Consider the following 56,340-nt stretch of genomic DNA (forward strand, 5'->3'; position numbering starts at 1 on the left):
CGTCCAGAGAAAAACCATCGGGTTGCGAACTGACCGTTTCAGTATTGCGAACAATGCAGTGGGCCTGTCGGCCCGTGAAGGGCTCTATTTCTGCAATGCTCCGTGGGGCCGGCAATACGCTACGCTGCCGAGCTTCCGCTGCTTCCCACGAGCCTGGATAGGTGGATAAAGGTCTTGCGCAACTCCCCGAGTTTGGGGGGTTTGCTGAGAATGCAGTCAATGTGCGGTGGAGTCTCTCCATTGGACATCAGCTTGCGCCCCCAACCGGTCAGGAGAATGACCGGTGTCAACGGTGACATTTGCTTCACGGCTTCGGCGACCCTGCGTCCATCGATATGCGGCATGCCCAGGTCCGTGATGACCATGGCAAACGCTTCCCCCGCTTCTTGTGTTGCGCGAAAAGCGTCGATCCCTGCCTGTCCGCCATTGGCGGTGGTCACGTCATGACCGTCCACCTCCAGGACGTCGCGCAGCGATTTGAGCAGCATGGGATCATCGTCCACGATCAAGAGACGCAGGCGCGGGATGGATACATCGAGTGTTTCAGTCGATGCAAGAGCCGCCGCGACAAAGGGCACCGAAAACACCAGGCGCATGGTTGTCCCCAGCCCCTGTGTGCTGTCGATTTCAATTTCTGCGCTGTGACGCTCCACAACGCCATACACCATCGCCAAGCCAAGTCCAGTGCCCCGCGCGCCCTTGGTGGTGAAAAATGGTTCCAGGCAGCGGCGTCGTGTCGCCTCGTCCATCCCCGTCCCGGTGTCTTCCACCTCAAGATGTACTTGCTCCAGTGGAAGGGATGCGTCTGCTACCCTTTGCACTGCCTTCGTGCGCAATGTCAGCGTGCCGCCATCCGGCATGGCATCAATGGCGTTGAAGAAGAGGTTGATCAATGCTTCGCGGATCTCGCTTTCGATGCCCATGACCACTGGCAAATCCGGCGCAAGCTCGGTCCGCAACTGGATCACAACACCCCGCTGCTGGGGCATGTCGTGCCATCTGGCGCGCGTGAGATCGATCACCTGTTGCAGCAGCAGGTTCAGTTGTACGGGGGTGAGTGTCAGCTGAGGTTCGCGGTGTCGGTAGAACTCTCCCATACGCGTGACCGTCTGTGCTACGTCTTCAATCGAGCGCTGAATGGTTTCAAGATAATTGCGGCCGCGAGCGCTGAGTCCGGGCTCATTGGTCAGCAGCGTCTCGGTATAGAGCGTCACTGGCGAGATGGCGTTGTTGATGTCATGCGCAATGCCGCTGGCCATTTGTCCGAGCGCCCCCAGGCGTTCCTGTTGCATCACAGCCTGCTGGCTCAGGCGCAAATCGTCGTACGCTTGGTGCAGCGTTCCGTAGAGTTGCGTTTGGTGCGCTGCCAGGGCGACATGCTCACTCAGTTGCTGCAAGAATTCGCATTCACCACTGCTGAAGGCATGCGCTGCATGGCGCGCGGTAATCAACACACCGAACACACGGCTTTCCGTCAACAGGGGCGCGACGACCAAAGAACGCAGCTTCCCGCGCGCCAGGCGTTGCGGAAAAGGAAACGCGACCTGACTGATGTCGGGCTCGTACACGAGTTCCCCACGTACACAGCGCGACAAACCATTGGCATCAATGGTCACCTGTTCGTGAGCCGTCATGGCCAGCTCCGTGGCCAATACAGCACTGCGTATCCCCACGCTGGCGATTTCCAGGATGTTGTTGGATGAGTCATGCAGGGACATGCAGGCAAAATCCACGGGAAGCTGGTCCTCCAGGCTATTCACAACCACCTGGAAGATGCTGGGCAGGTCCTGCCGCTCTCCAATCGCGCGAGTGATCTGATGCAGCAAATTAAGGCGTCCCAACTGCGCCTGGAGCTTCTGTTCGCTCAACTTGCGTTCGCTGATATCTCGCACAAATCCGGTGAAGGTGGGGGGGTGTGCAGAGCCGCTACGTGTGATGGACAACTCGGCCGGAAACTCCGTTCCGTCGGCGCGCAGGGCCGTCAGCTCCACACGCTGGCCCAGTATTGGGCCAAGCCCGGTCGCGAGGTAGTGTTCCAGGCCTTGGCGGTGCTGCGCGCGCCACTGTGGCGGGATCAGCAACTCAGCCATGTCCCGGCCAAGCACGTCGCCCTTGGTATGGCCAAAAATGCCTTGGGCTGCAGCATTGAAATCGACAATACGTCCTTCATGGTCGATGGAAACGATGCCGTCCAGGGCCGTGTTGACCACCGCGAGGTTGCGCTCCTGGCTCTCGCGCAAGGCAACCTCGGTGCGTTTGCGTTCGGTGATTTCCGATTGCAGCTGCGCGTTCGACATCACCAATTGATCGCGCGAAACGGTCGTTCCCTTCAGCGTTGACGTCATGGCATCGAATGCGCGTGCCAGGTCGCCAATCTCGTCACGGGAAGTCACATCGAGCCGATAGTCAAGATTGCCTGCACCCACGACCTCAGTGCTGGCGCGCAGCCTTTCAAGAGGTCGTGTCACGCTTCTGAGCACGAGAAGGAGCGTCATCATGATGACCAGTAAAACTGCTCCACCGAATGCCGCCACGGCCACACTGGCGCGCTGCTGGGCTTTGAGAACGCCCTCCCGGCTTCGCACGGACAGACGCAAGGCATCTGAGATCATGGCTTGCGTCTGGTTGATGATCTGCCCGGTGAGCCGGGAGTCCAACTCCTCCAGCACCTCGCTGGCTTGTGGGGCGGCCTTGCGCTCCTGCTGGTTGGCAACAAGCTGGTCGAACAAGGTGTCGACAACCGCGTGGGTGCGCCTGAATTCTTCCAAGATGGCAAGTTCTTCGGCGTCGCTGAATTCCGGTATGGGGGTCAGCAGCTTCAGCAGCGACGCTTGGCTCAAGCGCCGCTGCACCCTTGCGCGCTCTTCATGGCGCAGCACGTACTCCAGCGTCAGGTGTCTGACTGCGGTGACAGCGTTGAGAATTTCGCCGGCCGCCTCGTTTTTGGCGAGCTCCTTTTTGACCTGCTGCGTCGTGGTCCACAACACGGCGCTGATGACGATTACCACGGCGGCGGAGAACAGTCCCGCAAGTTTGAGTCGGGTTGCGATTTTCACGCTGGCATTCCTAGTGGATGACCGTCACTGCGCGTGGCATCACCGCGAGCAGCCCGTCTAGGTGGATGTTGTTCAGGTAATTCGGCATCTCTTTTTTGTCACCGACCAATCCATTCTTAATCGCCCACCGCGCCTCGTCCTCCAATGTCAGTAGCAGGCTCTGGTCCAGCACAACCCGAAAGCGATACAGCGCCCAGGGCTCTTTCAGTTCCTCCGCGCTGAATTTCATGAACCGCCCCGTCATTTCTCGGGCCTGCTCGGGTGCATCCTGGCAAAACCGCCCACCCTGGATCAGCGCGCGCAGGACTTTCTTGACAGCTTCCTGGTTGTTCTCCACGTAGTCGTGTGTTCCGCTCACGCTGGAGGTTGCCTCGTAGATGCCTGTGGCGGAAAAGGCTGTGCTATTGGTGCCCAGGGCCTTTTTCATCGCGCTGATGTGCGGTTCCCACGTTGCGGCAGCATCGATGTCCCCCCGGGCCAGTGCGGGCGCGATGTCTTCCGGCTTGAGGTCAACTGCCGTCACGTCGCTGGGCGATAGCTTTTGCCGGTTGAGAAACGCATCCAGTACGAAATGTCCGGACGTGCCCAGCGATACACCGATGCGTTTGCCTCGCAAGCTGGCTGGCGTAGTGATGCCCCGGTCCTTGCGCCCCACGACTTCATAGTCGGATTCCGATGCAAAGATCGTGGCAATCACGGCAATCGGCTGCTGGCGCATGCCAGCGAACATGATGGGGATGTCGGCCGATACACCGAGGCTGGCTTTGTCCTCCAAAACCGCGTCCAGCGCGGCCTTGCCGCTGGTGTGCGGCTGGATTGTGACGTTCAGGCCTTCGGCACCGAAGTAGCCATTCTCGTGCGCAGCCAGTATCGGGCACGAGCCCGCATAGAAGGTGTTGGCGGCAATGGTCACCTGCTCAAGGGGCCTGGGATCTTGCGATGAGGTACGGGTGCCCCATACCACGGTCCCCGCCACTGCCATGGCCAGAACAAGCAGGCCTGCTGCGATGCGAACAGACCCGTTTCCCTCTTTTGATGCCGTCGCTCGTTTCATCTTGAACCTCTCTGGCACTGCGCCCAGGCTTCTGCTGCAGGCCCCGGTACACGGCATTTGTCCCGCAGGTCAGTGCATGCCCAATGATTGTGCGTATTCCGGAGGCCAAGGCAAGGCGCAATTGACAGCGGATCAACCACCCAACACGTTGTGCGCGGAGCCGAATGGACAGGCCCAGCGTTTGAAACTACCATTGAACACAGAAATAATTGACAGAGACCTCTTGTGGATTGGGTGTCGTTACCACACAGGACAGGGACTTTGCGTTCTTCTGAGGGAACAAGGCATGCAACTGCGTCAGTTTCTCCGCGTCGGCTGTTGGGCCCCTTGGTCGGGATGTCCCCATTTTTTTGTGACCTGAGTTCGCATCAAGCACATGCCTATGCAAGCCCCGCGCCTTTTGATCGTGGACGACGAAGTGATGCAGATGACAGCGCTGTGTGACACGCTGACACCCCAGGGCTATGAAACCGTCGGCTTCACGTCTGCCAAAGCGGCACTCCTGGCGCTACGGGAACAACGGTACGAATTGTTATTGACCGACTTGACCATGCCGGAGATGGACGGCATTGAGTTGTTGCGCGCTGCGTTGGATATAGATCCACAGATGGTGGGGGTCGTCATGACGGGCGATGGCACTATTTCTTCGGCGATTCAGGCCATGAAAGTTGGTGCCTTCGACTACATACTCAAACCTTTCCGGCTGAGCGCCATTCTTCCGGTGATTGCGCGTGCCTTGGAGGTCCACAGTTTGCGCCAGGAAAATGCGGTGCTGGAGCTGCAGTTGCAGGAGCATATGGCGGCGTTAGAGGCACGCAACAAGGAGCTGGCCTCAGCCAATAGCGAGCTTGAGGCATTTGCCAGCTCCGTCTCACACGATTTGCGCGCACCTTTGCGCATCATTTCCCAGTTTGCCCAGATCCTTGAAACCGACTTTGGGTCCGAAATGCCTGCAGAGGCCCGCGAGATGTTGGGCCGCATTGGACTGGGGACGCAGCGCATGCACCAGCTTGTTGCCGATTTGCTGCGCTTGTCCAAACTGGGGCGCCAGACATTGATCAAGCGTCGCGTCGATCTGGACAGTCTTGTGCATGCGCTGATTGATGAGTTGCGCCCGGACTACGCGCGTGATGGCATCGGCATCCATGTTGGCCCGCTGAACCACTGCACCGCGGATCCTGCGCTGCTTCAGCAGGTGATGACCAATCTTCTGTCGAATGCGTTCAAGTTTACGCGGGGTCGCGATCAAGCCCGGGTGGAAATCGGGCGCCTTCCGCAGCAAGAAGAGGCAGCCTATTTTGTACGCGACAACGGTGTAGGTTTTGACATGGCCCATGCTGGCAAGCTGTTCGCTCCCTTCCAGCGGCTGCACCGTGCGGAGGACTATGAGGGTACGGGCGTCGGCCTGTCGATTGCGCAGCGGATAGTGGAGCGCCACGGCGGTCGTATCTGGGCCGAGGCAGAGGAGGGTAAGGGCGCCACGTTTTTCTTTACCCTTTCCTCCGAGGATGACCCTATGAGGTCGAAGGCTGCAGCTGCGGGCGAGTCGGGTCGAGTCGCCGACTGATGCCAGGGCATACGCTACTCCGTGACCTGCCCGGGCGCGTATGAGGGTGTCCAAGGACTCTTGCTATCCTGCGATCTCGCTTTGACTGAGGCAGTACCTACTTCGAGAGCAAGGCTGGAATTGGGACAACCGAGCAAGCGGGCGTGCGGCGCCAGCAATCCATAGGGACGAAAAAAAAGCCCTGCCTTTCAAGACAGAGCTTTGTTTTGTGTGGGACTTTGTGTTGAACGGATTTTGAAGTCGTTCCTAAGTCATGGGTGGCTTTGTGTGCCAAATGGCGGAGAGGGCGGGATTCGAACCCGCGGTGGGGATTAGCCCACACACGCTTTCCAGGCGTGCGACTTAAACCGCTCATCCACCTCTCCGAAGCCCGCTATTCTAGCAGTGCTTTTGGGCGTTTTCTGCGCCCGACTGATGTATCGGTTGTTTTTAGTGGGCGGGTCGGGCCGCGAGTGGTGCTGATTCTGTGGCGGAGTCGATCTTTTGCGCGTCGTCGCTCCACTCGATGCGGTTGCGTCCGGTGTGCTTGCCCCGGTACAGCGCTGCATCGGCTTGTTGCATGGCGCGGTCTAGTTCCTGCGGGCCAGCGAAACCCGCCGAGATTCCGATGGTCACGGTGCAGCGGATGGGGCCGCCTGGGGCGGCGGCGGTCACCACTTCGCTGTTCTCGATGGCCGTTCGCGCGCGGCTCGCAAGGCGCAGTGCGCCCTCGGCGTCGGTGTCCGGGCAAATAACAACGAACTCTTCGCCACCCAGGCGGCACGCGAGGTCGCCCTGGCGGGCGGTGTCCCTCAGCACGTCGGCCACATGGCACAGAACGGTGTCGCCGATTTGGTGACCGTATGTGTCATTGATGCGTTTGAAATGATCGATGTCCACGATCAGCAGGTGCGCAGGGCCTGCAGTGCGTGAGCGGAAATATGCATCCAACCCGTCGAGCATGCCGCGACGGTTCACCAGCCGCGTCAGCGGGTCGTGGGCCGCCATGGCGCGCAGTTCGTCGGTGAGCCTGCGCAGCACCAGCCAGATGATGGACGGACGGTGCCAGCACGGTCGCCAGAAAGGACATATAGAGATAGAACACGGTCTGGAAACGGCTGTTCATGTCCAGTGCCTCCAGTCCGTCCTTGAGAACCATCACGAACTTCATGGCGTTGAGGGCAAAGATGCCGCCGATCAGGACTGCGAACAGCACCATTTCCGCCCGCAGATCCCTGGCAAAAGTGTGCGCGCCCTGGATCACGGTGGCGGTCATGGCGAGAAAGAGCAGGGCAGAGGCGCCCGCCAGCATGGCGTAGCGGACCTCTGTTCCCAGCGTCCATTGCACCACTATCTGCGCAGCGGCGTAGGCAAGGGCCAGTGTGAGGAGAGGGCGCCACAGCGGGGCCGCTCGACCGAAGAACCGCATGGCACCTACCGCGTAGACTGCCGGCGCACACAGGGTGAGCGTATGGTTGACCACGCTCATCGCGTTCCACCCCGGGGGGCCGCCCACCAGCTGCAACACGTAGGCTGAGCCCAGCAAGAAGTTGCCGATGGCGAAAACTTCCATGCCCATCTTCTTACCATGCAGGCGCGTGCTGATCAGCAGGAACATGGCGCTAAAGCACAGCAAATGCACGCACAGCATGCTGACGATGAGGGTGGCACCCCATGGGTACTTGCACGTGAAGGTGTCTCGGTGGGAAAGCGAAATGGCACTTCATCCTAGCCGACACCATGCCGGCCTTACACCGTGGCACGCCTTCGCTGTTTGCTCAGCAAAGGGGTTGTGGAACGACCGGCAGCGTGGACGAACACCCATTCCTGGAATCAAAAAACCGGCACCGGGCGCTGGCGGCTTGTGCCTTGCAGCGTGCTCGGTTCGCCGGTTCGCCGGTTCACTGGGACCAGGGCCGATGGCGTCGGTCTGCCGTGTGATTTCAGTTGCGTGGAGTGCCGGTGGTTTGCACCATTTTCATCGCCGAGCCGATCAGTGCCGACACCTCGGTCATGTTGCTCGGCACGATGAGCGTGGTGGTCGAGTCCGCTGCCACCTGGCTGTACGCCTCCACGGCCTTTTCCGCGACCTTGAGCTGTACGGCCTGTTCGCCGCCGGGCTGGCGGATGGCGGCGGCCACGCGCTCGATGGCCTGGGCATTGGCTTCAGCCACGGCCTTGATGGATTCGGCCTCGCCCTGGGCCTTGTTGATGACGGCCTGCTTTTCACCTTCGGAGCGGGCAATGAAGGCTTCGCGTTCGCCGGTGGCGATGTTGATCTGTTCCTGGCGGCGGCCTTCGGAGGCGGCAATCAGCGCGCGTTTTTCGCGTTCTGCCGTGATCTGGGCCTGCATGGCATGCAGGATTTCCTTGGGTGGTGTCAGGTCCTTGATTTCATAGCGCAGCACCTTCACGCCCCAGTTCAGGGCTGCTTCGTCAATGGCTTGAACGACCTGGGCGTTGATGATGTCCCGCTCTTCAAAGGTCTTGTCCAGTTCCAGCTTGCCGATGACCGAGCGCAACGAGGTCTGCGCCAACTGCGTCACGGCCACGATGTAGTTGCTGGAGCCATAGCTTGCGCGCATCGGGTCGGTCACCTGGAAATACAGGATGCCGTCCACTTGCAATTGTGTGTTGTCGCGGGTGATGCAGACCTGGCTGGGCACGTCGAGCGGGATTTCTTTCAGGCTGTGTTTGTAGGCAACCTTGTCCACAAAGGGCACCAGAAAGTTCAGCCCCGGCGTGAGTGTGCCTGCGTACTTGCCCAGGCGTTCTTTGACCCAGGCGTTCTGCTGGGGCACAACCTTGACGGAGCGTGCGATGAAGATCACGGCAATGATGAGAATGACGACGGCAATTTCCATGAGAAACCTCTCTTTTCGTTGTTGATCTGTGAAGGTGAAGCGGCCGCGGCCTTTTTAGAGCGGATCTACCAGCAGGCGATTGCCCACCAGTTCCGCAACCCGGTGCATGCCTGTGGAGGGGGTGACGCCGGGGCGGTGGATGGCTGTCCAGGTGGCACCCCGATATTTCACTGTAGTGGTGCCGTCCGCGTTCCAGCCCTCAATGAGGATGGTTTCGCCCACGTCCATGTTGACGCTGCGGTCAGCGCGGGCGGAGGGATCGCCGGGACGCTTTTTCTTGAGGTAGTACCAGCCCACCACCGCTCCTCCTCCCACGACGGCCGCTGCCACAACCTGAACAGTAGTGGGCAGGCCCAGATGGGCGGCCAGGGCTGCAGCCACCAGGCCGATGGCTACCATCAGCAAATAGAACGTACCGGTGAGCAGCTCTACAACGACCACAGCCCCTGCTGCCAGCCACCAGATGGTGGGTTCCTCCATAGCCAACTCCTTGTTGTGGTTGTGTTTAGTGCACCACATTCTGGGTCAAAAGGGTTGCAGTTCAAAGGCGCGTCAACGTTATTCCTTACACTTCGCGCCTATTTCGTTTTTTGGCCGGGCAGGGCACGGTTGCACGGAGGCTGCGCATGAAGTTTCGCTTTCCCATCATCATCATCGATGAAGACTATCGTTCCGAGAACACTTCGGGGCTCGGTATTCGCGCGCTGGCGCAGGCCATCGAGGCCGAAGGGTTCGAGGTGGTCGGGGTCACCAGCTATGGTGATCTGTCGCAGTTCGCGCAGCAGCAAAGCCGCGCCAGTGCGTTCATTTTGTCCATCGACGATGAGGAATTCTCGGAGGGCGAAGGCCTCGATCCGATCGTTCTGAGCCTGCGCAACTTCATCGGCGAGGTGCGCCGCAAGAACACGGAGGTGCCGATCTACGTGCACGGCGAGACCAAGACCAGCCGCCACCTGCCCAACGATATCCTGCGCGAACTGCACGGCTTCATCCACATGTTCGAGGACACCCCCGAATTCGTGGCGCGCCACATCATCCGCGAGGCCAAGAGCTATCTGGAGGGCGTACAGCCGCCGTTCTTCAAGGCGCTGCTCGACTACGCCGAAGACGGCTCGTACAGCTGGCACTGCCCCGGCCACTCGGGCGGCGTCGCCTTCCTCAAGAGCCCCGTGGGCCAGATGTACCACCAGTTCTACGGCGAGAACATGCTGCGCGCCGATGTGTGCAACGCGGTGGAAGAATTGGGCCAGCTGCTGGACCACAACGGCGCCATTGGCGAGAGCGAGCGCAATGCCGCGCGCATCTTCAATGCCGACCACTGCTTCTTCGTGACCAACGGCACGTCCACGTCCAACAAGATGGTGTGGCACCACACCGTGGCCCCCGGCGATGTGGTGGTGGTGGACCGCAACTGCCACAAGTCCATCCTGCACAGCATCATCATGACCGGGGCCATCCCCGTGTTCATGAAGCCCACGCGCAACCACTTCGGCATCATCGGGCCCATCCCGCAAAGCGAGTTCGAGCCAGCCGCCATCCAGGCCAAGATCAAGGCCAACCCGCTGCTCAAGGGCGTGGACGCCAAGAAGGTCAAGCCGCGCGTGCTCACCCTCACGCAGTCCACCTACGACGGCGTGCTGTACAACACCGAGACCATCAAGGGCATGCTCGATGGCTACGTGGAGAACCTGCACTTCGACGAGGCCTGGTTGCCGCACGCGGCCTTCCATCCGTTCTACGGCACCTACCATGCCATGGGCAAGAAGCGCACGCGCCCCAAGCATTCGGTGACGTATGCCACGCAGTCCATCCACAAGCTGTTGGCCGGCATCAGCCAGGCCAGCCATGTGCTGGTGCAGGACTCGCAGACCACCAAGCTCGATCGCCACCTCTTCAACGAGGCCTACCTGATGCACACCAGCACCAGCCCGCAGTACAGCATCATCGCCAGCTGCGACGTGGCGGCCGCGATGATGGAGCCGCCCGGGGGGACCGCGCTGGTGGAAGAGAGCATCCTGGAGGCACTCGACTTCCGTCGCGCCATGCGCCAGATTGAAGACGACTTCGGCAAGAAGGACTGGTGGTTCAAGGTCTGGGGCCCCGAGAAGCTGGTGGACGAAGGTATCGGCCGCGCGGAGGACTGGATCATCCGCAGCGACAGCAAGAGCAAGAAAGCCGGCGCCAAGTGGCACGGCTTCGGCCAACTGGCCGATGGCTTCAACATGCTGGACCCGATCAAGTCGACCATCGTCACGCCGGGCCTGAACCTGGACGGCAAGTTCGACAAGACCGGCATCCCCGCGTCCATCGTCACCAAGTACCTCGCCGAGCACGGCGTGGTGGTGGAGAAGACGGGCCTGTACAGTTTCTTTGTGATGTTCACCATCGGCATCACCAAGGGCCGCTGGAACACGCTGCTCACCGCGCTGCAGCAGTTCAAGGACGACTACGAGAAGAATCAGCCCATGTGGCGCATCCTTCCGGAGTTCTGTCAGCAGCACAAGCGCTATGAGCGCATGGGCCTGCAGGACCTTTGCCAGCACGTGCACGAGATGTACGCCAAGTACGACATTGCGCGCCTGACCACCGAGATGTACCTATCGGACCTCACGCCCGCCATGAAGCCTTCGGATGCGTACGCGCACATCGCGCACCGCCAGACCGAGCGCGTGGAGATCGACCAGCTCGAAGGCCGCATCACCGTGGGCCTGGTCACGCCGTACCCCCCGGGCATTCCGCTCCTGATTCCGGGCGAAGTGTTCAACAAGAAGATCGTGGACTACCTCAAGTTCGCCCGCGAATTCGCCAAACTGTGCCCGGGCTTTGAGACCGATATCCACGGCCTGGTGGAGGTGGAGGATGAAAACGGCCAGGTGCGCTACTACGCGGACTGCGTGGCCGACACAACCGCCAAGACAGGCAAGAACACCAAGCCGCTGGCCACCGCCAAGAACCTGGTACAGGTGGGCGACGAAGGACCTTACGGCCGCAACGTGTGAGTGCGGTTTGACGCCGTGGTGATCGGCTGGTGGGGTCGTTCACCCGGCCCAAGATCGTGAACGTGTCCTAAAAATCGCTCCCCGGCACCGCCGGGGAGCGATTTTTTAGTTTGGAGGGTTTGAATCCGCTGAACAAGTACCCCCGTATTGCCTGTTAGCCGCGTGATTTTCAGGCGGTGTCAGTCCCTACATCACTTTCAGGAGATTCTCATGACCCACCGATTCAACACCCGTATGGCCACCATTGCATTGGCCGCTGCCATGGCTGCAGCCGCTGTGCCTGCCATGGCGCAGGTCATGGTGGGTGGCGCGCCCATGCTCGCCAGCAAAGACATCATCGACAATGCAGTGAACTCCAAGGACCACACCACGCTGGTGGCTGCCGTGAAGGCCGCAGGCCTGGTCGAAACGCTGAAGGGCACCGGTCCCTTCACCGTGTTTGCGCCCACCAATGCCGCCTTTGCCGCTTTGCCCGCTGGTACCGTGGACACCCTGCTCAAGCCCGAGAACAAGCCGACGCTGACCAAGGTGCTTACCTACCACGTGGTTGCAGGTAAGTACGATGCCGCAGCGCTTTCCAAGATGATCGCCGACGGCAAGGGCATGGCCAGCTTCAAGACAGTGGCGGGCGGCACACTCACCGCCAAGGCCAGTGGCTCCAGCATCATGGTCAGCGATGAAAAGGGTGGCATGGCCAGCGTGACCATTGCCGATGTGTACCAGTCCAACGGCGTGATTCACGTTGTGGACAAGGTACTGCTGCCCAACTGACCACATTGACGAAAGCGCTGAAAAGCGCCTGCCCGTTGTGGAAGGGCGGGTTGCCTGGCTTGGCGCTCGATCAGCGTGCAGCAGGCATGTCTTCCCGCACACGCACAAAACTCGCGAAACGCGGCAGGCCGCCGTCGTGTGTTCCGCGAAACCGGTAGGTAACCCAGCTGCCCACCGGCGGAGGGGCAGCCCGTTGCGCATCGCTGAAGCCCGCGCCCAACCGAAAGCGCTGACCCGAGGGCATTTCCACCAGCAGGGCTCCCATGCGCCCTGCGTGGCGACCCTTGCCCGGCAGGTGGGCAACGACGCGGGCTTCCGTGTCATCGTGGGTCTTGACCTTCACCAGATCATCGCTGCGGCCAGACTGGTAGCGCGAGCTGCCCCGGTGCAGCATCAGGCCTTCGCCGCCCGCCCGCACCGTACGTTGCAACAGGGCCTGCAGGGCCGCATCGTTTTCGATGCGCTTTTGGGGCACCGCCTGGACCCAAGGCTGGTTGATCTGCATCACCAAGGCGTTGAGCGACCGCAGTCGCTCGTCAAACGTGTCGCCGTGCCGGGGCAGGTCAAACACCATGAAGCGCATCTGCCGCCAGGCCAGGTCGTTGGGCTGCTGCTGGCGCGTGGTGGACTGCGCGTGCGCAAAACGCCCGCGCCCAGCCCACAGTTCGCCATCCATGGGGGTGCTGGGCCAGCTGGCGGTGAACCACGCGGGGGCCACTACCGTTTCACCACCCCGGGTGCGCAGCGTGTGGCCGTCCCAGTAGCCACGCACGCCGTCGTACTTTTCGCTGACCCAATAGTCCGCCAACGCCATTCCCGGCCGGTACACATTGGCCAGCAGCAGAGCCGGAGCATCTGCTGCATGGCCAGGACGTGTGGAAAGTGCGGGGAGGGCTGCGAACGCCAGCCAGGCCAGGTAGCTTCTGCGTTGCATTTGCTATTTAATTGATAGCTTATTGCGCTTTTGTATCAAGCGCTGGAGCCTGTTTTGACTCAAATTTCGAGGCGAAATCAGACTTGGTCTGCGCTCAGGCCTGCCGTCTGGCTGAAGCCGCCGTCCACGTAGGTGATCTCGGCGGTCATGCCCGAGGCCAGGTCCGACAGCAGGAAGGCCGCCACATTGCCCACGTCCTCGATTGTCACGTTGCGGCGCAGGGGCGAGGCATCGGCCACGCGGCTGAGCAGCTTGCCAAAGTCCTTGATGCCGCTGGCAGCCAGCGTCTTGATGGGGCCCGCGCTGATGCCGTTGGCGCGGATGCTGCGGCCGTCTTCGGTGCGGCCGACGGCTTCGGCCAGATAGCGCACCGATGCTTCCAGACTGGCCTTGGCCAGGCCCATGGTGTTGTAGTTGGGAATGGTGCGCAGCGCGCCCAGGTACGACAGCGTGAGCAGCGACGACTTGTCGTTCAGGTAGGGCAGGGCGGCCTTGGCCATGGCCGGGAAGCTGTAGGCGCTGATGTCGTGCGCAATGCGGAAACCTTCGCGCGACAGGCCTTCGAGGAAATTGCCGGCAATCGCCTCACGGGGCGCAAATCCAATGCTGTGCACAAAACCATCAAATTTGGGCCACACCTGGGCCAGGTCGGCAAACATGCGATCGATCTGCTCGTCGCTGCCCACATCGCAATCAAAGATCAGCTTGGAGTCGAACTCGGCGGCAAAGTCGGTGATGCGGTCCTTGAAGCGCTCGCCCACGTAGCTGAAAGCCAGCTCGGCACCCTGCGCATGGCAGGCCTTGGCGATGCCGTAGGCGATGGAGCGGTTGGACAACACACCCGTGATGAGCAGCTTCTTGCCGGTCAGAAAACCCATGTTCAATCTCCTTTTGGAATGGCGAAATGTCGGCGGGCGGCCTGGTGCATGTGGATATGCGCGATCTGCAGCGAGGCCCGGCGAACGTAGTGCAGAATTGTCGCATGCGGTTTTGGCTGACTTTTTTGCTGATGGGGTGTGCGGTTCCGGCGTGGGCTGCGCATGGGTATGCCCTGTGGGGCGAGCCGCGTTATCCCTCCGGGTTTGCGCACTTTGCCTATGTGAACCCTGATGCGCCCAAAGGCGGCGAGCTGCGTCTGGTCAGCAACCTGCGGGTGTCCACCTTTGACAAATACAACCCGTTCACCATCAAAGGCAACGCACCAGCGTACTTGTCGTCGCTGATGTTCGATTCACTGCTTGCCGGTTCGATGGACGAAACCGCCACCGGCTATGGCCTGCTGGCCGAAGATGTAGAAGTTGCCCCCGATGGTTTGTCCGCCACCTTCCGCCTGCGGCCCGAGGCGCGTTTTCACAACGGCAAGCCGGTGCTGGCGCAGGATGTGAAGCACAGCTACGACACGCTGGTCGGCCCCTTCACATCCCCCGCCTACAAGACGCTGCTGATCGAGGTGGCAGGCGTGGACGTGATCAACGACCGCACCGTGCGTTACCGCTTCAAGCTGCCCAATCGCGAGTTGCCCCTTACCGTAGGTGGCCTGCCGGTGTTCAGCCGCGACTGGGGCGTCGAGAACGGCAAGGCCAAGCCGTTTGACCAGGTGGTGATGGATATTCCCATCGGCAGTGGCCCCTACAAAATCGGCCCGGTGCGTTTTGGCAAGGACATCACCTATGTGCGCGACCCGCAATACTGGGCGCGCGACCTGAACGTGCGCAAGGGCACGGCCAATTTCGACAACATCCTTGTCAAGATCTACAAGGACAACACCGCGCGGCTGGAGGCCCTCAAGGCGGGCGAGTTTGACCTCATGCGGTTTTTCAGCGCGGGCGACTGGGCCCGACGTGTTACGGGCAAGAAGTTCGATACGGGTGAACTCGTCAAGGGCGAGTTTGTGCACAAGCTCCCCTCGGGTTTTCAGAGCTATGTGCTCAACACCCGCCGGCCTTTGCTGCAGGATGCGCGCGTGCGCGAGGCCCTGGGCCTGGCCATGGACTACGAGTGGATGAACCGCCAGATGTTCTATGGCGCTTACCAGCGGGTGAACGGCCTGTTTGGCAACACGGCGTGCGAAACCAAGCGCAGTCCCTCGCCCGAGGAGCTTGCGCTGATGGAGCCCTACCGCAAGGACATTCCGGCTGCAGCGTTTGGCCCGATGACGGTGCCCCCGCGCACGGATGGCGATTCCTCACTGCGGGCCAACCTGCGGCGGGCGCAGGCTTTGCTCAAGGAAGCGGGCTGGGAGGTGCGCGACGGTGCCCTGCGCAACGCCAAGGGCGAGGCCATGGTGCTCGAATACATGGACAGCAATGAAGGCGGCGTGCGCACTATCACCCCCTGGATGCGCAATCTCGAAAAGATTGGTGTCACCTTGCGATTTCGGTCAGTGGACTTTGCGCTGTACCAGCAGCGCCTGCAGAAGTTCGACTTCGACATTACCTCGATTGCCTACCAGGGCACCAACAACCCGGGCCAGGAGTTTGCCGACATGTTTGGCAGCCAGGCGGCCGACGTGGAGGATTCCGGCAACTTTGCGGGCGTCAAGAATCCGGCGGTGGACGCGATGATCAAGGCCATGACCTCCGCCAAGACCGAGGCGCAACTGCTTCCCGCCTGCCACGCCCTGGAGCGCATCATTGCGCACAGCCACTACCTCATTCCGCAGTGGACGGCGGGCACACACCGCATGGCCTATAACGCATGGCGTTTGGCCAAACCCGATGTGGTGCCGCCGTATTCGAGCGGTGAAGGTTGGGTTATCGACACGTGGTGGGTAAAAACGAACAACACGAAATAGGTATTTTTTAATTCTTTAGAGCGGTTGCTGTAAGGCAATGGAAAAACAGAGAATTTAGAATAATTTAACCCCGTTAACTATAAAAATAACGTATTTTCTATTTGGAGAGAAAAATGGAGTTGATTGCGGAGACAAGATCTATAAATGAAATATTTTCTCAAAATAGGAAGTATGTCGTTCCGCGTTTTCAGCGCGAATATTCGTGGACGCTAGAGCAGGTAACAGAGTTGTGGGACGATATTACTGATCAGATCTCCCTGGATTCTGAGGGGTCCGTGACTCATGATGAATATTTTATTGGGTGTGTCGTTTTTGTTGGGGAGGATTCACGGCCTGAGCACCTGATCGTCGATGGACAACAACGTTTGATAACGCTGACGCTTCTTGTAAAGGCGATTGTAGACAGATTAAAAGAATTGGGCGATATGTCCGCAGCTAAGGCAACTTACCATAACATGATCGAGGGTGTTGACAACGACGGGGGTAAGTATTTTAAGTTGATAAACGAGAGTCCAAGGCCATATTTTCAAAATGAAATTCAAGCATTTGATCTTTCTGGAATCAATCGACCTGAGACGGAAGAGGAAAAGAGGCTTAAGGGAACTTTGGATTTTTTTAAAGGTCGTTTAGACAATTATCGTATAGGCACACACCGTGAGGCGGATGCTGCAAAAATAGTTAGAAATCAAGTATTGAATTTTTTAAAGGTTATACAAGTCACGGCGAAGAGTGAAGACGAGGCGTACACTATATTTGAAACCTTGAATGCACGAGGACTTAGCCTTACTTCTGTAGATTTGATAAAAAATTGGATATTTAAAAATTATGATCAGACTCATCCCATTGATAATGCCAAAGAAATTTGGGGTGTTTTGAGAAAGCGAGTGTCAAGTTTTTCGACGCCAGAAATTTTCTTTCGCCACTATTGGAATTCTAAGTATGCTTTTGCTTCGGATGGAAGAATATATAAAAGCTTCAAAAAACTACACAAGCGGGGTTTCATCGCTCCAGCAAAAGATTTTTTACTGGAAATTGATGCTGCTTCGAAGATGTACGAAAAAATCGGTGCTCCCAAGGATGGCGATTGGCCAATTCAAAAAGAGAGATTGGTAAAATATTGTTTTGAGTCGTTGAATTATTACCGCGTCACTCAGCCGCGCCCTTTTCTTTTGGCTCTGTTGGAGTATAGAACTAATGGAGTAATTGGGCAAACTGATTTTATTCGTATGGTGGAGAATATAGAAAGATTTCATTTTATTTTTTCTAACTTGTGCAAAGAGCGCGCATCGGGATTGGAGAGTAAATACTCGCGTGCCGCCAAAAGTTTATATGCTTCAGGCTCCAACAAAAGTGCTGCGAAATCTATACTTAATGATCTGACTATATATCTGGCTAATAAGCGTCCAGACGAGGAAAGTATTAGAAATTCTCTCAGTCTAGTTTCTTTTTCGTCATCGGCAGGACTCGATAGAAAAGTCATTCAGACCGTTTTTGTGAAGTCGGAGAGATATCTTCAAAAAACAAGTGAACTTAATGTCGCATCAATGTCAATTGAGCACATCAGGGAAAAGTCAAGTCGAGCGACTTGGGTTGATTTGATAGGCAACCTTATTCCTTTGGATGAAAGCATAAATAATGGTATTCCTGGCAATCTATCGTTTTCGGAAAAGAAGCAGTTTTATGGTAGGTCTCAATTTAGGCTCGTTGATGATTTCTTGAGTCTTAATCCGCAAAGCAGTTGGGAGAAAGAGGATATGGAGCGCTGGATGGCGCGGTTGGTTGAGTTGACAGATAAGTCGAACGCAATTCGCTGACTCTTAACATGTTCGCCTACATCCTCAAACGCGTGTTGCTGATGCTGCCCACCCTGCTGGGCGTGCTGCTGCTGACCTTTGTGGTGATCCAGTTCGTGCCAGGCGGCCCGGTGGAGCAGTACATGGCCGAGGCCAAGGCCGGTGTGGGCGGTGGCGGCGCCGAGGGGGGTGGCCTGAGCTACCGGGGCGCGCAGGGCGTTGACCCTAAACGGCTGGAGCAGATCAAGGCGCTGTACGGCTTTGACAAACCTGCCCATGAGCGCTTCCTGCAGATGCTGGGACAGTTCGCGAGGTTTGATCTGGGCAAGAGCTTTTTCCAGAACAAGGACGTGTGGCAACTGGTGAAGGAGAAACTGCCGGTTTCCATCAGCCTGGGCATATGGACTTTTTTCATCAGCTACCTCGTCGCCGTGCCATTGGGCGTGGCCAAGGCGGTGCGTGCCGGTTCACGGTTTGACCTGGTGACCACGCTGCTCATCCTGGTGGGCTACGCCATCCCGGGCTTTGTGCTGGGCGTGGCGCTGCTGGTCATTTTTGGTGGGCAATTGCAATGGTTTCCATTGCGCGGTCTCACGTCGGCCAGCTGGGATGAGATGTCGTGGGGCGCGCGCATCGTGGACTATCTGTGGCACATCACGCTGCCTGTGACGGCCATGGTGCTGGGCAGTTTTGCCGTGACGGCAATGTTGACCAAGAACGCCTTTCTGGAAGAGATCCGCAAACAATATGTACTCACGGCCCGCGCCAAGGGGCTCAGCGAGCGGCAGGTGCTGTGGAAGCATGTGTTCCGCAATGCACTCATTCCCATCGTCACCGGGTTTCCGGCGGCCTTCATCGGCGCATTCTTTGCGGGCTCTCTGCTCATCGAGACCCTGTTCTCGCTCGACGGCCTGGGCCTGCTCAGTTATGAGAGCGTGATCCGCCGCGACTACCCGGTGGTGCTGGGCACGCTGTATCTTTTCACGCTGATCGGGCTGGTTACCAAGCTGGTCAGCGACCTTTGTTATGTGTGGGTCGACCCGCGCGTGAAGTTTGACTAGCCCGAACGAACCCATGGCCCTGATGAGTTCTGCTTCCGCATCGCCTTCGCTTTCTCCCTCGCGCCGTGCCTGGCTGCGCTTCAAGCGCAACCGCCTGGGTTACTGGAGCCTGCTGATCTTCTGCGCCCTGGTGCTGGTCAGCCTGTGTGCCGAGCTGGTCAGCAACGACAAGCCCCTCGTCGTGCGCTACGAAGGGAAGACCTACTTCCCCATGCTGAAGGACTACCCCGAAAAGACGTTTGGCGGGGACTTCGAGACCCCCACCGACTACCTCGATCCCTTCATCAAGGATCGCCTGAGTGCGGGCAGCAATTGGGCGCTGTATACCTTGAACCCCTACGGCCCCAACACGCTCAACTACTTTGCCAAGGCGCCTAACCCGTCTGCGCCCACGGCCGACAACTGGCTGGGAACGGACGACAGGGGGCGTGACCTGCTGGCGCAGTTGCTCTACGGCTTTCGCGTGAGCGTGCTGTTTGGCCTGGCGCTCACCGTCACCGGCGTGCTGCTGGGAATGCTCACCGGCGCCATCCAGGGTTTTTTTGGGGGCAAGACGGACCTGGCCTTCCAGCGCTTCATCGAGATCTGGGGCTCCATGCCCGAGCTGTACCTGCTCATCATCTTCAGCGCCGTGTTTGCACCCAGCATCGCGCTGCTGCTCATCCTGCTCTCGCTGTTTGGCTGGATGGGGCTGTCGGACTATGTGCGTGCCGAGTTTCTGCGCAATCGCCAGCTCGATTACGTGAAGGCCGCGCGGGCCCTGGGCGTAGGCAATGCTCAGATCATCTGGCGCCACATCCTGCCCAACAGCCTGACGCCCGTGGTCACCTTTTTGCCGTTTCGCATGAGTGGCGCCATCCTGGCACTGACCTCGCTCGACTTCCTGGGCCTGGGTGTGCCACCGGGCACTCCGTCGCTGGGTGAGCTGCTGAACCAGGGCAAGAACAGCATTGATGCGTGGTGGATTTCGCTGTCCACCTTTGCGGTGCTGGTCACCACCTTGTTGCTGCTGACCTTCATGGGCGACGCGCTGCGCGATGCCCTGGACCCCCGAAAGGCCGACCAGTGACCCCTTCGGCCATGACCCCTTTGTTGCAGGTTCAAGACCTCCACGTTCGCTTTGGCGCCAAAGAGGTGGTGCGGGGTGTCAATTTCAGCATTGCAGCGGGCGAAAAACTGGCGCTGGTGGGTGAGTCCGGCTCGGGCAAAACCATCACGGCGCTGAGCCTGCTGCGGCTGGCGGGCGATGCTGTCATCACCGGCCAGGCGCTGCTGCAGGGGCGCGGAGACCTGCTGGCGCTGACCGAACGCGAGATGCGCGGCGTGCGTGGTGGCGACATCGCCATGGTGTTCCAGGAGCCCATGACCGCGCTCAACCCGCTGATGACCATTGGCCTGCAGATCGCCGAAATCCTGCAGCTCAAAAAAGGCCTGACCGGCGCCCAGTGCGCGCAGGCCGCCGTCGAGCTGCTGGCCCAGACCGGCATCCCCGAGCCTGCGCGCCGTGCCAACAGCTTCCCGCACCAACTCTCAGGCGGCCAGCGCCAGCGCGCGATGATCGCCATGGCCCTGGCCAGCGCCCCGAAGCTGCTGCTGGCCGACGAACCCACCACCGCGCTGGATGTGACCTTGCGTGGCCAGATCCTCGACCTGCTCAGCGACCTGCAGCGTCAGAACGGCATGGCAGTGCTGCTGATCACGCATGACCTGAACCTGGTACGCCGCTTTGCCGACCGCGTGGCCGTGATGGAACAGGGCGTGCTGGTGGAGCAGGGCCCCGTGGCCGAGGTATTCGGCGCCCCCCAGCATGCCTACACCCGGCGCCTCATCGCCAGCCAGCCCCGCCGCGATGTGGTCGAGGTCGACCCGCCCGCAGGCACCGCCCCGGTCGTGAAGACGCAGGACCTGCGCGTGGTGTACCCCACGCCGCTGCCCGGTGTGCGAGGGTGGTTCAAGAAGGGCGAGTTTGTGGCCGTGCAGGGCGCCGCGCTGCAGTTGCTGCCAGGCCAGACGCTAGGTGTGGTGGGGGAGTCCGGCTCGGGAAAATCCACGCTGGCCCAAGCCATCCTGGGCCTATTGCCTTACGCAGGCGAATTGCAGGTGGGTGGGCAGGCATGGCAGCAGCCCGCCATGCGCAATACACCGGCCAACCAGCAGCTGCGCCGCCGGGTGCAGGTGGTGTTTCAAGACCCGTTCTCATCGCTGTCTCCGCGCCTCACGGTGGAGGAGATCGTGGGCGAGGGCCTCAAGGTGCACGAACCCACACTGACCGTGGCCCAGCGCCGCGCCCGCGTCGAGGCGGCCCTGGAAGAGGTGGGGCTTGCCGAAGCACAGTACCCGCGCCTGCTCGAGCGCTACCCGCATGAATTTTCTGGCGGCCAGCGCCAGCGCCTGGCCATCGCCCGGGCGCTCATCGTGCAACCCCAGGTGCTGGTGCTGGACGAGCCCACCAGCGCCCTGGACGTGACCATCCAGCAGCAGGTGCTGGGCCTGCTGCAGCGCCTGCAAAAAGAGAAGGGTCTGAGCTACCTGCTCATCACCCACGACGTGGATGTGATCCGTGCCATGGCGCACGACGTGGTGGTGATGAAGGACGGTGCCCTGCTCGAAAGCGGCAGCGTGACAGACGTGCTGGATGCGCCGCAGCATCCGTACACCCAGCGGCTGGTGGCGGCGGCCACGGTGCCGGTTTTGGACTGATGAATATTGATGAAAATAGCCGCTAGCGCTTGTTGATAAAGCACAGTGTGCTATTGAAAATATAGCATTCTCGAAATGGCCGGGTCGTACCTTCTCAGGTCATCACGGCCCGCCTGGCATGTTGTTCGCTGGCAGGGGGTGTCCACAGAATCCTGCGCACGTCCATACCCAGCGTCTGCGCCCGCTCCATGAGGTGCTCGCGCACGTGTCCGGGCAGGGTGGGGGCGCGTGACAACACCCACAGGTAGTCCTTGCTCGAGCCCACCACCATGGCCCACTGGTAGTTTTCATCGAGCGCCACCACGTTGTAGCCGCCGTAAAAAGGCCCGAAGAACGACACCTTGAGTGCAGCGCGCGTGGGATCGTCCACAAAGCGGGCCGTGCCCTCGGCTTCCTTCCACACCTTGCGCACCGGGTCATAGCCACGGTTGACCACCTTGATCGTGCCGTCGGCATTGCGGCTGTAGGTGGCGCTGGTCTGGGTCAGGCGGCGCTCAAAGGAGTTTTCGATGCGTGCCACTTCGTGCCAGTGCCCTGCGTAGCGGTCCACGTCAAACTCCGTCACGGGCTGGATGCCCTCGGGCGTGCGCGGTGTGGAGCAGGCAGTCAGTGCCAGCGCGGCCATCAAGGCGGCTGCGCCGACCACCAGGGGCCATGGTGAGGGGCGGCGTGGCTGGGCATGAATGCGCATGGGGTGCTCCTGCGGTGTTGTGGGCGTGTGGCTGGCGAGGGCCGCACCGGTTGGGGTGGCGCAGAGGCTCGTTTATCGATGGGTCTGACTTTAGGCAGGGTGCCGTACAGGGCCTGTAGGAGCGCGCTGTCAGCGCTTGTCAGAGCCCGGCAGCAAGGGGCGGCGCCCCCATTTGCGGATGTGCAGGTGTGTGGATGGGCGAGCGCGTAGAGTGCAGCAACGGTTTTGCCGATTGTGCGAACGCCCGACCCGCTTTGGAGAAAACCCATGACTGCCCCTGCCCATCACCCCGCGCACCCCGCGCACCCCGTCGCACTTTCTGCAGAGGGGCCCTTGCCGACCGACCACCTGCGCTTTCATCGGCGCCATGCGCATCTGGCGCCCACGTTCGGGACGGACCGGTTCGCGCTGCGGGCGGAGGCCTTTGCGCGCTTCTTTGGCACGCCCCTGTTTCTGGGGGCGCAGACGCTGATCGTGGCCACCTGGATATTCATCAACGTACTGGGCATCGCCAAGTTCGACCTCTATCCGTTCATCCTGCTCAACTTGGCGTTCAGCCTGCAGGCGGCCTATGCCGCCCCGCTTATCCTGCTGGCCCAGACGCGGCAGGCTGCGCGGGACAAAAGCCATGCGGAAGCCGATGCGCAGCACCGCGAAGCGCTGGCCATTGCCAATGAGCAGCGCCAGTCCATCGCCGCCCAGAGCGCGGCACAGGTGCTGGAGTTGCTTCAGCAGAACACCCTGCTCACCGAGCAGACCCGCGAACTCACGGCACGCATCGAGGCGTTGACGGTAGAGATTCACCAGCGTTTTGTTGCCCCACCGGTAAAGCCGTAAAAAAATGCACGAGCCCACACGGGCCTGCGCTGACCGCCATCGCTCGCCCGCACCGCCGCTGTTTGAAGAATCGGAGCCACCATGACCTCACCCCGGCCCGCGCCCTTTGCGTCCCACAGTCCGTCATCATCGCTGTTGCCCCAAGTCGCCGAGCCCCGTTTTGATATCTCTGCCCTGTACCGGCAGGCGCACGGGCTGGCTGCACCCGGTCAATGTGTCACCGCCTTGCACATGGGCGCCGAACACACCCTGTTGGCAACGGGAATCGACCCAACAACGCCGTCCGTGGTGCTGACACTCGCCCTGGGCAGCCAGAAGACCGCGCGTGATTTTTTCCGCAGCACGCTACCCACCCCGCTGGAACTGGAGACTGCCATCGCCTGGGTGGAAGACGAGGTCTATGCGGCACACACGCGCCACCGCCAATGGGTACCCGAAGGGGTGGTGGTGATTCCATGTTCCACAGACCCCGCCCTGCACGAGATCGCCACCCTGGCGGGCGTTGCCGAAGCACCCACCCGGGTTTTGCCCCTGGAGGCCATGGAGCGTTTGTTCAACCGCCTTGCTGCCGTGGCCCAAGGCCGGCCTCCTGCACACGAGGGGTTGCCCGCGAGCCCCACCTTGGCCGCCACGCTGCTGGTCCTGCGCGAGTTGATGCACCACATGCCTTTTGCCGCCATCACGCTGACACCCACTGCGAGCGGGGCGGGATTCTCTACGGCTTGAAGTGCCTGCAGCGCTTTTTTGTAAAGCGCTGATTGCTATCCATAAGATAGCATTCTTCCGAGACGTGCACCCACCGACCCGATTCCCACGGGTCGCCGTGCTCACGCAAAAGTGTCGACGGTGTCACCCAGGCCAGGTGTGCGACGGCCTGCAGATGCGGGTGCCGCTTTCGTGCTCGGGTCCCTGGTCGCCTGGGCCTGCTGTTGTCTGGCGGCCTGCTCCTGCTGGCTTTGCCGTGCAATGGCAGCAATCTGTTGCTGCACCATCTGGATCTGCGCCTGCAGCAGCTTGATCTTTTCCTGCTTGGCCTTGGCCTCGATGTCCTGTCCGGCTACGCCCCGCAGTTCGTCGGTCAGCTCACGCAGCTGCTTCTGAAGCTTCGCGATGTTGCTGCTGGCCGCCCCGCGGGAGGCAGCATTGGTGGAGTTGGCGCCGGAGATTTGCATCCCCTTGTTATCGGCACGGAATGGGCCATCTCAAGCACTGTTTGTTGTGCGCTGCGTTGCCGTGGGGCGCTGTGCAAACCACTCCCGCAAGAAATCCGCCAGGGCCCGCGTTTTGGCTGACAGATCACTTTTGGTTGGATAGACCAGGGTCACGTCCGCAGCGGGCAGCGTCCACGCGGCCAGCACGCGCTGCAGTCGGCCTGCGGCCAGGTGTTGCGCCACATCCCATTCCGACCGCATGAGCACGCCATGGCCCTCCAGTGCCCAGACCGTGGCGGCTGCGCCATCGTTGGTGCTGAGCATGCCGCGCACCTTCAGGGTTTCTTGCCGTTCGCCCTGGCGCAGGTGCCAGGTGCCATAGATTTCGTCACTCTCGCGGATCACGATGCACTGATGGGCCAGCAGGTCAGCGGGCTGTGTGGGCTCGCCCGCCAAGGCCAGGTAAGCGGGTGAAGCGCACAACACGCGCTGGTTGGCCAGCAGCCGGCGCGCGGTCAGGCGCGAGTCGGGCAAATCACCAAAGCGCACAACGGCGTCAAAACCTTGCTCCACCAGGTTGACGGGTCGGTCGGTCAGGTGCAGTTGCACCTCGACCTCAGGGAAGGCGCGTGCAAACGCCGACAAGGCAGGTGCAATGTGTGCGCGGCCAAAGCCCAGCGTGGCGGCCAGCTTGATGAGCCCGCGCGGAGAGCTGCGCGCGCCCGCCACAGCGCGCTCCAGCGCCTCCAGATCGCCGAGGATGCGCGCACCGTCGAGCAGGTAGGTCTCGCCCTCGGGCGTAAGGCTGATGCGGCGCGTCGTGCGGTGCAATAGCCGCACGCCCAGCCGGTGCTCCAGCTGCGCCAGGCGCCGGCTCACAGCCGGGGGGGTGATCCCCATCTGCTGCGCTGCGGCGGCCAGGCTGCCTTCCTTCATGAGCAAAGCAAAAAAGCGCAGGTCCGAAAAGCCGTCCATAGGGTTTATTCGTGCTTTTGGTTTATGAATGAAGTGATTTTGAATGACTTTATGCCGTTTTCAATCACTCATAAGATGCCCGTCAGACAGAACACCACCAATCTGCCGGAGACAAACCCCATGACCACCACCCCACTTTGCCCCGGCTTCACTCCCCACCGCGTAGCCACGCCCGACGGGCAGCACATCCACGCCCTGTTGGGCGGCAGTGGGCCGCCGCTGCTGCTGCTGCACGGCCATCCACAAACCAGTGCGATCTGGCACAAGGTGGCGCCCGCGCTGGCACAGCATTTCACGCTGGTACTGGCCGACCTGCGGGGGTATGGGGACTCGGCCAAGCCCTTGGGGAGCCCGGCCCCAGGCAACGGTGATGCAGAGCATGCGCTCTACAGCAAGCGCACCATGGCCGCCGACATGCTGGCCGTGATGCAGCACCTGGGCCACACCCGGTTTGCCGTGCTGGCGCACGACCGGGGCGCCCGCGTGGCCCACCGGCTGGCGGCCGACCACCCCGATGCCGTGGTGCGCTTGGTGCTGCTTGACATTGCCCCCACCCTGGCGATGTATGAGCAGACCAGCGACGCCTTTGCCCGCGCCTACTGGCACTGGTTCTTTCTGATCCAGCCCGCGCCGCTGCCCGAACGGCTGATCGAGGCCGACCCTGCTGCCTACATCCGCGACGTGATGGGCCGACGCAGCGCGGGCCTGGCGCCGTTTGATGCCCGGGCACTGGCCGAATACGCGCGCTGCCTGGCCCTTCCGGGCACAGCCCATGGCATTTGCGAGGACTACCGCGCCGCCGCCGGCATTGACCTTGTGCACGACCGGGCCGACCGCGATGCAGGGCGCCACCTGGCCATGCCGGTGCTGGCGCTGTGGGGCGAGCAGGGCGTGGTGCACCAATGCTTCAAGCCCCTGGCCGAATGGCAGCGCGTGGCGCGTGATGTGCGCGGCCACGCCTTGCCCTGCGGCCACTACATCGCCGAAGAGGCGCCCGATGCCCTGCTGACCGCCGCCTTGCCCTTCTTGCTGGAAGCCACACCATGACCCATCCCCAGACCCTGTACCAGAAGCTGATCGCATCGCACACCGTCACGGTGCTGGACGCGCAGAACGTGCTGCTGTTTTGCGACCTGCACCTGATGAACGAATACACCAGTCCCCAGGCCTTTGCGGGCCTGCATGAGGCCGGGCGCGGCGTGCCCATGCCGGGGCAGAACGTGGCGGTGGTGAGCCACATCATCCCCACGCACCCGGTGCGCCACCGCGTCATCCAGGACCCACCTTCGGCCCTGCAGGCGCGCAACCTGCAGGCCAACTGCGAGCGGCACCAGATCCCGCTGTTCGACACCAACGACCCGCTGCAGGGCATCGAACACGTGGTGGCGCCTGAGCATGGCATGGTCCGCCCCGGCATGGTCATCATCTGCGGCGACAGCCACACCACCACCTACGGTGCGCTGGGTGCCCTGGGGTTTGGCATCGGGACGTCCGAGGTCGAGCACGTGCTGGCCACCCAGACCCTGGTGTACCGGCTCGCGCAGAACATGCGCATCCGCGTGGATGGCGTGTTGCCCACCGGCACCACGGCCAAGGACCTGATCCTCATGGTCATCCGCCACATTGGTGCCCAGGGCGCGCGCGGCTATGTGGTGGAGTTTTGCGGCAGCGCCATCAGCGCGCTGTCGGTGGAGGCGCGCTTCACGCTGTGCAACATGGCGGTGGAGGCGGGCGCACGCGGCGCCTTGATCGCGCCCGACGCCACGGCCATTGACTATGTGCTGGCCCGGGCCCCTGACATCACCGGGGCGTGGCGCGAACGGGCCCTGGCGCACTGGGCCACCCTGCACAGCGATGGGGATGCGGCGTTTGATGTGGAGCACCATTTCGACGCCAGCAATGTGGCCCCCTATGTGACCTGGGGCACCAGCCCCGACCAGGCCATGGCCATCGATGCCACCGTGCCGCTGCCCGCCCACATGGTTGATGCGGCCCAGCGCAGCAGCGCGGAGCAGGCCTTGCGCTACACCGCGCTTTGTGCCGGGCAGGCGCTGCAGGGCGTGCCCGTGCAGCATGTGTTCATCGGCTCGTGCACCAACGCGCGCATCGAAGACCTGCGTGAGGTGGACCGCATCGTCGGCCACCGCCATGTGGCCAGTGGCGTGCGCGCCATGGTCGTGCCCGGCTCGGGGGCCGTAAAAGCCCAGGCCGAGGCCGAAGGCATTGCCGCGCGCCTGGTGGCTGCGGGCTTTGAATGGCGCCAGCCCGGCTGTTCCATGTGCCTGGCCATGAACGACGACGTGCTGGCCCCCGGCCAGCGCTGCGCTTCCACCACCAACCGCAACTTCGAAGGGCGGCAGGGCCGGGGCGCCATCACCCACCTGATGAGCCCGGCCATGGCCGCCGCAGCCGCCATCACGGGCTGCATCACCGATGTGCGCAACCTGGAAATTGCTGTATGACCACCGACAACGCTCTTGTTCGCGGCCGCGCCGCCGTGCTGGCCACGCCCAATCTCGACACCGACCAGATCATGCCCAAGCAGTTTCTGCGTGGCATCGACAAATCGGGCCTGGCACCTGGCCTGCTGTACGACCTGCGCTTTGACGGGGCAGGCCAGCCGCGTGCCGACTTCGTGCTCAACCAGCCCGCGTTTGCAGGCGTGGATGTGCTCATTGCGGGCGCCAACTACGGCTGCGGCTCCAGCCGTGAACACGCCGTGTGGGGCATGCAGCAATACGGCTTCAAGGCCGTGGTGGCGTCGAGCTTTGGCGAGATTTTTTACTCCAATGCGCTCAACAACCGCCTGCTGCTGGCCATGGTGGCTGAGGACGATGTGCAGGCCTTCGTGGCCGAAGCGGCCGCGCAGCCAGGGCCGCTGGCGCTCACGATTGACGTGCAACAGCGCATGGTGCGCAGCCCTGGGCGCAGCGCGGGTTTTGTGCTGTCTGACCGGCACCAGCGCATGTTTCTGGAGGGGCTGGACGTGATCGGCGTGTCGCTGAGCCACGCCGACCAGATCCGTGCGTTTGCAGACCAGCACTGGGCGGCGCAGCCGTGGGTGAAGGATGTGGCGCGCCGCACGCGCGAGCGGCTGTCGGCCGCCACGGGCGGCTGAGCCTGGTGCGGCGACCACGGGGGGAGTCGTCGCCGACCCAAAGGCTTGCTTACTTGGCTGCGCCCTTGGCCGCCTGCGCCTTCTGGGTCTTGTTGTAGACCTCCATCACGGTGGCGAAGTCGCGTTCGAAGTTGATGGGCAGGAAGGTGTCGTTGCCCGGCAGCAGCTGGCGCAGCTTGGGCGAGAAGCTGTAGCTGTACGAGCACTTCTTCACGCGCGCCTGCAGCTCGGGCGAGACATCCTTGCCCATCGTCCAGGTCTCCGTCATGAAGGGCGGGCTCTCCCACAGCGTGCGGATGCTGGAGCCCTTCACATCGCCCTTGACCACCATGCGCTGGTACAGATCGCTGGCCACGGCAGCGGCGGGGTAAAAGCCGTGCATCACGCCCGTCACCGAGCGCTCATGGCCATTGGAGAACACCACCTCGTAATTCTGGTCCGGCACCAGCCCGATGGCCGGGAACAGCGCGCGCGGTGCCAGGTTGCCGGAGTTGGAGGTGGGCGTGGTGTGTGCAATCTTCTTGCCCACCAGGTCTTGTGGCTTGGTGAAAGGGCTGTCCACGCGCGAGATGAGGATCAGCTTGTACGAGTTGCGCTGCCCGCTGGCCTTGTTGCCCGGCACGCCAAACGGCGTGGGCTGGCCCGCGGCCACCAGTTGTGGCACCAGGCCAGGGTTCACCTGGGCCAGCTGGGCCTTGCCGGCCACCAGGCTGTCGATGAGTTCCTTTTCTGCCAGCACGTCGATGTTGGTGCTGCGCTCCAGCGATTCGCCCTGCAGGTTCTGCAGATCAATGTTTCCGCAGCGTGCCAGGTGGTTGAAGTAGTCGCCCCACAACAACATGGTTTCGCTTTTGGCGTAGGTCTTGGGCATGGCCACCACGAGTTTTTCGCGCGGGCCGCTGGCGATGGGCGCCGGGGCGGCGGCTGCACGGGCCGCTGCCGCACGGGCCTGTGGGGTGTTCGTGGGGGTGTCGGTTTGTGCGGCCACGGGGCTCAGCATCAACGTAGCGCCTGACAAAAGCGCGCAAAAACGTGCATCACATCGCATGGTGATTTCCCTCTGAAATTTTTGTTGGGTTTCGCAAGGCCGGCTGCAGCTGTGTGGCACAGGTGCGCGCCCGTGGGCCATGGTCTTCCCAGTATGCATGAAGGCGAGGGGCTTGCAGTAACCCGTGCGACTCGTGGACAGCTGCCGGCGTCGCCGCCCACCGCCGCAAGGGGCCGCGCCTGGGCGTTGTTGCGCGGTGCCATGCCAGTGGGAAGGGCGGGACCAGTTTCTCGTCAGGTGCGCGGATGAGGAAGGCGCGGTGGACACGGCGTCAAGTGCACTGTGGCGTGGATGGACAACGTGGTGAAGGACAGGGGTCTGGAGCTCTGTAACAATTCGTTCCATTCCACAAACCCTCCAGCCCGTCCTTCACAACGCAGAGCCATGTCGCAAAACGCCCATACCCTTCACCTCTTTTTTGAAGACCCGATCAAGCTCAAATTCGGCCAGCTGGTCTATCAATACCTGGTAACCGGCAACACCGAGCAGGCGCAACGCTGGGCCGACAAGCTCGGCGGGGCGGACCTGGCGGCGTTGTGGGATGAAGAGTGGTTCAACCAGGAGGTGTCGGCCACGCCGTCCCACCTGCTGCTGCGTTTTGACACGGGTACCAGTGGCGATCTGCCCTTGCGGGCGCTCGAGACACTGTTTTCCCATGGGTTGAAGGCGGCCGTCCTCCAGGTGTTTTACGACCAGGTGGGTGAGACCGAACGCATGCACTTCGACGACGGCCACTGGGTGTCGCGCCAGGCATTCTTTGACAAGCACCCTGAGCGCCGCAGCATCGTGGAGCCCGCAGACCCGGACCACCCAGCCGGTTCTGCCGATGAAGGGCCTGACGACGAGTACGACTGTTCCAAAGACCCTGGCAAGCCCGTGTCCGTGGCGAAGCTGCGCAAACAGGAAGCCGAGCGCAAACAGAAGGGCCAGGAAGCGGCTGAGGCTTTCATCGAAATGGCCAAGGCCATGGGCAAAAACGGCGTATCGCCTGTGAAGGGCCTGATTGCCGTGCTGTTGCTGCGCGCAGGGCTCAAGGGTCTGCTGCAGGCCTTCGTGTTCACGGTGGTCACGGTGCTGCTGTTCAAGGGCTTCTGGCTCTGGCTGGGCCTGGGCCTGGTGTTGGCCATCGTGCTGCCGCTGTACTACATCGTCTCCACGCACAAGGACCTCAAGGGCGACGACGATGATGAGGACAGCGACCCCGATGAAGGTGGCGGCGACGAAAGCAGTGAAGACAAGGACAGCGACCACAACAAGGGCAGCGCAGCCACCACGGGCAGCAGCCACTGAACCGCAGGGAGAACACAACATGTTGACGCAAATCGAATGGTGGGGTGGGGTGATTTTTGTGCTGGGCGCACTGACGTACCGCATGGTCATGGGCGCGCTGGAAAAGAAGGAAGGGGGCATCCCCTGGTACCGCCTGATGATGCACATCTTCTTTGTGGCGCCCGCCATCGTGCTGGCCGGGTACTTCTACCCGCTGGAGCGCATCGAACTGCAATATGCCTACCTGGCGGCGCTGGGCGTTTCGCTGGTGGTGGTGGCGGTGATGCTGGTGCAGGAGATGACGGGCGATGCCTCCGAAGAGGAAGCCGAGGCGAAAAGACAGGACGCACAAGACAAGGCAGCCAAGATCGCAAAGCCCGAAGGAGGGGGGCAAGAAGAGGGCGCGCAGGCAGAGGCGGAGGAGGAGGAACCCGGCTGGCTGATGACCGTCGTCGGCGCGATCGTGTTGTACAGCCCGGTGCTGGTGGCATGTGGGCTGGGCTGCACCAAGGCCTGGCCGATGGTGCAACGGTGGATGTGACCCCACGGAGCTGAGCCTGCACGCACCGGCACGGGCTCGGCGCTTCTCCGCCTGATCTGCAGCCCCTGGGCGGGCGGTGCGTGGGCACAGATGACAATCCGTGCAAGCCACCGCCATTTTTTCTTCTTCTGGCCGTGGGCAGTTTTGCCCCACCATCCCTCCTTAGCACCCTTGCGCAGCCCATGGCGACCGACTCTTTTGCCGACCTTCTCTCGCTCTACATGCGCCGCATCCGCGCCAGCGCTTCGGGCGTGGCCACCGAAATCGGCCTGAGCCGCGAGGCGGTGAACAACTGGCGCAACGGCGTTTCTGCCCCCAACGTTCGTTCGCGCGACCGTGTGGTCGCCTGCACGCGCTACCTGCGCCTGACGGAGAGCGAGGCCAACCGCCTGCTCAGTGCTGCCGGCTTCGAACCCGAGTTTCCGCTGCAGGCCGAGTCCGTGGGCGCCCAGCCTTTTGCTGCGTTCCAGGGCCGTGTGTTCGCCCAGCTGGCGCAGGCCGTGCCGTACCCCATCTCGCTGCTGCTGTCGCCCGCGCACTGGGGACAGCCGCCGTTTCGGCAAGAGTTGCTGCAGCGCGCGCGTGCGCAGTATGGCGAAGGCTCGGTGCTGCACATCCAGCCACCGTACAGCGTGAGCACCGCGCAGGCCGATTACTTCGCGGCCATCGGCCGCCAGTGCGGCCTGGGCGAGGTTGCATCCGACTACGAATTCGAATCCGCGCTGGAGCGCCGCCTGCTGGCGGGCGAGCGCATTTTCTGCCTGGTCAGCCGCTTTGAGCAAGGCACGCCCGCGTTGCGCGAAACCCTGGCGGGCATTTTGCGCAGCCTGAGCGAGATGCACAGCGGTCGCCTGCACCTGCTGCTGTGTGGCGGCGAGGCGCTGGCCGATCTCAAATACCGCAGCGGCGACCTGTCGCTGCTCAACATCGCGCAGGTCAACCACTGGCCCGACCCGTCGCTGGACGATCTGATGCAACTGGCCTGCCACCGCTGGCCCGAGCACACCTGGACCGGGCCGGTGGTGGCCGAGTTGCAGGCGCTCAGCGGCGGCCACCCCGCGTTGTTTGAAGAGGGGCTGCAGTGGCTGGTGGACCAGGGTGTGGGCGATGGACATGCGTCGTCCAGTGCACTGCGCACGCACCTGGCCAGCAGCCCGCGCCTGTGGCAGACCTTTTTGCCGCTGGCCCAGGCGCCTGCCACCCGCGCGCGGTTGCAGCAGCTGCTGCAGGCCGACGACCTGGGCCGTGCGCGCCCCTATCTACAAGACGACGAACTGCGCAGCCTGTTCTGGGGCAACCTCATCCATGTGCGCGGCACGGGCGATGCGGCGCGGCTGCACTGGCGCTGCGCCACCATTCGCGATGCGGGTTTGATGGTGCTGGATTCATGCTCGACCGACTGAAGCCGCTGCTGTCCAAGGCCGTGGTGCGCGCGTTGGCCATTGCGGCGGTCACGCTGTTCGTGGGCAGCGCGCTGTTCACGCCCCAGCTCAACCCGGTCACGCGGGGCGCGTTCCTGGCCTCGGTCAATGTCGGTCCGGTGTGGGGCGAGCTGGTGCAGTGGCGCGTTGCCCTGATCCAGGCGCGCAATGAGCTCGATGCCTGGCCCAAGGACATCCAGGAATACGCGCCGCGCATCGCCAACCCGCAGCTGCGCGTAACCTCCCCGCGCCCCAACGTGCTGCAGGCCGACATCGCCCACAACCCTGAGCTCGGCAAGCTGGCAGGCACCCAGGTGGTGGTGGAGCTGACGCCCGGCACCCACACCTGGACGTGCCGCCCCGGCAACCCGCCCATTCCACCAGGTTACCTGCCCATCAACTGCCAGGAAGGCAGCACCGACGACTTCGAGCCCGCCACCAAGCCCGCGCCCGATGCCGACCCGTTCGCCTGGCTGCGTTCGCTCATCCTGTGGTGCGCAGTGATCTTTGCCGTGGGCGCCGTCGTGTGGGTGGTGCGCCACCCCCTGATCGGCGCGGGCCAGCTGCGCCCTGCGCGTCTGCGGCGCACACCCCTGGCGCGCCTGCCGCAGATCGACCGGCTGCTGCGCTGGCTGCGGCGGCTGGAGGCCACCTTGCTGGCCGCCGACATCCGCATGGTGGACTGGCGCCGCGCCGTGCTGTGCGCGCAGGCCACGGGGGGCGACCACGCCCCGGCTCTGGCACGCGCATTGGCCGAATGCGTGTCGGCCCGCTGCCAGCCCAGCAGCGACTGGGCGTTGCCCGGCCAGGTGTTCGAGTGGCAGTTTCCGCCCGACCTGCCCGTGTCGCTGGACCGCTGCCTCGTCTTTGTGCCCACCCCGGGCATCGACGAAGCCACCGTGCTGCGCCAGCTGCGCGCCGCGCAGACCGGCAGCGACGTGCTGTTGATCCTGAGCGAGCACAGCGTGGAAACCCCTTGCCCGCTGCTGCGCGCCCACGCCGATGACCGCGCCAATCTGCACGTGATGGTGGACAGCGCCAGCCAGACCGAGTGGCTGATCGGCGGCGATGCCCTGCAGGTGCTGCTGCGCCAATTGGCCGCGCAGCTGCGCATCACCCGCATCTCGCCGTACCAGACGCGTGGCGGCGTGACCCGCGAAGGCGCCTTCTTTGGCCGCGCACAGCTGCTCGCCCGTGTCATCAACCGCGAGCCCGCCAACTACCTGGTGGTGGGCGGTCGCCAGCTGGGCAAGAGCAGCCTGCTCAAGGCCGTGCAGCGCCGCCTGCAAGGCCACCCGCACACCGTGTGCCACTACGTCTCGCTGCGCGACCACCGCCTGGCGCCCCGCATGGCGCTGCAGTTTGGCCTGGCCGCCGACACACCGCTCGAAGCCATCGTGGACCACCTGCAGGCCCAGTACGAGGGCAAGCGCCTGGTGCTGCTGATCGACGAGGCCGACCTGTTCTTCCGCGACGAATCGAACCACGGCTACGCCCAGTTGTCCACGCTGCGCGCGCTCAGCGAAGAAGGGCGCTGCTGGTTCATGCTCGCGGGCTTCTGGGACCTGTACGCCACGGCCGTGCTCGACTACCAGAGCCCCTTGCGCAACTTTGGCGAAGTGCTGGCCATCGGCGGGCTGGAGCGTGCAGCCTGCCGCGAGCTGGCCACCGAGCCCTTGCGCAGACTGCGCCTGGGCTTTGCCAGCGACACGCTGGTGGAAAAACTGGTGGATGCCAGCGGCCAGCGCGCCAACCTCGTCGCCATCCTGTGCCAGGAGTGCCTGGAAGCCCTGCAGCCCGGCGAGCGCGCCATCGAAGCCCGCCACCTCACGCAGGCCCTGGCCTCGCAGGCGGTGCAGGACGCACTGGCCGGCTGGGGCCGCCTGAGCCACGACGAGGCCGCCTGTCGCCTCGACCGCATCGCCGTCTACCACACGGCCCAAGCCGGGCAGACCGGCCTGGTGGCCCTGGCCCAGCTGCTGCAAAGCCACGGCATCACCGCCGACGCGCAGGCGCTGCGCCAGTCGCTGGCCCGCCTGCAGCTGGCCTATGTGCTGCGCAAGCAGGATGCCGACTACCGCTTTGCCATCCCGCTGCTGCAGGGCCAGTTCGAGCCGACCGAGGTGGAACTGCTGCTGCGCCAGGAGCTGGCGATGCTGGCGCGCAGCACGGTAAAAATATGAGCCAAATTGGCCGCCAGCGCTTGATGGATAAGCGCTAATAGCTACTATTTTTGTAGTAATCCGCAGCAACCCCGTGCCGCAGGCGATTCCACCCCGGCCTTGTGCACGTCCCGCATGCGCAGCATGTCGCCCCAGCGGGTGGCGAGCTGCGGCGCAAAGCCCACTTCGCCGTCAAACCGCGCGGGGTTGGCATAGGTGCCAAACAGCATGTCCCACACCGGCAGGTCGCCATAGTTGCGGGCATGCACATCGCGTTCGTGGTGCAGCGCGTGCATCTCGGGCCGGGGCAGCAGCCAGCCCAGCCAGCGTGGGGTGTGGATGTTCCAGTGCTGAAAAATGCTGAGCACCGCCAGCAGAGCCGTGGTCAGTGCCGCGGCTGCGGGCGCCAGCCCCAGCACCACCGTGCCCAGGGCCACGCCCATGCCGGTTTTGACCAGCACCTCGAAGGGGTGCACCACATAGGCGCCTGGCACATCCACGCGTGGCGCAGCGTGGTGCAGCTGGTGGCCCATGCGCCAAAGCCCATCGAACCGGTGCTCGGCCCGGTGCCATGCGTAGTGCACCAGCGACAGCACCAGCAGCCCAACGGGCACACCCCACAGGCCCAGCGCGCTCAGGTCGAGCACGCGCAGCGCGGCGAACCCCGTGGCCTGCAGCAACGAGGGCACGAGCGAGCCCACCATGGCCGTCAGCACAAAAAACGCCACGCCCAGCCGCTGCCAGCCGGGCACGGGCGCATAGCTGCGCGCGGGTGAGCGCGCCTCCACCGCCCACATCAGGGCATAGGCCGTGGGGACCAGCAGCGGGGCCAGCAAGGGGAGGTGGGGGGAGTCGATCATGGAAGGCCTTTTGGTGAGCATATGTGCGTCGATGTGCACATGTTGAGTGGAAAAAATGGGCACATTGCTGTGCCCGCTTGGCGGAGTTGGCTTGGCTGGGGAGGATTCTTTTGGCGGCGGTCAACGGGGGCAGCACAGCGGCTGCAAGGTCTGTAGCAGGGTGGTCAGGGCCTTCATCTGCTCCAGCACACCGTCGCCATCGATGGCGTAGAAGGTGTGCCGCCCCTCGGTCTCCGACCGCAGGATGCGCGCACGCTCCAGCACCTGCAGGTGGCGCGCCACCACGGAGCGGTCTTGGGGCACCTGCTCGGCAATCGAGCCCACATCGGCGCGGCCCTGCAGCACCAGCACCCGCAAGATGGCCACGCGCGCGGGTTCGGACAGTGCTTTGAAGAAGGCGCTGTCCAGTGCATCAATGCAGGCGGCGGCAGCGGTTTCGCGGGGGGAGGTCATGGGTAGAGCATATGTGCACATTAATGCACATGTCAACCTCGCGGCAATCCCCTTTGCCGGACCCCTCCGTCAGCCTGAGGGGGTGTGGCCCACTTCGGTCATGGCTCGGGCCAGGCCACCACCACCGCCCCGCGCTTGCGCCCCGTCTCCACATACGCGTGCGCAGCGGGCAAATCGGTGAAGGGGTAGGTGCGGTCCACCACGGGCTGCAGCGCACCGGCCCGGGCCAGATCCACCAGCATCTGCAGGTCCTGCACACGCTCGGGCGCAGGGCCGCCGATGCTGCGGCGTGTGCCGCGCGGGCGGGCCAACAATTCCACCAGGCTGCCCGCCACCGACAGGTAGCGGCCGTGCTCGTTCAGGCTTGCCAGGCAGGTGGCGAAGCTGCTGGCGCCCACGGTGTCGGCAATCACGTCCCAGCGCTGCGCGGTTTGGGTGAAGTCCTGCGCGGTGTAGTCGACCACGTCGTGTGCGCCGAGCGCCAGCACCAGCGCCACATTGCCCGCGCTGCACACCCCCGTGACCAGCGCACCCCGGTGCCGCGCCAGCTGCACCATGGCGCTGCCCACCGCGCCCGACGCGCCAATCACCAGCACCCTCTCGCCCGCCCGCACCTGGGCTTTGTTCAGAAAATGCAGCGCCGCCAAACCACCAAACGGCAGGCTGGCCGCTTCGACAAACGACAGCCGCGCGGGCTTGTGCACCAGGGGCTTGGTGGCGGGCAGCACGCAGTATTCGGCATGGCAGCCCATGGCAACGCCGGCCACGCCCAATACGGCGTCGCCCGGTTGAAAGCCCTGCACTTCACGGCCCACGGCCTCCACCACGCCGGCCACGTCGGTCCCCAGCACCGGCTGGCGTGGCCGCGCCAGACCAAACGCCAGCCGTCCCAGCAGCCCAAATCCACGCGGCAGGTTCTGCGTGCGGATGCGCACGTCGGCCGACGACACGCTGGCCGCAAGCACCCGCACCAGCACATCGCGCGGGCCGGGTGTGGGGCAGGGGCGCGTCTGCAGCTCCAGCACCTCGGCGCCCCCGTAGTCGTGACACACCCAGGCCCGCAGGGTGGTGGGAGCGTGGGCCGCAGAGGGGCTGGCAAACGGGGCCGCGGATGTATGGGTGGTGGCGGGCATGGGGGTTGGCAAGGTCACGGGAAGGGAGGGCAGATACGCGCAGCCGCAGAGCGTAGGCAGATACATCTCCCGCACGCAACCCGACCTTGGGTGGGGTACCTGGCGATCCGCCCGCCCAGTCCATCGTGCAGTACGCTTAAGAACCTGTTCAAGATCTTTTTGAGTGGATGCTTCGGATGCACGGCATGGGCTCGTGCCCATGCCAGCAGCCGGGGCTTCCAATCGCCCGATTTCACTCCAACCCTTCGGGCAAGGTACTTGTGCGGCCCTGAAAAGATCTTGAACAGGTTCTAAGACACACTGCGGAGGCACCCCTTGAACCCCACCCTCTACACCGTGGCTTACCCCAAATGCGATGCACAAGACCTGCTTGCCGTGGACACTTGGCGCGCCGACAACGACCCCACCGGCCATGCGCTGATCCGCCCACATTTCACGCTGGTGTTTGCTGGTGACGGGGTGGATGCCACCACCTACCTGGCCCATGTGGCGGCGGTGGCGGCGCGCACTGCGCCCATCGCCTTTCACTGCCGCTACGCGATGCTGGGGGCCGATGCATACAGCCAGCGCGCCCATGCGTACCTGGTGCCGGACGAAGGCTACGCCGCGCTGTCGTTGCTGCACGATGCCCTGTACAGCGGCCCGCTGGCCGCCCACCTTCGGCTGGATCTGCCCTACACGCCCCATATCACGGTGGGGGCGTTTGCCTCCGCCGCGCGGGCGCGGCAGTGGTGCATTGACCGCAACCTTGCGGGTGTCTCGTTGCCCGGCCGCGTGGAGGCGCTGTGGGTGGGGCAGGTGGTCGAGGGGCGGTTTGAGCACCTGGGGCAGTTTGCGCTGGCGGGCTGAACCCCTGCGGAAGCCCCTACACTGCGGCCATCTGGTTCCTCCAAGGCCGCGAGGCCTTGGACTTCTACGGGAGGTTTGGACAATGCCCATCCAGCTCGATCACCTCATGGTGCCCGCCCGCGACAAACTGGCCGCCGCCCGGCTGCTGGCCGAACTGCTCGGCGTGCCCTGGTCCGAAACCGGCGTCGGGCCGTTTGCGCCCGTGTTCGTGAACGATGGTTTCACCATCGATTTCGACGAATGGCCCGAGCCCATTCCGCGCATCCACTACTGCTTTCGCGTGAGCGATGCGGAGTTCAGCGCCATCCTCGCGCGCATCCAGGCCGCGGGCATCCCGTACCGCAGCGCCGTGCACGGCCCCGTGGACGGGCAGGTGGACACGGCCCACGGTGGCCGCATCGTCTACTGGAACGAACCCGATGGGCACCAGTGGGAGATGCTGACCGTGAGCTACGCGCGCGCTACAGCGGGTTGAGGGCTGAATTCCAAGTGAAATTGGCCGCCAGCGCTTAATCTATAAGCGCTACTAGCTATCAAATTTATAGTAATTGCCGCCTGTGATTCAAGGCCGCTGCGCCATCACCAGCGCATACAGCGCCTGCGCCGCCACGGACAGGCTTTCGTCCCGCCGCCGCACCAGGTAGATCTGCCGTGTGAGCCCGGGCAGCGACAACGGCCGCGTGACCAGCCCCGGCTGCTCGAAGTGGAACAGCGTGAGCGCCGGCACCACGCTGATGCCCAGGCCCGCGCGCACCATGCCCATCACGGTGGCCAGTTGCTCCACCTCCATCAGCGTGTGCATGGCCTGCGGGTGCAGGGCGGCCTCCAGGTACTGGCGCACGCTGCTGGTGCGGGCCAGGTGGATGAACGGCCAGGCGGCCAAGTCCTGCGCGGTGATGGCTTTGCGGCGGCGTGCCAGCGGGTGGTCTGCGGGGCACACCAGGTAGAAGTTATCGCTGCAAAAAGGCTCGGCCTGCAAAGCAGGGGTGTCGGCGCGGATGGCGGCCAGCGCAAAGTCGGCATGGCCGCTGGCCACGCGCTCGATGCACGGCTCGGACAGCACGTCGGCGATGTCGATCTCGATGCCGGGGTGCGCCGCGCGGTACTGCGCCAGCACGGCGGGCAGCCAGCCCGCGGCCAGCGACGGCAGCAGCGCCACGGCCACGCGCCCGCGCTGCAGCGTGGCGGCATCGCGCACGGCCGACAGTGCGTTGGTGATCTCTGCGCGGATGCGGCGGGCCGATTCCAGAAAGTTGCGCCCCTCGGGCGTGAGGTCCACATGCCGCGTGCTGCGGTCGAACAGCCGCAGGCCCAGGTCGTCCTCCAGCGCGCGGATCAGGGCGCTGAACGCGGGCTGCGACAGGTGGCAAAGGGCTGCAGCGCGCGTGAAGCTGCGCTGCTCGGCCAGTGCGATGAAGGCGTCGATCTGGCGGCTGGAGAGGTGGGCGGTGCTCATGGTCTGAGGCAAGGGCAGAAGTGGCTCGAAATGCTATTTATCTGCAATACAGATGGATTCATCGTAAATATCGATTTCACAGAATACCGCAGTGTTTCTACAGTGGGGCCCAGGAGACAAATATTCATGGCGAACAACACCCATCTGCGGGTCGGCTGCGCCGCCGGCTTTTCGGGCGACCGCACGGACGCGGCCTTGCCCGTGGTGCAGGCGCTCATTGCCAGCGGCCAGCCGTCGGTGCTCATCTTCGAGACCCTGGCCGAGCGCACGCTGGCCCTGGCGCAACTGGCCCGCCGCACCGACCCCGACGCGGGCTACGAGCCGCTGCTGGCCGACCTGCTGCGCCCCGTACTCGGGCTGTGCCTGGCGCACGGCGTGCGCATCGTCAGCAACTTCGGCGCGGCCAACCCGCACGGCGCCGCACGCCGCATCCACGCGCTGGCAGCCGAGCTGGGCCACTCCCGCCCACGCATTGCCGTGCTGCAGGGCGACGACCTGAGTGGCCCCGCCCACCGCGCACTGCTGCAGGACGCCCTGGGCGATGCCATGCCCACCGAGCCCATCGTCAGCGCCAACGCCTACATCGGCGCACAGGCCATTGCCGATGCGCTGCGCGCCGGGGCCGACATCGTGGTCTGCGGCCGCGTGGCCGACCCGTCGCTCGTGCTGGGCCCGGCGCTGGCGCACTACGGCTGGGCCACCGACGACTGGGACCGCCTGGCCCGCGCCACCATGGCCGGGCACCTGCTCGAATGCGGCGCGCAGGTCACGGGCGGCTACTTTGCCGACCCCGGCTACAAGGACGTGCGGGGCCTGGCGCAACTGGGCTACCCCATCGCCGAGATCGACGCCGACGGCCGCTGCACCATCACCAAGCCGCCCGGCACCGGCGGGCGCATCGACGAGCGCACGGTGAAGGAGCAGCTGCTGTACGAGCTGCACGACCCCGCGGCGTACCTCACGCCCGACGTGGTGGCCGACATCACCCAGGCCCGCGTGCAGGCCGTGGGCACCGACGCCGTGCGGCTTACCGGCGTGCAGGGCCACGCGCAGCCCCCTACGCTCAAGGTCAACGTGTGCTTTGAATCCGGCTGGTTTGCCGAGGGAGAGATTTCCTACGCCGGCCCGCGTGCCGAGGGCCGTGCGCGCCTGGCGGGCGAGGTGCTGCGCGAGCGGCTGGCCGGCCTGGGCCCGCTGCGCATCGACCTGATCGGCGTGACCAGCATCTTTGGCGACGACACCAGCCGCTGGTTCGATGCGTCCGACAGCGACAGCGGAGGCGCCCGCAACGATGCCCGCGATGTGCGCCTGCGCGTGGCCCTGCAGCACCGCGACCACGCCAGCGCCCAGCGCCTGGTGCGCGAGGTGACCGCGCTCTACACCTGCGGGCCTGCCGGCGGCGGCGGCGTGCGCACCGCCATGCGCCCGCGCCTGGGCACGGTGTCGTGCCTGGTGCCGCGCGATGCGGTGGCCGTGCGCTTTGAGATGGTTGATTGAGGGACCACCACCATGACTTCTGCAACCCAGGCCGCAACCCAGCCCGCCTCCGCGGCAACCATCACTGTTCCGCTTTATCGCCTGGCCCACAGCCGCACCGGCGACAAAGGCAACCGCTCCAACATCAGCGTCATTGCCTGGCACCCCGCGCTCTGGGATGCGCTGGTCGACCAGGTCACCGAAGCCGCCGTGGCCCGCCAGTTCGCGCTGCGCCAGCCGCGCCAGGTCACGCGCTACCTGCTACCCGAGCTGCAGGCTATGAACATCGTGCTGGACGATGTGCTGGACGGCGGCGTGAACGATTCGCTCAACCTCGACAGCCACGGCAAGGCGCTGAGCTACCTGCTGCTGGACTTGCCCGTCACCGTGCCCGCCGCGCTGGCACCGCACTTGGGCGGGCCGCCGACGTAGCGGGCGCTTGTTTGACTGGTTCCCCATTCCCTTTCCGCTTTTCCATACCTATACACAAGGAGACAACATGACCCGATCCACTGCACTGTTGAACCTGGGCCGACGCCACGCGATGGCCGCTGCCGTGCTGGCGCTTGGCGCGCTGCAGGGCGGGGCTGCCCATGCGCAGGCTTACCCGGCCAAGGCCATCACCTTCGTCGTGCCCTTTGCAGCCGGCAGTGCCACCGACCAGCTGGCGCGCGCGCTGGGCCAGTCCATCACCACGGACACCAAGCAGGCGGTGGTCATCGACAACAAGGCCGGTGCCAGCGGCATGATCGCGGCGTCTGCCGTGGCCAAGGCGGCGGCCGACGGGTACAGCGTGCTCATCACCACCAACACCACACACGCGGCCAACGAGCATTTGTACAAGAAGCTCTCGTACGACCCGGTCAAGGACTTTGCGCCGGTGACGGGCCTGGGCAAGGGCGGGCAGGTGCTGGTGGTCAATGCCAGCGCGCCGTACAAGAACGTGGGCGAGCTGCTGGCCTTTGCCAAGAAGAACCCCGGCAAGCTCAGCTTCGGCAGCGGCAGCTCGTCGAGCCGCATGGCCGGCGAAATGCTCAAGCAACTGGCCAGCGTGGACATCCTGCACGTGCCCTACAAGAGCAACCCGCTGGCCATCACCGACCTGCTTGGCGGGCAGATCGACCTGATGATCACCGACACCTCCACCGGCGTGCCCCAGGTCAAGGCGGGCAAGCTGCGGGCCCTGGGTTACTCCACCCAAAAGCGCAGCGCGCAACTGCCCGATGTGCCCACGCTGGACGAAGCCGGCGTGAAGGGCTACGACATGGGCTACTGGTTTGCGGCCTATGTGCCCGCCGGCACGCCCGCACCGGTGGTGGCGCGCCTGAACGAACTGCTGACCGCCGCCACCAAGAGCGCGGCGGCCAAGAGCTTCTACGACAACGCGGGCTCCGAGGCATGGACGACCACGCCCGATGAACTCGCCAAGTTCCAGGCCGCCGAAACCCAGAAGTGGGGCAAGGTGATCAAGGCCGCCGGGATCGAGGCCGAGTAAGCCAGTAGGCCAGCCAAGCCAGCCCACAAGCCGCAGCCCCCGCGCCGGGCCGCGGCTTTTTCCACCCCGTTTTCCGTTCTGCCAGTCCCTGCCTTCACCGGCAGGCGCGGGCGGAGCCTTGCCGCGCGCCGCGCACCAGACGCTGCCGTTTTCCTTCCAGAGCCGCTAGAGCGGCCACCACCCACCATCCATCCCAGGAGACAACATGCAACCCCTTCACGCATTCGGAAAACTCGCCCTCACGGCCGCCGCCGCAGCAGCCCTGGCCGCTTGTGGCGGCAGCAGCAATAGCGACGACGCCCCCAAAGGCCCGGCCCTCAAGCTGCAGATCACCGCCACCGAGGCCTTCCCCGGCAGCTACGGCGACGTGGGCGAGTACGAGCGCATCACCGGCACCATCAGTGGCGAGGTCGACCCCAAGGACCCCAAGAACGCCACCATCCAGGACCTGGCGTTCGCGCCCACCAATGCCAACGGCATGGTCGAGTACCAGGCCGACTTCGTCATGCTCAAGCCCAAGAACATGGCGAAGGCGAGCGGCGTGCTGCGCTACGACGCGCCCAATCGCGGCAACATCCTCACCATGCTCAACCCCACGGCCACGCCCAGCGATGCGGTGTACCTGGAGCGCGGCTACGTGATGCTGTATTCGGCCTGGCAGGGCGACGTGCCCAAGAGCACGCCGGCGCGCCTGACGGTGACGGTGCCCGTTGCCAAGAACAAGGACGGCAGCAGCATCACTGGCCCCTACCGTGCCGAGCTCGTGCCCACCGTGGCCAGCCCGTCGATGACACTGCCCGGCGGCGTGTTCAATGGCTCCATGATTCCTTACGAGCCCGCCAGCCTGGACAACACCCAGCCCGGCTATTCGCTCACTCGCCGCGCCAACGAAACGGATGCACGCACGCCGGTGCCGGCCAGCGACTGGAAGTTCGCCAGCTGTGACGCGGGCGCCAACGCCTTCCCCGGCACCGCCAGCCCCACCAGCGTGTGCCTCAAAGGCGGGTTCGACCCGGCCTACCTGTACGAGCTGGTCTACGTGGCCAAGGACCCCAAGGTCATGGGCGTGGGCCTGGCCGCGCTGCGCGACACGGTGAGCTTCTTTCGCGGCAAGTCGGCCGACTCGTCGGGCACGCCCAACCCGCTGGCGGGCCGCATCCAGTACACGCTGGGGCAGGGCACCTCGCAGTCGGGCAACGCGATGAAAACGTTCTTGCACCTGGGCTTCAACCAGGCGCTCGACGGTGGCAAGGTGTTCGACGGCATCTTCGCCCACGTGGCCGCGCGCCAGACCCACATCAACACCCGCTTTGCGGTGCCCGGCGGCGGCGGGGGCCTGCGCACCGACCACACGGCCTTCGGCCAGACGGCGCCGCGCGGGCTGGACAAGGACTACCAGGACGACATCAGCGGCCGCCAGGGCGGGGTGATGAAGCGCTGCGCCGCCACCACCACCTGCCCCAAGTTCTTTTTGGGCCTGTCGGGCACCGAGTTCTGGCAGCTGCAGGGCTCACCCGTGCTGACCGATGCCCGCGGCACCAAGGATCTGGCCCAGCCCGAGAACGCGCGCATCTACTACTACGCCAGCACCCAGCACGGCGGCGCAGGGGGCACGGCCAGCATCGCGTACGCGCCCACGCGGGCCACCTACCCCACGGGCACGGTGGTGCACTTCAACGACACCTTCCGCGCGCTGTTCCTGAACCTGGAAGACTGGGTGGTGCGCGGCACGCTGCCGCCCGCCAGCCAGGTGCCACGCATCGACAACGGCACGCTGGTGCGGCCCGAGGCGCTGGCCTTTCCGGTCATGAAGGGGCTGACCTGGGCGGTGGGCGGCGTGCAGACGGCCATCCCTGAGTTCAGCTACCGGGGCCTGTACAACAACTTCCCCCTGTTCGACTTTGGCCCGCAGTACATCCCGCAGGACGAATCGGGCGTCGCCACCATCCTGCCCCCGCGCAACCTGGGCCGCGACTACGCCATCATGGTGCCGCAGGTCGATGCGTCCACGGGCCTCACCCGCGCCGGCATCCGCAGTGTGGAGGCGCGTGCGCCCTTGGGCACCAGCATCGAGTTCAACTACGTGGCCACGCCCGGCATCACCGACCTGGCCAACCTCACCGGCAGCTTCATCCCCTTCCACAAAACGCGCGCCGCGCGCTTGGCGGCGGGCGATGCGCGCACGTCGCTGGAGGAGTTGTATGGCACACAAGACGGCTACGTGGCGGCCGTGACCGAGGCCGCCAACGCGCTGGTGGCGCAGCGCCTGCTGCTGCAGCGCGATGCGGACCTGCAGATTGCGCGGGCCAAGGCGGCAGCGGTGCTGCCCTGAGGTGATGGCGCGGCGGGGCCCGCTTCCACTCCCTCTCCCCTTGCGGGAGAGGGCCGGGGGAGAGGGGGGGTGATAAAGCACCATGCCCCTTGGCGATAGCCCCCCCTCCCCNCCCTTGGCGATAGCCCCCTCTCCCCAGCCCTCTCCCGCAGGGGGAGAGGGAGCAAGAGTCCCGCAAAGTTCCGGCGGGCTTGGGTATTCAAGAAAAAAAGCCTGTGGCGCTTGACCAGAAAGCGCTGATGGCTATCAAAAACGTAGCGTCACATCGACCCACGCCCCCCTACCACGGCACCCCTGCAAACCGCAGCACCAAAAAATCCAGCAGCGCCCGCACCGCCGGCGACAGGTGCCTGCGCGAGGTGTACAGCGCGTGGATGGTCATCACCGGCAGGCTCCACGCGGGCAGCACGGCCTGCAGTTCGCCGCTGTGCAGATAGGGGTTGACCAGGTAGGTGGGCTGCAGTGCGATGCCGCCACCAGCCAGCGCCGCGCGCATCAGCGTGGTGGCCTCGTTGGCGCTGAAGGGGCTGGTCACGCCCACGCGGGCGACCTCGTCGCCGCGGGTGAGCTGCCACACGCTTTTGCCAAAGTTGGCGTAGCTCAAACAACGGTGGCGGGTCAGGTCGGCGGGCTCCTGGGGCGTGCCGTGTGCCGCCAGGTAGGCGGGCGATGCCACCAGCGCCGAATCGCAGCGCGCCAGCGGCCGGCCGATGAGCAGCGGGTCGGGCTCGGCGCTGATGCGGATCGCCAGGTCGATGCGGCGCTCCACCAGGTTCAGCGAGCCCTCGCTGGCGTCCAGGTCGATCTTGAGCTGCGGGTGCTGCGCCAAGAAGTCAGCAATCGCCGCGCCCATCTGCGCATACGCAAACGACACGCTGCAGGTGATGCGCAGTTGCCCGCGCAGCTCGCCCTCGGTGGTGGTGGCGGTTTCTTCTTCCAGGTCCTGGGTCAGCGCCAGCATCTGCTGGCAGCGGCGCAGCGCCAGTTCACCGGCATCGGTCAGCGTCACGCTGCGGGTGGTGCGCTGCAGCAGGCGCGCCTGCAACCACTGCTCCATCTCGCCCACATAGCGCGTGACCATGGCGCGCGACATCTCAAGCCGGTCGGCCGTGGCACTGAAGCTGCCGCTGGTGGCCACTTCCACAAACACCCGCATGGCGGTCAGACGATCCATATTTGATCTATTTGCGCAACAAATATGCGCATTTTATGGGGTTTATTGGATCGATTGGTGCAAATAAACTTCATTCCGCCATCAACGCAAACCCCTTCAAACCCTGGAGAAACCGCCATGTTCCGCACCACCCTCATCGCCGCCACCCTGTCCCTTGCCTTTGCTGGCGTCCACGCTGCCCAGCCCCTGCAGATCAAGGTTTACAACGCCGACGGCAACAGCTTCAACGTCAACTCCACGCTGGTGTACGGCGAGAAGGAAGCCATGGTCATCGACGCTGGCTTCACCCGCGCCGACGCGCTGCGCATTGCCGCCAACGTGTTCGACAGCGGCAAGGAACTCAAGACCATCTACGTGAGCCAGGCCGACCCCGACTATTACTTCGGCGTGGAAACGCTCAAGGAATTTTTCCCCAAGGCTGAGGTGGTAACCACCCCCGCCGTGCTGGAGAAGATCAACGCCAAGCTCGCCGGCAAGCTCGCCTTCTGGGGCCCCAAGATGGGTGCCAATGCACCGCGCACGCCTGTGCTGCCCAAGGCCATCAGCGGCAACACCCTCACGGTGGACGGCCAGACGGTCGAGATCCGTGGCACCACCGGCCTGCTGGCGCACCGCCCTTATGCGTGGATTCCTTCGGTGAAGGCCGTGGTGGGCAATATCGGCGTGTTCGGCAACCTGCATGTGTGGACGGCCGACACCCAGACCGTGGCCGAGCGCAGCGCCTGGATCGCCCAGCTTGACGAAATGGCTGCCCTGCAGCCCACCGTGGTGGTGCCCGGCCACATGCTGCCCGGCACCACGCTGGACGTGACAGCGGTGACCTACACCAAGGGCTACCTGCAAGCGTTTGAGAAGAATGCCGCCGCCACCAAGACGGGCGCCGAACTCATCGACGCGATGAAGAAGGCCTACCCTGCAGCGCCCATGGGCCTGTCGCTGGACATCGGCGCCAAGGTGAACAAGGGCGAGATGAAGTGGTAAGCCCGTAGTCAACAGCAACCCTCACTGGAGTCAAGAATGAAACCGTTCAAAGTGTTCCTCGTCGCTGCATCGCTGGCCGCAGTTTTCTCTGCCAATGCGTTTGCCCAGACCAACAAGGAAATCGTCGTGGCCGGCATGAAGGGCCTGTTCATCACGCGCGATGCTTCGGTCATCGACAAATACTGGTCCCCCAACTACATCCAGCACAACCCTGCGGTGCCCAACGGGTCTGAGGTTCTGAAGGGGTGGGTCGGCAGCCTGCCGCCCGACTTCAAGTACGAGCCCGGCATGGTGGTGGCCGAAGGTGACTTCGTCATGATGCACGGCCGCTACGCGGGCATGGGCCCCAAGGTCATGATTGGCGTCGATATCTTCCGCCTGGCCAACGGGAAAATTGTGGAGCACTGGGACGTCTTGCAAGAAGAAACGGTCAAGACGGTCAGTGGCAACCCCATGTTCACCAACCCCCAAAAGTGATCGGACACCAGATCGTGCCAACGCACCCCCTTCAACCCGTCCTGGACCACCTGCACGCCGGGCGCTGGAACGCGGCGCACGATCTGGTGCAACACGACGGCTCCATGCTCGCCGCCTGGCTCCACGGCATCCTGCACCTGCAAGAGGGCGACCTCGAAGATGCCGAGAACTGGTACGACCGTGCGGGCCGCCACTTCCGCAGCCGGGGCACCCTCGCCGAAGAGCTGGCGCTTTTCGAGGCCGCGCTGGCTTCATCCTCACCCCCTGACGTTGAAAGACCCTGATCCATGCCCTCCACGCCCACCGCTGTGACCTATCTGTTCGACCCCTTGTGCGGTTGGTGCTATGCCGCCGCGCCGGCGCTGCAATACCTGCAAGGCGTGGACGGTGTGCACGTCTCGCTGGCGCCCACGGGCCTGTTTGCGGGCGCCGGGGCGCGGCCCATGGATGCGCAATTCGCTGCGTACGCCTGGTCCAACGACCAGCGCATCCAGCAGCTCACAGGCCAGCCCTTCACGCAGGCCTACCGCGACCAAATTCTGGGTGCTGCGTCCGGCCGCTTTGATTCAGGCCCTGCCAACCTCGCGCTGACCGCCGTGGCGCAGACTGCGCCTGAAAGTGAACTGGAAGCCTTGCACGCACTGCAGCACGCACGTTATGTGGAAGGCCGCGACACGGCAGAACCCGAGGTGCTGGCGGACCTGTTGCGGGCTTTGGGCCTGGCGGATGCCGCAGCGTTGGCGCTCGCACCCACTGCCGCGCTGCACAACCTGGTGGCCGAACGCATCGCCAGCGCCCAAGCCACGCTGCGCGCCGTGGGCGCTCGGGGCGTGCCGCAATTGGTGGTGGCGGGGCCGGGCGGTGCGCTGCGGTTGATCGGGGGCGATGCGCTGCTGGGGCCGCGCGAAAAGCTGCTGGCGCACATCCTGGCGGCCTGACGCCGTGGATGACCGGCGGCGGCGCTCAGGCCTTGGGTAGCAGTTCGCCCCGCCGCCCCAGTGTCCGCACCACCTGTTCGTACATCGCATCCACAGCCGGTGAGCGCAGCGACACCTTGCTGCGCAGCACCGCCACATTCATCGAAGCCAGCGGCGGAAGGTCAAACTCCGCGGGCAGGTTCTGCAAGATTTGCAGATGGGCTGGCGCGCTGCACCGCGTGAGCACCGCCACCGCCAAACCGCTCTCCACCGCAGCCAGCTGGCCCGCCAGGCTGGAGCTGTGGTACACGATGCGGTAGGCTCGGCGCCGCGTATCCAGTGCCGCCAGGGTGGCCTGTCGGGCCATGCTGGCCGATTCGTACACCGCAATCGGCAGCGGGTCACGCCGCCACGCTTCAAACTGCGCAGCCCCCACCCACACCAGCGGCTCTTCAAACAAAAAATGCCCCCGCTGCGGCTTGTCGCGCGAGACCAGGGCCAAGTCCAGCTCGCCGCGCACCACGCGTGGGATGAGCGAGGTCGATTGCTCGCAGGTCAACTCAATCTCCACGCCCTGGTAGCGGTGCGAAAAGCTGCGCAGCACCGGTGTGAGGTAGGTCGATGCGTAGTCGTCCGGCACCCCCAGCCGCACCCGGCCCGCCAGCTGCGGGCCGAACAGCGCCGCGTGCGCCTCGGCCTGCAGATCGAGCACGCGGCGCGCGTACGACAGCAGCTCGGCCCCGGCGGGTGTCACCTCCAGATGGCGAGGCCCGCGCAGCAGCACTGGGCGGCCCAGTGCGGCCTCCAGCTTCTTGATCTGCATGCTGACCGCCGACTGCGAACGGTGCACCAGCGGCGCCGCGCGCGAGAGCGAGCCCGCGTCCACCACGGCCACAAAGGCGCGCAGCCAGTCGATCTGGAAATCGGGGTAGTTCATCGCGTCAGCTCTCTGGTTTTGTGCCGGCAAAACCTGTCGGGATAAAAATTCGTTTATCGAATGGTATCTGTTCGAACTATGCGCTTTACACCAGTGTGCCAATCTTCGAGCATCGACGGCATGAACCAGAAAGCCAGTGCCGCCACGCCCTCATCGCTTGCCGCGCCTATCCCCTCCACAGTGCCCGCCAGTACCCGCGAGCGGGACGGCCAGTGGTTGCTCATCGCCGGCGGCGTGCTGCTGGGCACCATCGGTGTTTTTGTGGAAGAGGCGGGCCAGCACCCGCTGGTCACCGTGTGGTTCCGCTGCGCATTCGGTGCGCTGGCGCTGCTGGCCTGGTGCCTGGCCACGGGCCGGGGGCGTCAATTGCTCTTGAACGGGCGGGCGCGCTGGGTGGCCTGCGCCACGGGTGTGCTCATGGTGATGAACTGGGCGCTGTTCTTTGCAGCCATCCCGCGCACGTCCATCGCCGTAGCCACGGTGATCTTCCACATCCAGCCCATCTGGGTCATCGTGTTTGGCGCGCTCTTCCTGCGCGAGGCGGTATCACCTACGCAGTGGCTGGCCACCCTGGCCGCGCTGGGCGGCCTGGTGCTGACCACCGGCCTGCTGGACGGCACCGCAGCCGCCGCGGCCAACAGTAGCAGCGGCGGGTACATGGCCGGAGTGCTGATGTGCCTGGGCGGCTCGCTCTGCTACGCGGGCGTGACGCTGCTCGCCAACACGCAAAAGGCCATCAGCCCCTTCGCGATGGCGCTGTGGCAATGCCTGGTGGGCGCCGTGGCGCTGGTGTGGGCGCCTTTTGTTCTGGGCTGGCCGCAGCAGGGCGCCGCATGGGCCTGGCTGCTGGGCCTGGGCGTGGTGCACACAGGCCTGGCGTACGTGGTGCTGTTCGCCGGCATGGCCCGCCTGGCGCTGGGTCGCATTGCAGTGCTGCAGTTTGTGTACCCGCTCACGGCGGTGCTGGTGGACTGGGTGGTGTATGGCCGCACGCTCAGCCCCTTGCAACTGGGCGGCGTGGCGCTGATGGCCGCCGCGCTGTGGACCATCCGGCGGCCGAGTGTGGCCCCCGCCACGGCGGCGAGCTGACCACCCCGCTGTGGGGGCCGCAAAACTCGCGGCCTTGGCCTACACCTGCCGCAAATTGCGCCCGCCCATACTGCGCTGATGTTGCCCCGTCCCAATCGCTTCCCACAATGGCTGCTTTGGGCGGCGTTGGCGGGTGGCGCGGCAGCCGCAACAGCCCAGCCCACAGCGGGTTCTGGTGTGGGGCCAAGCCCGCAACTGCCCGCACCCGAGAAGAGCTTTTTCGTGCCCACCGTCAATATCGCACCTGCACAGGGTTGGCCGCAGGGCGCCCAGCCGCAGGCCCCTGCGGGGTTCAGGGTCACGGCGCTGGCGCGTGGGCTGGACCATCCGCGCTGGGTCTACACCCTTCCCAATGGTGACGTGCTGGTCGCTGAAAGCAACAAGCCGCCGCCTGCAGAGGGTGCCAAAAACGTGCACTCCGACGGTCTGCGTGGCCTGGCCATGGGCCTGGTGATGAAGCGTGCCGGTGCCGGCACGCCCAGCGCCAACCGCATTACGCTGCTGCGCGATACGGACGGTGACGGCGTGGCAGACGTGCGCACCGTCTTCATGCAAAACCTGCTATCGCCCTTTGGCATGGCGTTGGTGGGCGCCCAGCTGTTCATTGCCACGGCCGACGGCGTGGTGAAGGTGCCTTACGAAACCGGGCAGACCTCCATCACCGTGGCCCCCGTCAGGGTCACCGATCTGCCCGCCGGGGCCAATCACCACTGGACCAAGAACATCATCGCCAGCCCCGATGGCCGCAGGCTGTACGCCACCGTGGGCTCCAACAGCAATGCGGGCGACAACGGCATGGCCGCCGAAGAGGGCCGCGCCGCCATCTGGGAGGTGGATGTAGAGACCGGCAGCAAGCGGCTGTTTGCCACCGGCCTGCGCAACCCCAACGGCCTGGGCTGGGAGCCACAGAGCAAGGTGCTCTGGACGGTGGTGAACGAACGCGACGAACTGGGCAACGAGCTGGTGCCCGACTACCTCACATCGGTGAAGGACGGCGCCTTTTACGGCTGGCCCTGGAGCTACTGGGGCCAGCATGTGGACACCCGTATCAACCCGCCCAACCCCGACATGGTGGCCAAGGCCATCGCCCCCGACTTTGGCCTGGGCTCACACGTTGCGCCCCTGGGCCTGGCGTTTTCTGATGTCCGCATGCCCGGCGCCTACGCCAGCGGTGCTTTCATCGGCCAGCACGGGTCCTGGAACCGCAAGGAGCTGACGGGCTACAACGTGGTGTTCGTGCCTTTTGCCGACGGGCGCCCCTCGGGGCCTCCCCAGCCGTTCCTGACCGGCTTCTTGAGCAAGGACGGCGACGCCTATGGCCGCCCCGTGGGCGTGGCTCTGGACGGCCAGGGCGCGCTGCTGGTGGCCGACGACGTGGGCAACGTGGTCTGGCGCGTGGTGCGGTCTGAATGACGTCTGCGTAGGTGCTCGGCGCTTCGTTGCGTTGGGTTCGCATGACCGCCACGGGGCCACAGCAGACTATCCTGCGGTTTGCTGGGCTTGGCCCCTGTGCCCGCCACGCGATGCTCCGTAAAACCCCGTTCTGAAACTCCGCAACCAGGAAGCGGCACCAATGTCTTTTGCAGCCACCCATTGGCCCCGTATGCCCCGCGCCGCCCGAGTTGCCCGCTTCCTGGCCAGTTGCGCTTGCGTGGTGGCGCACGCCCATGCCCATGCGCAAGATGGCCCGGCCGATCCCGCCCAGTCGCCGCCCACCACACCCACGCCCCCTACGCTCGAAACCCTGCAGGTCACGGGCAGCGCGCAGGCGCAGCGCCTGTTCGACAGTGCAGCCAGCCACAGCAGCGTGGCCGTGGATGCCTTCTCCGCCGCGACGCCGCTGGTGAACCTGTCGGAGCTGCTGGCCGGGCAGGCTGGCGTGGTGGCCACAGACCGTGGCAACTACGCGCAGGATCTGCAGATCGCAGTGCGTGGCTTTGGCGCCCGCGCCACCTTTGGTGTGCGGGGTGTGCGCATTCTGGTGGACGGCATCCCCGCCACCATGCCCGACGGCCAGGGCCAGGCTGCCACCGCGCACCTGCCTTCGGCCCGCCAGATTGAAGTGCTGCGCGGTCCGCTCGCGCAGCTGTATGGCAACGCGGCAGGGGGCGTGGTGCAGGTCACCACCCGCGATCCCCGGCCCGGCGGTGGCGCCCAGGCGGGGGTGGCGGTGGGCTCGTTCGGCCAGCGGCTGGTGGACGCATCGATGGACTTTGGCGACCAGCGCCTGGGCGGGCTGCTGGGCGTGTCGCACTTCGAAACGGAGGGCTGGCGCGGCCACAGCGCCGCGCGGCGCACGCACCTCAACGCCAAGCTGCAGGCCCAGCCCGACAGCCGCACGCGCATCACAGCCCTGGTCAACCTGTACGACCAACCCCTGGCGCTGGACCCGCTGGGCCTCACACGCGCGCAGCTGGAGGGCGACGCGCGCCAGGCCAGCGCCCTGGCCACCAGCTTCCACACCCGCAAGTCGGTGGGCCAGAACCAGCTGGGCCTGGTGCTGGAGCGCCAGCTCAGTGACACCGACAGCGTGCGGCTGCGCGCCTATGGCGGTGGGCGCCAGCTCACGCAGTACCTGTCGTTCAGCGGTGCGGCGGCCAACAGCGCAGGCGGGGTGGTGGACCTGGACCGCAGCTACCACGGCGCGGCCGCCACCTGGACGCGGGCCGTGCGCCTGCCCTCGGGCCTGCCGCTGACGTGGACGGTGGGGGCAGAGGCGAATCGCCTGTCTGAACACCGCCAGGGGTTTGTGAACAACGCGGGCACCAGCGGCGCGCTGCGGCGCGACGAGCAAGACAGTGCCGCCAACACCGATGTGTATGCCCAGGTCGACGCTTGGCTCTCGCCCCGCTGGCGCGCCATCGCAGGGCTGCGGGCCAGCCGGGTGCGCGTGCAGGTGGATGACCGCTACATCACCCCCGCCAACCCCGACGACAGTGGCTCGCGCAGCTGGCGCCACACCAGCCCCGCGTTGGGTCTGGTGTGGGCCGCCACCGACCAGCTCAACCTGTACGCCAACGCAGGCCAGGGCTTTGAAACCCCCACGCTGGCCGAGATGGCCTACAGCACCGGCAACACCGGCCCCAATTTCGGACTGGCTGCCGCCCGCAGCCGCCAGTGGGAGGTGGGCGCCAAGTGGCAAGGCACCCACCAGCAGCTGGAGCTGGCATGGTTCGACACCCGCAGCCAGGGCGAGATCGTGCCCGTGGCCACGGTCAACGGCCGCTCGGTGTTCCAGAACGTGGACAACGTGCGGCGCCGGGGGCTTGAAGTGGGTTGGCGTGCACAGTGGGGCACCTGGGCCCCGCGCGCCAGCTACACCTACCTGGATGCCCACTTTGGCAGCGCCTACGCCGGGGCAGGGGGCGCCAACGTCGCCGCAGGCAACCAGTTGCCGGGCACAGCGCGGCACGCTGCGCAACTTGCCATCGACTACGCGCCCACCACGCGCTGGCAACTGGGTGCCACGGCGAACGTGTCGGCCCCCGTGTTTGCCAACGATGTCAACAGCGAGCGGGCAGCCGGCTTTGCCGTGCTCGGCGTGCACGCGGCCTATGGCTGGGGCGGCCGCGAAGCGGGCGCGGCGCGCTGGCAGCTCTGGGCCCGGCTCGACAACGTGTTCAACCGCTACCACACGGCCACGCTCATCGTGAACGACGCCAACGGCCGCTACTTCGAGCCCGCCGCTGGCAGACGCCTGATGGTGGGTCTGCGCGCGCAGTTCATGTAGTCGAGGCGGTCTGGCCCGCCGCACCTGCCAACAGCATGGACGGGCCTGCGCGCGGCAGAGCTGCAACTAGGGCCTAACGTTCCGCCATCGGCACAAACACCACCGACCGCTCGGCGCACTCCGCCTCCCCGGGCGGCTGCCACAGGTCGCTGGCCAGCTCAAAGATGTGCGGGGGCACCACCATCGAGAACGTCTCTCCCTGCTCGGCATTGCGCCGCAACACGCGCTCGCGGCGCACCTCGCGCGGTGCGTCGAGCACGCACACCACCATGGCGTCGGCCCACGGCCCCATGCGCGCATAGAAGGCGTCGCGCTGGTGCTGCTGGATCAGGCCCACCTCCAGCACCACATCGCCGCCGGCGGCCAGCACGGCTTCGGCGGTTTTCCAGATCTGCTCCAGGCAGCGCAGGGTGCGGGGGATGTACCAGGCCATCACGTCCCCGGTATCGGGCCGGTCGGGCGAAAACAGCGTGGACATCCAGTCGTCCAGGTTGAGCGGCACGGCGCGGTGCTGCTGCACCAGTTGGCGAACCAAGGTGGACTTGCCGGCACCCACCGGGCCGATGACCAGGTGAATGCGGGGGGCGGTGCCGGCCATGGTGGAAGGGGCGGCGTGGGTCGAAGCGGTGTGCATGAAAAAAGGCTCCAGAAATGCAAAAAGCCCTCTCTGCAAGCAGGGAGAGCTTTCCATAGGGCGGACGAAAAAAAGCCCTCAACGGTGGTGGAGGGCTTTGCGGTTCGCTCCGATCCCAAGGACCAGATGCGAGGTTGGCAGTGTAGGTGGCAGGCGCTGGCTGCGTCAACCCACGGGCCATGTGGGTGCGACGAATCCCAGCCTGCCCTCAAGGCGCTCTGGCTGACACGATGTGCCGCTGAAAGAACGCCAGCACCTGGGCATTGAAAACCTGGTGAAAAGCCACCCGGTCAAACCCCGCTGCATCGCGGCAGATTGCTGGCATCGCTTCCACCAGTGCTGGCGGGCAGGGCGCGAGAAAGGCGAAGTGCCCCGCGTTGGCTGCCACGTGCCAGTCCGGCGCGCTGGGCAGGCCCTGGCGCACCGTCTCCACACTCTGGGGCGTCACGCCATCGCCACCCAACGCCGAGGCCCACAGCTGGACCGGGATGCCGACCTGCCCCAGCCCCTTGGCATCAAACACGCTCAAGGGGTCGACGATGACGGCCGCCCGAATGCGTGCGTCCCGCGCGGGCGGGGCGGGCAGTTCTTTGCGACGGATCTCGCCGCACAGGGGCCGCGACGACTCGGGCGGGCACAGGTCCTGCCGCAGCGTCCAGTCCGGCACGGCGCCGATGGTGACAAGGCCCGTGTAGCCGCCGCGCGAAAAGCCGAACAGGCCGACCTTGCTGGCGTCCAGCTGGGCATGGCGGTGCCACGCGCCCAGCATGTAGTCCGTCAGCCGCTTCATGTCCACGGGCCGCGTGGCAAAGGCCGACAGGTGGCCCTGGCGGCTCAGGTCCTGAAAGTTGTCGCCCGGGTGGCTGATGGCGGCCACCACATAGCCCGCATCGGCCAGCGTGGCCGCCGTGTCGTGGTGCCCCAGGGCCGAGCCACCCGTGCCGTGCGACATGACGATCAACGGCAGGCCTTGGCCGGTGAGGGGGCAGTCCCGCGTGCCTTGCAGCACCAGGGGCGACAGGTCGATGCGGCCCGGCGGCGCGCTGCAGGGCGACCACACGGCGCCGCGCAGCGCGGGCCCGTCCTTGTCTGCAGGCACCTCGATAAAGGCAAAGCCCGCAGCGTGGGCCAGGGTGGTGGCGCCGCAGAGCGCTGCGGGCAAAAGGGAACGAAAGAGCCAGCGAAAACGGGTCATAGGGATGGGGTGGGGCGGATGGGAATCAGCAGATCGGTGCGCAGGTCCGCCTGCGCGGCGTTGCGGGGGGAGTTGAGGTAGTGCTCCAGCGTGGCGCGGTCGTCCGGTTCGTAGCCGCTGGCCGGGAGCCAGCGTGTGTGGATGGCCGCCAGTGCCGCGTTGATGCGCGTGTAGGGGCCGGTGAGCGTGTGGCGTGCATACAGGCCTGCCGGGATGTCCAGCCGTTCCAGCCCGTCATCTGCCGCCGGGAGCGGCTCTGGCAGCACCACCGCCGCGTAGTAGCGAAAGCCGCCGCCCGTGTCCTGCGGGTCTCCGCACGATGCGCCCAGCCGGTGGGTTGCACGCTGGCCGCACTGCAGGTACAGCC

Annotated in this window: 49 protein-coding genes, 1 tRNA gene and 1 pseudogene (1 of these 51 running past the window's edge); 30 read left to right on the forward strand and 21 right to left on the reverse strand. The window is 64.5% G+C overall.

Going from position 1 to position 56,340, the window contains the following annotated elements; genetic code table 11:
* Positions 1-119: 119 nt before the first annotated feature.
* The gene (locus ASE52_RS02705; protein ID WP_057223609.1) at positions 120-3,056 is read right to left on the reverse strand and encodes a PAS domain S-box protein; all 2,937 of its coding nucleotides are present in this window, start codon (positions 3,054-3,056) and stop codon (positions 120-122) included.
* Positions 3,057-3,066: 10 nt separating this feature from the next.
* Positions 3,067-4,110, reverse strand: a complete 1,044-nt coding sequence (locus ASE52_RS02710) for an NrtA/SsuA/CpmA family ABC transporter substrate-binding protein (protein ID WP_241776903.1) — start codon at positions 4,108-4,110, stop codon at positions 3,067-3,069.
* Between the two features lie 382 nt (positions 4,111-4,492).
* Between ASE52_RS02710 and ASE52_RS02715 the strand changes: the two genes are divergently transcribed.
* The gene (locus tag ASE52_RS02715; RefSeq protein WP_057223613.1) at positions 4,493-5,677 is read left to right on the forward strand and encodes an ATP-binding protein; all 1,185 of its coding nucleotides are present in this window, start codon (positions 4,493-4,495) and stop codon (positions 5,675-5,677) included.
* A gap of 275 nt (positions 5,678-5,952) precedes the next feature.
* On the opposite strand, the gene ASE52_RS02720 is transcribed toward ASE52_RS02715, so the two are convergent.
* The 4 genes and pseudogenes from ASE52_RS02720 to ASE52_RS02735 form a co-directional block, all read right to left on the reverse strand.
* Positions 5,953-6,042 (reverse strand) — tRNA-Ser (locus ASE52_RS02720).
* 64 nt (positions 6,043-6,106) lie between these two features.
* Positions 6,107-7,307: pseudogene (locus ASE52_RS02725) on the reverse strand (GGDEF domain-containing protein).
* Between the two features lie 292 nt (positions 7,308-7,599).
* The gene (locus tag ASE52_RS02730) at positions 7,600-8,520 is read right to left on the reverse strand and encodes a stomatin-like protein (RefSeq protein WP_057223615.1); all 921 of its coding nucleotides are present in this window, start codon (positions 8,518-8,520) and stop codon (positions 7,600-7,602) included.
* Positions 8,521-8,574: 54 nt separating this feature from the next.
* Complete coding sequence (locus tag ASE52_RS02735) at positions 8,575-9,000, reverse strand: NfeD family protein (protein WP_198928053.1); 426 nt, start codon at positions 8,998-9,000, stop codon at positions 8,575-8,577.
* A gap of 146 nt (positions 9,001-9,146) precedes the next feature.
* Between ASE52_RS02735 and ASE52_RS02740 the strand changes: the two genes are divergently transcribed.
* A complete protein-coding gene (locus ASE52_RS02740) occupies positions 9,147-11,519 on the forward strand; it encodes an arginine/lysine/ornithine decarboxylase (RefSeq protein ID WP_057223617.1) in 2,373 nt (790 codons plus the stop codon).
* Positions 11,520-11,729: 210 nt separating this feature from the next.
* Complete coding sequence (locus ASE52_RS02745; RefSeq protein ID WP_010461019.1) at positions 11,730-12,290, forward strand: fasciclin domain-containing protein; 561 nt, start codon at positions 11,730-11,732, stop codon at positions 12,288-12,290.
* Between the two features lie 70 nt (positions 12,291-12,360).
* Here ASE52_RS02745 and ASE52_RS02750 read toward each other — a convergent pair whose 3' ends face one another.
* Together ASE52_RS02750 and fabI are read right to left on the reverse strand one after the other, a co-directional pair.
* Complete coding sequence (locus ASE52_RS02750) at positions 12,361-13,224, reverse strand: DNA ligase (RefSeq protein WP_057223619.1); 864 nt, start codon at positions 13,222-13,224, stop codon at positions 12,361-12,363.
* 77 nt (positions 13,225-13,301) lie between these two features.
* On the reverse strand, positions 13,302-14,102 hold the full coding sequence (fabI, locus tag ASE52_RS02755) for an enoyl-ACP reductase FabI (protein WP_010461023.1): 801 nt from the start codon (positions 14,100-14,102) through the stop codon (positions 13,302-13,304).
* 104 nt (positions 14,103-14,206) lie between these two features.
* Here fabI and ASE52_RS02760 point away from each other — a divergent pair, with 104 nt between their 5' ends.
* The 5 genes from ASE52_RS02760 to ASE52_RS02775 all read left to right on the forward strand — a co-directional run bounded on the left by ASE52_RS02760 (position 14,207) and on the right by ASE52_RS02775 (position 21,572).
* Positions 14,207-16,018, forward strand: a complete 1,812-nt coding sequence (locus ASE52_RS02760) for an extracellular solute-binding protein (RefSeq protein ID WP_057225125.1) — start codon at positions 14,207-14,209, stop codon at positions 16,016-16,018.
* 113 nt (positions 16,019-16,131) lie between these two features.
* The gene (locus ASE52_RS24895) at positions 16,132-17,832 is read left to right on the forward strand and encodes a DUF262 domain-containing protein (RefSeq protein WP_082606739.1); all 1,701 of its coding nucleotides are present in this window, start codon (positions 16,132-16,134) and stop codon (positions 17,830-17,832) included.
* Positions 17,833-17,840: 8 nt separating this feature from the next.
* A complete protein-coding gene (locus tag ASE52_RS02765; protein WP_057223622.1) occupies positions 17,841-18,872 on the forward strand; it encodes an ABC transporter permease subunit in 1,032 nt (343 codons plus the stop codon).
* A gap of 22 nt (positions 18,873-18,894) precedes the next feature.
* Complete coding sequence (locus ASE52_RS02770) at positions 18,895-19,941, forward strand: ABC transporter permease (RefSeq protein ID WP_057225127.1); 1,047 nt, start codon at positions 18,895-18,897, stop codon at positions 19,939-19,941.
* Positions 19,942-19,952: 11 nt separating this feature from the next.
* Positions 19,953-21,572, forward strand: coding sequence for a dipeptide ABC transporter ATP-binding protein (locus tag ASE52_RS02775; protein WP_057223624.1), 1,620 nt, complete (start codon positions 19,953-19,955; stop codon positions 21,570-21,572).
* 94 nt (positions 21,573-21,666) lie between these two features.
* On the opposite strand, the gene ASE52_RS02780 is transcribed toward ASE52_RS02775, so the two are convergent.
* Positions 21,667-22,263, reverse strand: a complete 597-nt coding sequence (locus ASE52_RS02780; RefSeq protein ID WP_057223626.1) for a lipocalin family protein — start codon at positions 22,261-22,263, stop codon at positions 21,667-21,669.
* Positions 22,264-22,530: 267 nt separating this feature from the next.
* On the opposite strand from ASE52_RS02780, the gene ASE52_RS02785 reads away from it, so the two are divergent.
* Both ASE52_RS02785 and ASE52_RS02790 read left to right on the forward strand, forming a co-directional pair.
* Complete coding sequence (locus tag ASE52_RS02785) at positions 22,531-23,100, forward strand: DUF1003 domain-containing protein (protein WP_057223628.1); 570 nt, start codon at positions 22,531-22,533, stop codon at positions 23,098-23,100.
* An 81-nt stretch (positions 23,101-23,181) separates the two neighbouring features.
* On the forward strand, positions 23,182-23,826 hold the full coding sequence (locus tag ASE52_RS02790; RefSeq protein ID WP_057223631.1) for a hypothetical protein: 645 nt from the start codon (positions 23,182-23,184) through the stop codon (positions 23,824-23,826).
* A 101-nt stretch (positions 23,827-23,927) separates the two neighbouring features.
* Here ASE52_RS02790 and ASE52_RS02795 read toward each other — a convergent pair whose 3' ends face one another.
* Together ASE52_RS02795 and ASE52_RS02800 are read right to left on the reverse strand one after the other, a co-directional pair.
* The gene (locus ASE52_RS02795; protein WP_057223633.1) at positions 23,928-24,272 is read right to left on the reverse strand and encodes a FlxA-like family protein; all 345 of its coding nucleotides are present in this window, start codon (positions 24,270-24,272) and stop codon (positions 23,928-23,930) included.
* Between the two features lie 30 nt (positions 24,273-24,302).
* A complete protein-coding gene (locus ASE52_RS02800) occupies positions 24,303-25,226 on the reverse strand; it encodes a LysR family transcriptional regulator (RefSeq protein WP_057223635.1) in 924 nt (307 codons plus the stop codon).
* Positions 25,227-25,346: 120 nt separating this feature from the next.
* Between ASE52_RS02800 and ASE52_RS02805 the strand changes: the two genes are divergently transcribed.
* Genes ASE52_RS02805 through leuD form a run of 3 tightly spaced genes read left to right on the forward strand, consistent with a single transcriptional unit; the run spans position 25,347 to position 28,344 of the window.
* The gene (locus ASE52_RS02805; RefSeq protein WP_057225129.1) at positions 25,347-26,273 is read left to right on the forward strand and encodes an alpha/beta hydrolase; all 927 of its coding nucleotides are present in this window, start codon (positions 25,347-25,349) and stop codon (positions 26,271-26,273) included.
* On the forward strand, positions 26,270-27,688 hold the full coding sequence (leuC, locus tag ASE52_RS02810; protein ID WP_057223637.1) for a 3-isopropylmalate dehydratase large subunit: 1,419 nt from the start codon (positions 26,270-26,272) through the stop codon (positions 27,686-27,688). Before ASE52_RS02805 ends, leuC begins: the two co-directional genes overlap by 4 nt.
* Positions 27,685-28,344 carry a 3-isopropylmalate dehydratase small subunit gene (gene leuD / locus ASE52_RS02815; protein WP_057223639.1) on the forward strand — a complete coding sequence of 220 codons (660 nt, stop codon included), beginning with the start codon at positions 27,685-27,687 and terminating at the stop codon, positions 28,342-28,344. The genes leuC and leuD overlap by 4 nt, the downstream gene beginning before the upstream one ends.
* Positions 28,345-28,393: 49 nt before the next feature.
* Here the strand turns inward: leuD and ASE52_RS02820 are convergent, their stop codons facing one another.
* A complete protein-coding gene (locus ASE52_RS02820) occupies positions 28,394-29,344 on the reverse strand; it encodes a PhnD/SsuA/transferrin family substrate-binding protein (RefSeq protein WP_057223642.1) in 951 nt (316 codons plus the stop codon).
* 432 nt (positions 29,345-29,776) lie between these two features.
* Between ASE52_RS02820 and ASE52_RS02825 the strand changes: the two genes are divergently transcribed.
* From ASE52_RS02825 to ASE52_RS02840, 4 genes are all read left to right on the forward strand, one after another.
* Entirely contained in the window at positions 29,777-30,682 is a 906-nt protein-coding gene (locus ASE52_RS02825) for a hypothetical protein (protein ID WP_057223644.1), read from the forward strand.
* Between the two features lie 19 nt (positions 30,683-30,701).
* Positions 30,702-31,202 carry a hypothetical protein gene (locus ASE52_RS02830; RefSeq protein ID WP_057223646.1) on the forward strand — a complete coding sequence of 167 codons (501 nt, stop codon included), beginning with the start codon at positions 30,702-30,704 and terminating at the stop codon, positions 31,200-31,202.
* Positions 31,203-31,384: 182 nt separating this feature from the next.
* Complete coding sequence (locus ASE52_RS02835) at positions 31,385-32,605, forward strand: hypothetical protein (RefSeq protein ID WP_057223648.1); 1,221 nt, start codon at positions 31,385-31,387, stop codon at positions 32,603-32,605.
* Positions 32,590-34,806: an ATP-binding protein gene (locus ASE52_RS02840; protein ID WP_057223651.1), complete on the forward strand. Its 2,217-nt coding sequence runs from the start codon at positions 32,590-32,592 to the stop codon at positions 34,804-34,806. The genes ASE52_RS02835 and ASE52_RS02840 overlap by 16 nt, the downstream gene beginning before the upstream one ends.
* A 44-nt stretch (positions 34,807-34,850) precedes the next feature.
* Here the strand turns inward: ASE52_RS02840 and ASE52_RS02845 are convergent, their stop codons facing one another.
* The 3 genes from ASE52_RS02845 to ASE52_RS02855 form a co-directional block, all read right to left on the reverse strand.
* Complete coding sequence (locus ASE52_RS02845) at positions 34,851-35,645, reverse strand: sterol desaturase family protein (protein ID WP_158004138.1); 795 nt, start codon at positions 35,643-35,645, stop codon at positions 34,851-34,853.
* Between the two features lie 120 nt (positions 35,646-35,765).
* Complete coding sequence (locus ASE52_RS02850) at positions 35,766-36,098, reverse strand: metalloregulator ArsR/SmtB family transcription factor (protein WP_010461063.1); 333 nt, start codon at positions 36,096-36,098, stop codon at positions 35,766-35,768.
* A gap of 98 nt (positions 36,099-36,196) precedes the next feature.
* Positions 36,197-37,249, reverse strand: coding sequence for an NAD(P)-dependent alcohol dehydrogenase (locus ASE52_RS02855; RefSeq protein WP_241776904.1), 1,053 nt, complete (start codon positions 37,247-37,249; stop codon positions 36,197-36,199).
* A gap of 297 nt (positions 37,250-37,546) precedes the next feature.
* Between ASE52_RS02855 and ASE52_RS02860 the strand changes: the two genes are divergently transcribed.
* Together ASE52_RS02860 and ASE52_RS02865 are read left to right on the forward strand one after the other, a co-directional pair.
* A complete protein-coding gene (locus tag ASE52_RS02860; protein WP_057223658.1) occupies positions 37,547-38,080 on the forward strand; it encodes a 2'-5' RNA ligase family protein in 534 nt (177 codons plus the stop codon).
* Positions 38,081-38,162: 82 nt separating this feature from the next.
* Positions 38,163-38,555: a VOC family protein gene (locus ASE52_RS02865; RefSeq protein WP_057223660.1), complete on the forward strand. Its 393-nt coding sequence runs from the start codon at positions 38,163-38,165 to the stop codon at positions 38,553-38,555.
* 87 nt (positions 38,556-38,642) lie between these two features.
* On the opposite strand, the gene ASE52_RS02870 is transcribed toward ASE52_RS02865, so the two are convergent.
* Positions 38,643-39,536, reverse strand: a complete 894-nt coding sequence (locus ASE52_RS02870; RefSeq protein ID WP_057223662.1) for a LysR family transcriptional regulator — start codon at positions 39,534-39,536, stop codon at positions 38,643-38,645.
* A gap of 126 nt (positions 39,537-39,662) precedes the next feature.
* Here ASE52_RS02870 and ASE52_RS02875 point away from each other — a divergent pair, with 126 nt between their 5' ends.
* From ASE52_RS02875 to ASE52_RS02890, 4 genes are all read left to right on the forward strand, one after another.
* A complete protein-coding gene (locus tag ASE52_RS02875; protein WP_057223664.1) occupies positions 39,663-41,033 on the forward strand; it encodes an acyclic terpene utilization AtuA family protein in 1,371 nt (456 codons plus the stop codon).
* Positions 41,034-41,045: 12 nt separating this feature from the next.
* Positions 41,046-41,444 (forward strand): hypothetical protein, encoded by a 399-nt coding sequence (locus tag ASE52_RS02880; RefSeq protein WP_057223667.1) that lies wholly within the window; start codon positions 41,046-41,048, stop codon positions 41,442-41,444.
* Between the two features lie 112 nt (positions 41,445-41,556).
* Positions 41,557-42,507 carry a tripartite tricarboxylate transporter substrate binding protein gene (locus ASE52_RS02885; RefSeq protein ID WP_241776944.1) on the forward strand — a complete coding sequence of 317 codons (951 nt, stop codon included), beginning with the start codon at positions 41,557-41,559 and terminating at the stop codon, positions 42,505-42,507.
* A gap of 205 nt (positions 42,508-42,712) precedes the next feature.
* On the forward strand, positions 42,713-44,839 hold the full coding sequence (locus tag ASE52_RS02890; protein WP_057223670.1) for an alpha/beta hydrolase domain-containing protein: 2,127 nt from the start codon (positions 42,713-42,715) through the stop codon (positions 44,837-44,839).
* A 280-nt stretch (positions 44,840-45,119) separates the two neighbouring features.
* Here ASE52_RS02890 and ASE52_RS02895 read toward each other — a convergent pair whose 3' ends face one another.
* A complete protein-coding gene (locus ASE52_RS02895) occupies positions 45,120-46,013 on the reverse strand; it encodes a LysR family transcriptional regulator (protein WP_057223672.1) in 894 nt (297 codons plus the stop codon).
* Between the two features lie 117 nt (positions 46,014-46,130).
* Here ASE52_RS02895 and ASE52_RS02900 point away from each other — a divergent pair, with 117 nt between their 5' ends.
* From ASE52_RS02900 to ASE52_RS02915, 4 genes are read left to right on the forward strand one after another with little or no spacing between them, the layout of a single operon-like run.
* Positions 46,131-46,994 carry an MBL fold metallo-hydrolase gene (locus ASE52_RS02900; RefSeq protein WP_057223675.1) on the forward strand — a complete coding sequence of 288 codons (864 nt, stop codon included), beginning with the start codon at positions 46,131-46,133 and terminating at the stop codon, positions 46,992-46,994.
* A gap of 36 nt (positions 46,995-47,030) precedes the next feature.
* Positions 47,031-47,471: a nuclear transport factor 2 family protein gene (locus tag ASE52_RS02905; RefSeq protein ID WP_010461080.1), complete on the forward strand. Its 441-nt coding sequence runs from the start codon at positions 47,031-47,033 to the stop codon at positions 47,469-47,471.
* Positions 47,472-47,485: 14 nt separating this feature from the next.
* Positions 47,486-47,755: a hypothetical protein gene (locus tag ASE52_RS02910; RefSeq protein WP_181147533.1), complete on the forward strand. Its 270-nt coding sequence runs from the start codon at positions 47,486-47,488 to the stop codon at positions 47,753-47,755.
* A gap of 3 nt (positions 47,756-47,758) precedes the next feature.
* Positions 47,759-48,409, forward strand: a complete 651-nt coding sequence (locus ASE52_RS02915) for a DsbA family protein (RefSeq protein WP_057223676.1) — start codon at positions 47,759-47,761, stop codon at positions 48,407-48,409.
* Between the two features lie 25 nt (positions 48,410-48,434).
* Here the strand turns inward: ASE52_RS02915 and ASE52_RS02920 are convergent, their stop codons facing one another.
* Entirely contained in the window at positions 48,435-49,325 is an 891-nt protein-coding gene (locus ASE52_RS02920; RefSeq protein ID WP_010461083.1) for a LysR family transcriptional regulator, read from the reverse strand.
* Between the two features lie 120 nt (positions 49,326-49,445).
* On the opposite strand from ASE52_RS02920, the gene ASE52_RS02925 reads away from it, so the two are divergent.
* The 3 genes from ASE52_RS02925 to ASE52_RS02935 all read left to right on the forward strand — a co-directional run bounded on the left by ASE52_RS02925 (position 49,446) and on the right by ASE52_RS02935 (position 54,144).
* Positions 49,446-50,414, forward strand: coding sequence for a DMT family transporter (locus tag ASE52_RS02925; RefSeq protein WP_057223678.1), 969 nt, complete (start codon positions 49,446-49,448; stop codon positions 50,412-50,414).
* Between the two features lie 78 nt (positions 50,415-50,492).
* On the forward strand, positions 50,493-51,827 hold the full coding sequence (locus ASE52_RS02930) for a sorbosone dehydrogenase family protein (protein ID WP_057223681.1): 1,335 nt from the start codon (positions 50,493-50,495) through the stop codon (positions 51,825-51,827).
* A 160-nt stretch (positions 51,828-51,987) separates the two neighbouring features.
* Positions 51,988-54,144 carry a TonB-dependent receptor gene (locus ASE52_RS02935; protein WP_057223684.1) on the forward strand — a complete coding sequence of 719 codons (2,157 nt, stop codon included), beginning with the start codon at positions 51,988-51,990 and terminating at the stop codon, positions 54,142-54,144.
* A 73-nt stretch (positions 54,145-54,217) separates the two neighbouring features.
* Here ASE52_RS02935 and ASE52_RS02940 read toward each other — a convergent pair whose 3' ends face one another.
* The 3 genes from ASE52_RS02940 to ASE52_RS02950 all read right to left on the reverse strand — a co-directional run.
* Complete coding sequence (locus ASE52_RS02940) at positions 54,218-54,778, reverse strand: ATP-binding protein (RefSeq protein WP_057225131.1); 561 nt, start codon at positions 54,776-54,778, stop codon at positions 54,218-54,220.
* Positions 54,779-54,986: 208 nt separating this feature from the next.
* Positions 54,987-55,973, reverse strand: coding sequence for a dienelactone hydrolase (locus ASE52_RS02945; RefSeq protein WP_057223685.1), 987 nt, complete (start codon positions 55,971-55,973; stop codon positions 54,987-54,989).
* Positions 55,970-56,340: the 3' end of an AraC family transcriptional regulator gene (locus ASE52_RS02950; RefSeq protein ID WP_057223688.1), read on the reverse strand. Its footprint extends 493 nt past the window's final position; only the last 371 of its 864 coding nucleotides appear in the window; its start codon lies beyond the right edge, outside the window; the stop codon is at positions 55,970-55,972. Before ASE52_RS02950 ends, ASE52_RS02945 begins: the two co-directional genes overlap by 4 nt.

This window comes from Acidovorax sp. Root275 (assembly GCF_001428965.1).
GTDB classification, from domain to species: Bacteria; Pseudomonadota; Gammaproteobacteria; order Burkholderiales; family Burkholderiaceae_C; genus Acidovorax; species Acidovorax radicis.

What these genes read in the sequence shown, in the direction of transcription:
- ASE52_RS02780 (WP_057223626.1), bottom strand. Translation starts at nt 22,263, where the DNA reads ATGCGCATTCATGCCCAGCCACGCCGCCCCTCACCATGGCCCCTGGTG.
- ASE52_RS02845 (WP_158004138.1), bottom strand. Translation starts at nt 35,645, where the DNA reads ATGATCGACTCCCCCCACCTCCCCTTGCTGGCCCCGCTGCTGGTCCCC.
- ASE52_RS02840 (WP_057223651.1), top strand. Translation starts at nt 32,590, where the DNA reads ATGCTCGACCGACTGAAGCCGCTGCTGTCCAAGGCCGTGGTGCGCGCG.
- ASE52_RS02745 (WP_010461019.1), top strand. Translation starts at nt 11,730, where the DNA reads ATGACCCACCGATTCAACACCCGTATGGCCACCATTGCATTGGCCGCT.
- ASE52_RS02730 (WP_057223615.1), bottom strand. Translation starts at nt 8,520, where the DNA reads ATGGAAATTGCCGTCGTCATTCTCATCATTGCCGTGATCTTCATCGCA.
- ASE52_RS02935 (WP_057223684.1), top strand. Translation starts at nt 51,988, where the DNA reads ATGTCTTTTGCAGCCACCCATTGGCCCCGTATGCCCCGCGCCGCCCGA.
- leuC (WP_057223637.1), top strand. Translation starts at nt 26,270, where the DNA reads ATGACCCATCCCCAGACCCTGTACCAGAAGCTGATCGCATCGCACACC.
- ASE52_RS02750 (WP_057223619.1), bottom strand. Translation starts at nt 13,224, where the DNA reads ATGCAACGCAGAAGCTACCTGGCCTGGCTGGCGTTCGCAGCCCTCCCC.
- ASE52_RS02885 (WP_241776944.1), top strand. Translation starts at nt 41,557, where the DNA reads ATGGCCGCTGCCGTGCTGGCGCTTGGCGCGCTGCAGGGCGGGGCTGCC.
- ASE52_RS02760 (WP_057225125.1), top strand. Translation starts at nt 14,207, where the DNA reads ATGCGGTTTTGGCTGACTTTTTTGCTGATGGGGTGTGCGGTTCCGGCG.
- ASE52_RS02870 (WP_057223662.1), bottom strand. Translation starts at nt 39,536, where the DNA reads ATGAGCACCGCCCACCTCTCCAGCCGCCAGATCGACGCCTTCATCGCA.
- ASE52_RS02715 (WP_057223613.1), top strand. Translation starts at nt 4,493, where the DNA reads ATGCAAGCCCCGCGCCTTTTGATCGTGGACGACGAAGTGATGCAGATG.
- ASE52_RS02900 (WP_057223675.1), top strand. Translation starts at nt 46,131, where the DNA reads ATGTTCCGCACCACCCTCATCGCCGCCACCCTGTCCCTTGCCTTTGCT.
- ASE52_RS02765 (WP_057223622.1), top strand. Translation starts at nt 17,841, where the DNA reads ATGTTCGCCTACATCCTCAAACGCGTGTTGCTGATGCTGCCCACCCTG.
- ASE52_RS02710 (WP_241776903.1), bottom strand. Translation starts at nt 4,110, where the DNA reads ATGAAACGAGCGACGGCATCAAAAGAGGGAAACGGGTCTGTTCGCATC.
- ASE52_RS02830 (WP_057223646.1), top strand. Translation starts at nt 30,702, where the DNA reads ATGTTGACGCAAATCGAATGGTGGGGTGGGGTGATTTTTGTGCTGGGC.
- ASE52_RS02735 (WP_198928053.1), bottom strand. Translation starts at nt 9,000, where the DNA reads ATGGAGGAACCCACCATCTGGTGGCTGGCAGCAGGGGCTGTGGTCGTT.
- ASE52_RS02865 (WP_057223660.1), top strand. Translation starts at nt 38,163, where the DNA reads ATGCCCATCCAGCTCGATCACCTCATGGTGCCCGCCCGCGACAAACTG.
- ASE52_RS02820 (WP_057223642.1), bottom strand. Translation starts at nt 29,344, where the DNA reads ATGCTGAGCCCCGTGGCCGCACAAACCGACACCCCCACGAACACCCCA.
- ASE52_RS02850 (WP_010461063.1), bottom strand. Translation starts at nt 36,098, where the DNA reads ATGACCTCCCCCCGCGAAACCGCTGCCGCCGCCTGCATTGATGCACTG.
- ASE52_RS02785 (WP_057223628.1), top strand. Translation starts at nt 22,531, where the DNA reads ATGACTGCCCCTGCCCATCACCCCGCGCACCCCGCGCACCCCGTCGCA.
- ASE52_RS02905 (WP_010461080.1), top strand. Translation starts at nt 47,031, where the DNA reads ATGAAACCGTTCAAAGTGTTCCTCGTCGCTGCATCGCTGGCCGCAGTT.
- ASE52_RS02805 (WP_057225129.1), top strand. Translation starts at nt 25,347, where the DNA reads ATGACCACCACCCCACTTTGCCCCGGCTTCACTCCCCACCGCGTAGCC.
- ASE52_RS02825 (WP_057223644.1), top strand. Translation starts at nt 29,777, where the DNA reads ATGTCGCAAAACGCCCATACCCTTCACCTCTTTTTTGAAGACCCGATC.
- ASE52_RS02940 (WP_057225131.1), bottom strand. Translation starts at nt 54,778, where the DNA reads ATGCACACCGCTTCGACCCACGCCGCCCCTTCCACCATGGCCGGCACC.
- ASE52_RS02835 (WP_057223648.1), top strand. Translation starts at nt 31,385, where the DNA reads ATGGCGACCGACTCTTTTGCCGACCTTCTCTCGCTCTACATGCGCCGC.
- ASE52_RS02915 (WP_057223676.1), top strand. Translation starts at nt 47,759, where the DNA reads ATGCCCTCCACGCCCACCGCTGTGACCTATCTGTTCGACCCCTTGTGC.
- ASE52_RS24895 (WP_082606739.1), top strand. Translation starts at nt 16,132, where the DNA reads ATGGAGTTGATTGCGGAGACAAGATCTATAAATGAAATATTTTCTCAA.
- fabI (WP_010461023.1), bottom strand. Translation starts at nt 14,102, where the DNA reads ATGGGTTTTCTGACCGGCAAGAAGCTGCTCATCACGGGTGTGTTGTCC.
- ASE52_RS02930 (WP_057223681.1), top strand. Translation starts at nt 50,493, where the DNA reads ATGTTGCCCCGTCCCAATCGCTTCCCACAATGGCTGCTTTGGGCGGCG.
- ASE52_RS02890 (WP_057223670.1), top strand. Translation starts at nt 42,713, where the DNA reads ATGCAACCCCTTCACGCATTCGGAAAACTCGCCCTCACGGCCGCCGCC.
- ASE52_RS02875 (WP_057223664.1), top strand. Translation starts at nt 39,663, where the DNA reads ATGGCGAACAACACCCATCTGCGGGTCGGCTGCGCCGCCGGCTTTTCG.
- ASE52_RS02945 (WP_057223685.1), bottom strand. Translation starts at nt 55,973, where the DNA reads ATGACCCGTTTTCGCTGGCTCTTTCGTTCCCTTTTGCCCGCAGCGCTC.
- ASE52_RS02925 (WP_057223678.1), top strand. Translation starts at nt 49,446, where the DNA reads ATGAACCAGAAAGCCAGTGCCGCCACGCCCTCATCGCTTGCCGCGCCT.
- ASE52_RS02920 (WP_010461083.1), bottom strand. Translation starts at nt 49,325, where the DNA reads ATGAACTACCCCGATTTCCAGATCGACTGGCTGCGCGCCTTTGTGGCC.
- ASE52_RS02770 (WP_057225127.1), top strand. Translation starts at nt 18,895, where the DNA reads ATGAGTTCTGCTTCCGCATCGCCTTCGCTTTCTCCCTCGCGCCGTGCC.
- ASE52_RS02740 (WP_057223617.1), top strand. Translation starts at nt 9,147, where the DNA reads ATGAAGTTTCGCTTTCCCATCATCATCATCGATGAAGACTATCGTTCC.
- leuD (WP_057223639.1), top strand. Translation starts at nt 27,685, where the DNA reads ATGACCACCGACAACGCTCTTGTTCGCGGCCGCGCCGCCGTGCTGGCC.
- ASE52_RS02895 (WP_057223672.1), bottom strand. Translation starts at nt 46,013, where the DNA reads ATGGATCGTCTGACCGCCATGCGGGTGTTTGTGGAAGTGGCCACCAGC.
- ASE52_RS02795 (WP_057223633.1), bottom strand. Translation starts at nt 24,272, where the DNA reads ATGCAAATCTCCGGCGCCAACTCCACCAATGCTGCCTCCCGCGGGGCG.
- ASE52_RS02775 (WP_057223624.1), top strand. Translation starts at nt 19,953, where the DNA reads ATGACCCCTTTGTTGCAGGTTCAAGACCTCCACGTTCGCTTTGGCGCC.
- ASE52_RS02790 (WP_057223631.1), top strand. Translation starts at nt 23,182, where the DNA reads ATGACCTCACCCCGGCCCGCGCCCTTTGCGTCCCACAGTCCGTCATCA.
- ASE52_RS02880 (WP_057223667.1), top strand. Translation starts at nt 41,046, where the DNA reads ATGACTTCTGCAACCCAGGCCGCAACCCAGCCCGCCTCCGCGGCAACC.
- ASE52_RS02800 (WP_057223635.1), bottom strand. Translation starts at nt 25,226, where the DNA reads ATGGACGGCTTTTCGGACCTGCGCTTTTTTGCTTTGCTCATGAAGGAA.